Annotated in this window: 60 protein-coding genes (2 of these 60 cut by a window edge); 27 read left to right on the top strand and 33 right to left on the bottom strand. The window is 44.0% G+C overall.

What is annotated here, in order from left to right; all coding sequences use genetic code 11:
• The 7 genes from infB to ACYVE4_RS12175 all read left to right on the top strand — a co-directional run.
• Positions 1-1,595, top strand: partial view of a translation initiation factor IF-2 gene (gene infB / locus ACYVE4_RS12205; protein WP_461040174.1) — the 3' portion only. 1,801 nt of this gene lie to the left of the window's left edge; 1,595 of the gene's 3,396 nt are visible here — the last part of the coding sequence; its start codon lies off the left edge, out of view; it ends in the stop codon at positions 1,593-1,595.
• Between the two features lie 256 nt (positions 1,596-1,851).
• Positions 1,852-2,556: a metallophosphoesterase gene (locus ACYVE4_RS12200; RefSeq protein WP_461040172.1), complete on the top strand. Its 705-nt coding sequence runs from the start codon at positions 1,852-1,854 to the stop codon at positions 2,554-2,556.
• 138 nt (positions 2,557-2,694) lie between these two features.
• Complete coding sequence (locus ACYVE4_RS12195) at positions 2,695-4,791, top strand: BatA domain-containing protein (protein ID WP_461040171.1); 2,097 nt, start codon at positions 2,695-2,697, stop codon at positions 4,789-4,791.
• Between the two features lie 71 nt (positions 4,792-4,862).
• Positions 4,863-4,988 (top strand): hypothetical protein, encoded by a 126-nt coding sequence (locus tag ACYVE4_RS12190; RefSeq protein ID WP_461040169.1) that lies wholly within the window; start codon positions 4,863-4,865, stop codon positions 4,986-4,988.
• A gap of 218 nt (positions 4,989-5,206) precedes the next feature.
• Positions 5,207-7,573, top strand: coding sequence for a T9SS type B sorting domain-containing protein (locus tag ACYVE4_RS12185; protein WP_461040168.1), 2,367 nt, complete (start codon positions 5,207-5,209; stop codon positions 7,571-7,573).
• A gap of 102 nt (positions 7,574-7,675) precedes the next feature.
• Positions 7,676-7,921: a hypothetical protein gene (locus ACYVE4_RS12180; RefSeq protein ID WP_461040167.1), complete on the top strand. Its 246-nt coding sequence runs from the start codon at positions 7,676-7,678 to the stop codon at positions 7,919-7,921.
• 129 nt (positions 7,922-8,050) lie between these two features.
• Positions 8,051-9,289 carry a L,D-transpeptidase family protein gene (locus tag ACYVE4_RS12175; protein WP_461040166.1) on the top strand — a complete coding sequence of 413 codons (1,239 nt, stop codon included), beginning with the start codon at positions 8,051-8,053 and terminating at the stop codon, positions 9,287-9,289.
• On the opposite strand, the gene ACYVE4_RS12170 is transcribed toward ACYVE4_RS12175, so the two are convergent.
• Positions 9,259-9,987, bottom strand: a complete 729-nt coding sequence (locus tag ACYVE4_RS12170) for a murein L,D-transpeptidase catalytic domain family protein (protein ID WP_461040164.1) — start codon at positions 9,985-9,987, stop codon at positions 9,259-9,261. The genes ACYVE4_RS12175 and ACYVE4_RS12170 overlap by 31 nt on opposite strands.
• Positions 9,988-10,099: 112 nt before the next feature.
• On the opposite strand from ACYVE4_RS12170, the gene ACYVE4_RS12165 reads away from it, so the two are divergent.
• Positions 10,100-10,843 (top strand): EcsC family protein, encoded by a 744-nt coding sequence (locus tag ACYVE4_RS12165; protein WP_461040163.1) that lies wholly within the window; start codon positions 10,100-10,102, stop codon positions 10,841-10,843.
• Between the two features lie 23 nt (positions 10,844-10,866).
• Here ACYVE4_RS12165 and ACYVE4_RS12160 read toward each other — a convergent pair whose 3' ends face one another.
• The 8 genes from ACYVE4_RS12160 to ACYVE4_RS12125 form a co-directional block, all read right to left on the bottom strand.
• Positions 10,867-11,316, bottom strand: a complete 450-nt coding sequence (locus tag ACYVE4_RS12160; RefSeq protein ID WP_461040161.1) for a hypothetical protein — start codon at positions 11,314-11,316, stop codon at positions 10,867-10,869.
• 67 nt (positions 11,317-11,383) lie between these two features.
• A complete protein-coding gene (locus ACYVE4_RS12155; RefSeq protein ID WP_461040159.1) occupies positions 11,384-11,797 on the bottom strand; it encodes a hypothetical protein in 414 nt (137 codons plus the stop codon).
• Between the two features lie 31 nt (positions 11,798-11,828).
• Positions 11,829-12,905: an alpha/beta fold hydrolase gene (locus ACYVE4_RS12150; protein WP_461040157.1), complete on the bottom strand. Its 1,077-nt coding sequence runs from the start codon at positions 12,903-12,905 to the stop codon at positions 11,829-11,831.
• Between the two features lie 80 nt (positions 12,906-12,985).
• A complete protein-coding gene (locus tag ACYVE4_RS12145) occupies positions 12,986-13,504 on the bottom strand; it encodes a hypothetical protein (protein ID WP_461040156.1) in 519 nt (172 codons plus the stop codon).
• Positions 13,494-14,417 carry a hypothetical protein gene (locus tag ACYVE4_RS12140; RefSeq protein ID WP_461040154.1) on the bottom strand — a complete coding sequence of 308 codons (924 nt, stop codon included), beginning with the start codon at positions 14,415-14,417 and terminating at the stop codon, positions 13,494-13,496. Before ACYVE4_RS12140 ends, ACYVE4_RS12145 begins: the two co-directional genes overlap by 11 nt.
• A gap of 159 nt (positions 14,418-14,576) precedes the next feature.
• Positions 14,577-14,933, bottom strand: a complete 357-nt coding sequence (locus ACYVE4_RS12135) for a hypothetical protein (protein ID WP_461040153.1) — start codon at positions 14,931-14,933, stop codon at positions 14,577-14,579.
• Between the two features lie 295 nt (positions 14,934-15,228).
• Complete coding sequence (locus ACYVE4_RS12130; RefSeq protein ID WP_461040152.1) at positions 15,229-16,338, bottom strand: serine hydrolase domain-containing protein; 1,110 nt, start codon at positions 16,336-16,338, stop codon at positions 15,229-15,231.
• Positions 16,339-16,406: 68 nt separating this feature from the next.
• Positions 16,407-17,078, bottom strand: a complete 672-nt coding sequence (locus ACYVE4_RS12125; RefSeq protein ID WP_461040150.1) for an outer membrane beta-barrel protein — start codon at positions 17,076-17,078, stop codon at positions 16,407-16,409.
• Positions 17,079-17,172: 94 nt separating this feature from the next.
• On the opposite strand from ACYVE4_RS12125, the gene ACYVE4_RS12120 reads away from it, so the two are divergent.
• From ACYVE4_RS12120 to ACYVE4_RS12105, 4 genes are all read left to right on the top strand, one after another.
• Positions 17,173-18,090, top strand: coding sequence for an EamA/RhaT family transporter (locus ACYVE4_RS12120; protein WP_461040149.1), 918 nt, complete (start codon positions 17,173-17,175; stop codon positions 18,088-18,090).
• Between the two features lie 34 nt (positions 18,091-18,124).
• A complete protein-coding gene (locus ACYVE4_RS12115; RefSeq protein ID WP_461040148.1) occupies positions 18,125-19,681 on the top strand; it encodes a sulfatase family protein in 1,557 nt (518 codons plus the stop codon).
• A gap of 115 nt (positions 19,682-19,796) precedes the next feature.
• Positions 19,797-20,750 carry a formylglycine-generating enzyme family protein gene (locus ACYVE4_RS12110; protein WP_461040389.1) on the top strand — a complete coding sequence of 318 codons (954 nt, stop codon included), beginning with the start codon at positions 19,797-19,799 and terminating at the stop codon, positions 20,748-20,750.
• A gap of 88 nt (positions 20,751-20,838) precedes the next feature.
• Positions 20,839-22,470, top strand: a complete 1,632-nt coding sequence (locus ACYVE4_RS12105) for an ABC-F family ATP-binding cassette domain-containing protein (RefSeq protein ID WP_461040147.1) — start codon at positions 20,839-20,841, stop codon at positions 22,468-22,470.
• A gap of 154 nt (positions 22,471-22,624) precedes the next feature.
• On the opposite strand, the gene ACYVE4_RS12100 is transcribed toward ACYVE4_RS12105, so the two are convergent.
• The 10 genes from ACYVE4_RS12100 to ACYVE4_RS12055 all read right to left on the bottom strand — a co-directional run bounded on the left by ACYVE4_RS12100 (position 22,625) and on the right by ACYVE4_RS12055 (position 31,228).
• Positions 22,625-23,494, bottom strand: coding sequence for a hypothetical protein (locus ACYVE4_RS12100; RefSeq protein ID WP_461040145.1), 870 nt, complete (start codon positions 23,492-23,494; stop codon positions 22,625-22,627).
• 8 nt (positions 23,495-23,502) lie between these two features.
• The gene (locus tag ACYVE4_RS12095; RefSeq protein ID WP_461040144.1) at positions 23,503-23,955 is read right to left on the bottom strand and encodes a (4Fe-4S)-binding protein; all 453 of its coding nucleotides are present in this window, start codon (positions 23,953-23,955) and stop codon (positions 23,503-23,505) included.
• A 14-nt stretch (positions 23,956-23,969) separates the two neighbouring features.
• On the bottom strand, positions 23,970-24,626 hold the full coding sequence (gene pyrE, locus ACYVE4_RS12090; protein WP_461040143.1) for an orotate phosphoribosyltransferase: 657 nt from the start codon (positions 24,624-24,626) through the stop codon (positions 23,970-23,972).
• A 5-nt stretch (positions 24,627-24,631) separates the two neighbouring features.
• Positions 24,632-25,912 (bottom strand): hemolysin family protein, encoded by a 1,281-nt coding sequence (locus ACYVE4_RS12085; RefSeq protein ID WP_461040142.1) that lies wholly within the window; start codon positions 25,910-25,912, stop codon positions 24,632-24,634.
• 101 nt (positions 25,913-26,013) lie between these two features.
• Positions 26,014-26,247 carry a hypothetical protein gene (locus ACYVE4_RS12080; RefSeq protein WP_461040141.1) on the bottom strand — a complete coding sequence of 78 codons (234 nt, stop codon included), beginning with the start codon at positions 26,245-26,247 and terminating at the stop codon, positions 26,014-26,016.
• An 88-nt stretch (positions 26,248-26,335) separates the two neighbouring features.
• Entirely contained in the window at positions 26,336-28,993 is a 2,658-nt protein-coding gene (gene ccsA, locus ACYVE4_RS12075) for a cytochrome c biogenesis protein CcsA (RefSeq protein ID WP_461040139.1), read from the bottom strand.
• A gap of 82 nt (positions 28,994-29,075) precedes the next feature.
• Positions 29,076-29,516, bottom strand: coding sequence for a cytochrome c maturation protein CcmE domain-containing protein (locus ACYVE4_RS12070; protein ID WP_461040137.1), 441 nt, complete (start codon positions 29,514-29,516; stop codon positions 29,076-29,078).
• A gap of 41 nt (positions 29,517-29,557) precedes the next feature.
• Positions 29,558-29,812, bottom strand: a complete 255-nt coding sequence (locus ACYVE4_RS12065; RefSeq protein WP_461040136.1) for a CcmD family protein — start codon at positions 29,810-29,812, stop codon at positions 29,558-29,560.
• 67 nt (positions 29,813-29,879) lie between these two features.
• Positions 29,880-30,539 carry a cytochrome c biogenesis protein CcsA gene (gene ccsA, locus ACYVE4_RS12060; RefSeq protein WP_461040134.1) on the bottom strand — a complete coding sequence of 220 codons (660 nt, stop codon included), beginning with the start codon at positions 30,537-30,539 and terminating at the stop codon, positions 29,880-29,882.
• Between the two features lie 14 nt (positions 30,540-30,553).
• A complete protein-coding gene (locus ACYVE4_RS12055) occupies positions 30,554-31,228 on the bottom strand; it encodes a heme exporter protein CcmB (RefSeq protein WP_461040132.1) in 675 nt (224 codons plus the stop codon).
• Between the two features lie 115 nt (positions 31,229-31,343).
• Between ACYVE4_RS12055 and ACYVE4_RS12050 the strand changes: the two genes are divergently transcribed.
• The 6 genes from ACYVE4_RS12050 (at position 31,344) to ACYVE4_RS12025 (ending at position 36,504) form a co-directional block, all read left to right on the top strand.
• Complete coding sequence (locus ACYVE4_RS12050) at positions 31,344-32,114, top strand: sulfite exporter TauE/SafE family protein (protein ID WP_461040131.1); 771 nt, start codon at positions 31,344-31,346, stop codon at positions 32,112-32,114.
• Between the two features lie 110 nt (positions 32,115-32,224).
• Complete coding sequence (locus ACYVE4_RS12045; RefSeq protein WP_461040129.1) at positions 32,225-33,796, top strand: sensor histidine kinase; 1,572 nt, start codon at positions 32,225-32,227, stop codon at positions 33,794-33,796.
• A 4-nt stretch (positions 33,797-33,800) separates the two neighbouring features.
• Positions 33,801-34,457, top strand: coding sequence for a response regulator transcription factor (locus ACYVE4_RS12040; protein ID WP_461040387.1), 657 nt, complete (start codon positions 33,801-33,803; stop codon positions 34,455-34,457).
• A 141-nt stretch (positions 34,458-34,598) separates the two neighbouring features.
• Positions 34,599-35,234, top strand: a complete 636-nt coding sequence (locus ACYVE4_RS12035; protein WP_461040128.1) for a peroxiredoxin — start codon at positions 34,599-34,601, stop codon at positions 35,232-35,234.
• Positions 35,235-35,367: 133 nt separating this feature from the next.
• Positions 35,368-35,613: a hypothetical protein gene (locus ACYVE4_RS12030; RefSeq protein ID WP_461040127.1), complete on the top strand. Its 246-nt coding sequence runs from the start codon at positions 35,368-35,370 to the stop codon at positions 35,611-35,613.
• A 117-nt stretch (positions 35,614-35,730) separates the two neighbouring features.
• Positions 35,731-36,504 carry a glycoside hydrolase family 25 protein gene (locus ACYVE4_RS12025; protein ID WP_461040126.1) on the top strand — a complete coding sequence of 258 codons (774 nt, stop codon included), beginning with the start codon at positions 35,731-35,733 and terminating at the stop codon, positions 36,502-36,504.
• A 1-nt stretch (position 36,505) separates the two neighbouring features.
• Here ACYVE4_RS12025 and ACYVE4_RS12020 read toward each other — a convergent pair whose 3' ends face one another.
• The 3 genes from ACYVE4_RS12020 to ACYVE4_RS12010 form a co-directional block, all read right to left on the bottom strand.
• Positions 36,506-37,249, bottom strand: coding sequence for a shikimate dehydrogenase family protein (locus tag ACYVE4_RS12020; RefSeq protein WP_461040124.1), 744 nt, complete (start codon positions 37,247-37,249; stop codon positions 36,506-36,508).
• 73 nt (positions 37,250-37,322) lie between these two features.
• On the bottom strand, positions 37,323-37,967 hold the full coding sequence (locus ACYVE4_RS12015; RefSeq protein WP_461040123.1) for a DedA family protein: 645 nt from the start codon (positions 37,965-37,967) through the stop codon (positions 37,323-37,325).
• A 107-nt stretch (positions 37,968-38,074) separates the two neighbouring features.
• Positions 38,075-38,836, bottom strand: a complete 762-nt coding sequence (locus ACYVE4_RS12010; protein WP_461040122.1) for a phosphosulfolactate synthase — start codon at positions 38,834-38,836, stop codon at positions 38,075-38,077.
• 130 nt (positions 38,837-38,966) lie between these two features.
• Here ACYVE4_RS12010 and ACYVE4_RS12005 point away from each other — a divergent pair, with 130 nt between their 5' ends.
• The 3 genes from ACYVE4_RS12005 (at position 38,967) to ACYVE4_RS11995 (ending at position 42,818) form a co-directional block, all read left to right on the top strand.
• Positions 38,967-39,416: a PaaI family thioesterase gene (locus ACYVE4_RS12005; protein WP_461040120.1), complete on the top strand. Its 450-nt coding sequence runs from the start codon at positions 38,967-38,969 to the stop codon at positions 39,414-39,416.
• 817 nt (positions 39,417-40,233) lie between these two features.
• A complete protein-coding gene (locus ACYVE4_RS12000; RefSeq protein WP_461040385.1) occupies positions 40,234-42,213 on the top strand; it encodes a hypothetical protein in 1,980 nt (659 codons plus the stop codon).
• Positions 42,214-42,317: 104 nt separating this feature from the next.
• Entirely contained in the window at positions 42,318-42,818 is a 501-nt protein-coding gene (locus ACYVE4_RS11995; RefSeq protein ID WP_461040119.1) for a PPC domain-containing DNA-binding protein, read from the top strand.
• 51 nt (positions 42,819-42,869) lie between these two features.
• Here ACYVE4_RS11995 and ACYVE4_RS11990 read toward each other — a convergent pair whose 3' ends face one another.
• From ACYVE4_RS11990 to ACYVE4_RS11980, 3 genes are all read right to left on the bottom strand, one after another.
• The gene (locus ACYVE4_RS11990; RefSeq protein WP_461040117.1) at positions 42,870-43,466 is read right to left on the bottom strand and encodes a bifunctional nuclease family protein; all 597 of its coding nucleotides are present in this window, start codon (positions 43,464-43,466) and stop codon (positions 42,870-42,872) included.
• Positions 43,467-43,553: 87 nt separating this feature from the next.
• Complete coding sequence (locus ACYVE4_RS11985; RefSeq protein WP_461040115.1) at positions 43,554-44,516, bottom strand: electron transfer flavoprotein subunit alpha/FixB family protein; 963 nt, start codon at positions 44,514-44,516, stop codon at positions 43,554-43,556.
• Between the two features lie 103 nt (positions 44,517-44,619).
• On the bottom strand, positions 44,620-45,357 hold the full coding sequence (locus tag ACYVE4_RS11980) for an electron transfer flavoprotein subunit beta/FixA family protein (RefSeq protein ID WP_461040114.1): 738 nt from the start codon (positions 45,355-45,357) through the stop codon (positions 44,620-44,622).
• Between the two features lie 163 nt (positions 45,358-45,520).
• Between ACYVE4_RS11980 and ACYVE4_RS11975 the strand changes: the two genes are divergently transcribed.
• Positions 45,521-45,850: a tetratricopeptide repeat protein gene (locus ACYVE4_RS11975; protein ID WP_461040384.1), complete on the top strand. Its 330-nt coding sequence runs from the start codon at positions 45,521-45,523 to the stop codon at positions 45,848-45,850.
• Between the two features lie 15 nt (positions 45,851-45,865).
• On the opposite strand, the gene ACYVE4_RS11970 is transcribed toward ACYVE4_RS11975, so the two are convergent.
• The gene (locus ACYVE4_RS11970) at positions 45,866-46,675 is read right to left on the bottom strand and encodes a hypothetical protein (protein ID WP_461040112.1); all 810 of its coding nucleotides are present in this window, start codon (positions 46,673-46,675) and stop codon (positions 45,866-45,868) included.
• Positions 46,676-46,892: 217 nt separating this feature from the next.
• Here ACYVE4_RS11970 and ACYVE4_RS11965 point away from each other — a divergent pair, with 217 nt between their 5' ends.
• Both ACYVE4_RS11965 and ACYVE4_RS11960 read left to right on the top strand, forming a co-directional pair.
• Positions 46,893-47,723, top strand: coding sequence for a hypothetical protein (locus ACYVE4_RS11965; protein ID WP_461040111.1), 831 nt, complete (start codon positions 46,893-46,895; stop codon positions 47,721-47,723).
• Positions 47,724-47,888: 165 nt separating this feature from the next.
• Complete coding sequence (locus ACYVE4_RS11960; protein WP_461040110.1) at positions 47,889-48,902, top strand: hypothetical protein; 1,014 nt, start codon at positions 47,889-47,891, stop codon at positions 48,900-48,902.
• 57 nt (positions 48,903-48,959) lie between these two features.
• On the opposite strand, the gene ACYVE4_RS11955 is transcribed toward ACYVE4_RS11960, so the two are convergent.
• The 6 genes from ACYVE4_RS11955 to galK form a co-directional block, all read right to left on the bottom strand.
• Positions 48,960-50,150 (bottom strand): Nramp family divalent metal transporter, encoded by a 1,191-nt coding sequence (locus ACYVE4_RS11955; protein ID WP_461040109.1) that lies wholly within the window; start codon positions 50,148-50,150, stop codon positions 48,960-48,962.
• Between the two features lie 96 nt (positions 50,151-50,246).
• Positions 50,247-50,720 (bottom strand): Dps family protein, encoded by a 474-nt coding sequence (locus ACYVE4_RS11950; protein ID WP_461040107.1) that lies wholly within the window; start codon positions 50,718-50,720, stop codon positions 50,247-50,249.
• 99 nt (positions 50,721-50,819) lie between these two features.
• Complete coding sequence (locus tag ACYVE4_RS11945; protein WP_461040106.1) at positions 50,820-51,755, bottom strand: sugar phosphate isomerase/epimerase family protein; 936 nt, start codon at positions 51,753-51,755, stop codon at positions 50,820-50,822.
• A 33-nt stretch (positions 51,756-51,788) separates the two neighbouring features.
• The gene (locus ACYVE4_RS11940; RefSeq protein ID WP_461040105.1) at positions 51,789-52,469 is read right to left on the bottom strand and encodes a cell division ATP-binding protein FtsE; all 681 of its coding nucleotides are present in this window, start codon (positions 52,467-52,469) and stop codon (positions 51,789-51,791) included.
• Between the two features lie 76 nt (positions 52,470-52,545).
• A complete protein-coding gene (gene fsa / locus ACYVE4_RS11935; protein WP_461040103.1) occupies positions 52,546-53,205 on the bottom strand; it encodes a fructose-6-phosphate aldolase in 660 nt (219 codons plus the stop codon).
• An 81-nt stretch (positions 53,206-53,286) separates the two neighbouring features.
• A complete protein-coding gene (galK, locus tag ACYVE4_RS11930) occupies positions 53,287-54,438 on the bottom strand; it encodes a galactokinase (RefSeq protein WP_461040102.1) in 1,152 nt (383 codons plus the stop codon).
• Between the two features lie 84 nt (positions 54,439-54,522).
• On the opposite strand from galK, the gene ACYVE4_RS11925 reads away from it, so the two are divergent.
• From ACYVE4_RS11925 to ACYVE4_RS11915, 3 genes are all read left to right on the top strand, one after another.
• Complete coding sequence (locus tag ACYVE4_RS11925; protein WP_461040100.1) at positions 54,523-55,488, top strand: tetratricopeptide repeat protein; 966 nt, start codon at positions 54,523-54,525, stop codon at positions 55,486-55,488.
• Positions 55,489-55,586: 98 nt separating this feature from the next.
• A complete protein-coding gene (locus tag ACYVE4_RS11920) occupies positions 55,587-55,937 on the top strand; it encodes a transmembrane 220 family protein (RefSeq protein WP_461040098.1) in 351 nt (116 codons plus the stop codon).
• Positions 55,934-56,776, top strand: coding sequence for a hydroxymethylglutaryl-CoA lyase (locus ACYVE4_RS11915; protein WP_461040096.1), 843 nt, complete (start codon positions 55,934-55,936; stop codon positions 56,774-56,776). Before ACYVE4_RS11920 ends, ACYVE4_RS11915 begins: the two co-directional genes overlap by 4 nt.
• A 50-nt stretch (positions 56,777-56,826) precedes the next feature.
• Here ACYVE4_RS11915 and ACYVE4_RS11910 read toward each other — a convergent pair whose 3' ends face one another.
• Positions 56,827-57,148 carry the 3' portion of a DUF7935 family protein gene (locus tag ACYVE4_RS11910; protein WP_461040095.1) on the bottom strand. It continues 203 nt past the right edge of the window, so the window shows 322 of its 525 coding nt (coding positions 204-525); the start codon falls outside the window, past its right edge; the stop codon is at positions 56,827-56,829.

Raw genomic sequence — 57,148 nt, 5'->3', positions numbered from 1 at the left:
TTGGTTATGATGTTCAGTTTGTATCGGCTGAAGATGAAACCGAAGCTGGTATTGACGTTGAGGCTGATGAACCCGAAGATCTACAGCCACGTGCACCGATCGTTACAATCATGGGTCACGTTGACCACGGTAAAACGTCGTTACTTGACTACATCCGTCGGGCGAAAGTTGCGGCTGGTGAGGCCGGTGGTATTACACAGCACATTGGTGCTTATAGTGTAAAAACCAGCGACGATCGTATGATTACGTTCTTAGATACACCGGGTCACGAGGCCTTTACTGCCATGCGTGCACGGGGAGCTAAAGTTACAGACGTCGTTATTATTGTGATCGCTGCCGACGATAGCATCATGCCGCAAACGCGCGAAGCTATTAATCACGCACAAGTTGCTGGTGTGCCTATTGTCTTTGCGTTCTCGAAGATTGATAAACCAGGTGCTGATGCCGAAAAGATTCGGACTGAACTGGCTGCCATGAACATGCTCGTTGAAGAATGGGGTGGTAAGTACCAGGCTCAGGAAATCTCATCAAAATCAGGTCTTGGCGTTGACGATCTGCTGGAAAAAGTACTGCTCGAAGCCGAGTTGCTTGAATTGAAAGCTAATCCTGATCGTCGGGCATTAGGTACAGTGATTGAAGCTTCGTTGGATAAAGGCCGTGGCTATGTATCGACGGTACTGGTTGAAAACGGTACGCTTCGTCAGGGCGATATTATGCTCGTTGGGGCACACTACGGACGTATCCGAGCCATGACGAACGACCGGGGAGATCGGATTAAAGAAGCTGGGCCGGCAACACCCGTTCAGATTCTAGGTTTGCCTGGTGCTCCGCAAGCGGGTGATAAGTTCAATATTATGGAAACGGAGCGTGAAGCCCGTGAAATTGCGAACAAACGTGAGCAACTGCTTCGTGAACAAACGCTGCGTACACGGAAACATATCACACTCGAAGAAATCGGTCGTCGGAAGGCAATCGGTACCTTTAAGGAGCTGAATGTTATTGTGAAAGGTGACGTGGATGGTTCGGTAGAAGCTCTGTCAGATTCGCTCCTGCAGCTTTCTACAGAAGAAGTTCAGGTAAACATTATTCACAAAGCGGTTGGTCAGATTTCTGAATCGGATGTACTGCTGGCGTCAGCGTCGGATGCGGTTATCGTCGGCTTCCAGGTTCGTCCATCGTCAAGTGCGAGAAAACTTGCTGAGCAAGAGCAGATCGAAATTCGTCTCTACTCAATCATTTACGACGCGATCAACGAGGTAAAAGATGCCATGGAAGGCTTACTAGCACCGACTGTTGAAGAAGTCATTGTGGGCAATATTGAAGTTCGCGATGTATTCAAGATCAGTAAAGTTGGTACAGTGGCTGGTTGTTACGTAACTGAAGGAACGATCAAGCGTAATAACAAAATTCGGATCATTCGTGATTTCATCGTAATTCATACCGGTGAAATCAGTGCGCTGAAACGTTTCAAAGAGGACGTAAACGAAGTGAAAACAGGCTACGAATGTGGTCTGAGTATCAGAAACTTCAATGACATTGAAGTCGGTGATATTATCGAAAGCTTCGAACTGAAAGAAGTGAAACGAACATTATAAATCGGGATTTATCAGATTTTGAGATTAAGCTGATTTTGTTTTTCGCTTTGGAGAAGCGTTCATCTACAAAATCAAAGCCGGTCAGTTAAATCCGAAAAATCCTGGTTCAGATGGCCCCAATCAGTTTTCTGGTTGGGGCTTTTTTTCTTGGTGTAGTCGGTTTGGCTGCGTATCTTGAAAGCGGTTTATAGGGTCAATATATCGGGTGTGAACAAAGGTGTGTTTACGATTGATTTCGGCCTTTTTCCTCCAAACTATGAAACTCCTCTCTATTAGTGATTTGCACGGTCGGTCAGTCTGGAAAGATATTGATGTTGATAAGTATGATCGCCTTATTTTTCTGGGTGATTACACAGACAGCTACATTTTAGATGATGAAACAATTTTCTATAATCTGTACGATATAATTGAGTTAAAGCAAACGTATCCGGCCAAAGTGGTGCTATTGATTGGCAATCACGATGCGCAGTATGTGCATTATCCTGGCTATCGTTGTTCTGGGTTTCGAATTTTGGCTCAGCCAATGTTGAGTGAACTGTTTCACGAACATAAGACGCTTTTTCAGATAGCCTATCAGCAAGGTGCCTATTTGTTCACTCATGCCGGTTTAACCAATAAATGGCTGGCACGATTGCTGGTAAGAATCAGCGAGAAACCAGCTTTGATCACACCAGATTATGATTTAGCTGGTTTACTCAATGATGTGCATCGACAAGCAACCCGAATCCAGAATATGTTGTTTGAGGTTGGCCCTCACCGAGGTGGCAGTGATCCATTTGGCGGACCAGTCTGGGCAGATCGTTCTGAAACGAAAAAGGATTATTTGACGGGTTTTTATCAGGTAGTCGGTCATACACCTATCGACGATTTTACAACTTTTGGCGATCACACCGGTTCAATAACCTACACGGATGTATTGCAAACGAAAACAGCATTTTACGAAATCACAATCCCTGATTAACTTGGAAACGAAAGAGCTATGCGAAATCGTTAAGAATAAAACCGTCAGCCCAAGTCAGGCGTTGCCAAGCAACGTTTGCTGATAGATAGCATCCTTGACAATACCTGACTATTTCTGATAAGACCTGAACATCTCTGAATGAATTTCCTTTATCCCTCCTTCTTATTTGGACTGATGGCCGTGTCGGTTCCGATAGCCATTCACCTGTTTAATTTTCGACGGACACGACGGGTATTTTTTACGAATGTAGCTTTGCTGAGAACGGTTCAAACCGAAACGAAATCGTTTCGACGGTTGAAGCATTGGCTAATTTTGGCCTGCCGCTGTTTATTCCTGATCTGCCTGGTATTAGCATTCGCGCAACCGTTCATTCCCAGTAAAAATAAATTGGGCCTGTCGCGGCAGGGGGTTACGAGTTTATACGTCGATAACTCGTTCAGTATGCAGAACGAGCGCAATACGAAACGATATTTAGATATCGCTATTGGTAAACTGGATGAACTACTGACCTTATTTCGGAACGCTTCATCACTTCAATTGCTTACCAATGATTTTTCAGCCGCTGAGCAACAGGCTGGGACCGCTGAAGCCGTGCGTGACCGAGTTACGTCGATCCGATTTGCGCATACGCCCCGCACTCTTGAAACCGTTTATCGTCGTCAGCGAAACTTGCTTAGTTCGCTTAACCCGGGTGGACGGAATCAATTATTTTGGTTCTCCGATTTTCAGAAAAGCACTGTTGGTGATTTATCGCGACTTAAGATTGATACGACGGATCGGCTGTTCATTGTTCCGTTAGATGCTCAGCCAACTAAAAACGTATACGTTGATTCAGTTTGGCTTAGCACGCCGTTTATTCGTGAAATGCAGAACAACAGCTTGAATGTAAAGCTGAATAATGCAGGTCGGGAAAATGTAAAAAACCTGCCGGTTCGATTGTATCTGGATGATGCGCAAACGTCAACAGCTTCGGCAACGATACAGCCAGGTGGCTCAGCGACGGTTTCGCTCAATTTTAATGTAACATCAAAAGGGTATCACCGAGGGCGAATTGTGTTCGAAGATTTTCCGATTACGTTCGATAATCAGTACTTTTTTGTGATCGAAGCGTCGCCTGCAGTGCGTGTGCTGCATTTATTTGAGGAAAAAGCTAGTTCATCGACGCGCTCAACAGATTATGTTGATGCCGTTTATTCAAATGATAGTTTATTTGTTCGACGAAGTTTCAACGCTCAAAATTTCGACGTTGGACAATTAAAAGAAACAGATTTGATTGTTTTGGAAGGCGTTTCGGATGTAAGTGGAACACTACGCGCTGAATTGGAGCGATTCGTCCGCCAGGGAGGAAGCTTGGCCATAATTCCACCTGCGAACCCCAATGCTGCTTCCTACGATCCTTTTCTTCGGACTTTAGGGATTGGAAATGTGCAGGTTATGGCAGCCGGTACAACGCCCAACCCACTGCCTGTAGCCGATCCGGACCGGCGAAATCCATTTTTTCGCGATGTTTTTCAGCAGAGTTATCAATCGGATCGGCTGAATTTGCCAACGGCAGCTCCTGTCTGGCGATGGAGCGAAGGTGAACGATTGCTAAGTCTGCGTGATGGAAGTCCTTTATTAACGAAATCAACGATCGGCGGTGCCGGAAGTCGGCAGGGAAGCGTTTATTTATTGGCTAGTCCATTGGCATCGACCTATGGAAACCTGGCCGAACACGCGCTTTTTGTTCCCATTATGTATAAAATGGCAGCTTTGAGTGTTCGACCGCAGCGGACAGCGTATTCGTTTGATGATAATTTGATTACGGTTCCAGTTAGTAATCCATCCGAAAAATCAGTTTATAAACTAAAGCACGACAAGCTGGAAATCATTCCTGTACAGCGAATTGTAGGAAATCAGCTTCTACTCGAAATGCCAAAAAGTAACGAATTAGCGGCTGGTCAGGAAGTGGAGGCAGGTTATTTTGCACTTCAGTTAGATGGAAAAACTGAACGACTCATGGCGTTTAATCATGGCAATCAGGAGTCAACGATGGACTTTTATTCGGCCGATGAATTGCGTCGTGCATTTGCTAACCAGCCGAATGTTGACGTATTTGATAGTATTCAGGATGGGGATTTCGTACAGGTACTCGAACAGGAAAATCTGGGAAAAAGTCTCTGGAAGTATTTTCTGCTAGCGGCTCTGGCCTTTTTGTTGGTTGAAGTTGGATTAGTGCGATTTATGAAAGGGTAATTCGCTTTTGTAAAACGGCTATCGCACTTGGTATGACGGCGCGTTACGTCCGAAATTTCTATCTTTACCGTATGAATGAACGATTCAAATACTGGATCAAACGGTTTGGTTGGCTTGGTTTTCTTTTCTTCCTGATCAAGGGATTACTGTGGATTCTGATTCCCTATCTCATTGCCAGAGGCATCCTCTCGAAATAGTCCCAAGTCGGGGTACTGGTTTGCATCAAATTTTCTGATAATTGCGTAACTAATTGTACGATAGATAAGAGAATTGGTTTTTTAATTCACCAATTCTGTAACTCTACGTATATTCAGTTATTAATTTGCAATTATACAGTATTTGGTAAACTGCTACTGGTATCATGCGAGGGGGGAGGAGGGGAAAGTTCGACGGGTCCGCATTAAGGCTAGTGCTGATGATAGCCTGGTTACTTCCGTTTAGTAGTCGGGCATCTCACATCATCGGAGGTGATGTTAGTATGCAGGCCGTTGGAATCACCCCCGGCTTATTTCGGCTACAGCTCAATCAATATTGGGATGCAACGCAGGTGATTGCAGGGTCTGTAGGTAATCCGGGAAATCAGGATGAATCCGTCGTCTTACGGATCTATCGTAAGCAAAACCCCATCCTGATCGAGAAAGTCACGCTTAGACTTCAGGAAACACTCCCGCTTACTTTCGATAATGCCGCCTGTGCCACCATTCGTCAACTGAGTTTTACGCAGGCTCGTTATTATACAAACTACCAATTTAATATCGCTAATTATACGGATCCCGGCGGGTATTACATTGTTTGGGAGCGTTGTTGCCGAAACGATGGCCTGACAAATGTAAACAGTGCGGTAACAGCGGGAGCGGCCATGACGTTTTATCTCGAATTTCCACCCATGACTAAAAATGGATCGAATTTGAGGAATTCATCACCCGAATTTCGGATCCCAAACGGTGAATATATCTGCATCAATAAGCTATTTACCTTTGAGGCTGGCGCAACCGATGCCGATGGCGACCAACTTCGTTACTCACTCGTCACACCTTTAAATGGCTATACGACGCGAACAGCTCCTACGGCAATCGACGAATCTCCTAAAACTAGTTATCCATCAGTTAGCTGGGCGGCAGGGTACAGCTTATCGAACATTATTCCAGGTAATCCATCGCTGTCTATTAACCCAACAACAGGGCAGTTAAGCGTTCGGGCATCTCAGGAAGGACTTTATTTATTCACCGTTCAGTGTGAAGAATATCGAAACGGCGAACGGATTGGCGTTGTTCGGCGAGATTTCCAGCTTCCTGTAGTTGATTGTGTTAAAAATACATTGCCCCCTGCCGTTGTGATGGCTAATGGAAAGGTCGCATCTGATTTAGTCTGGTGTGGTAGCCAACCGTTAATTCTATCTGTTGAGCAGAATTCGACCTGGGCATATCAATGGCAAAAAGATGGCGTTAACCTGCGAGGCTCTACATCCGATACGTTACAGGTAAATGCACCGGGCGTGTATACAGTGGTAAAAAGCCAGGCGAAGGCCTGTGTAACTGATACGACATCACAAGCGATCAAAGTTACGTATGTAACAGCACCACCTGTTTCGCTCTCATTAACTACACCGAAACCTTATTGTACGGGTGATACCATTACGATACAGGCTCAAGGCCAACCGGATTACCAATACCGATGGCGGGTAGATGGTAAAGATATTGTTGGAGCTGAGCATGCTACACTCCGGGTGTATCAATCGGGTTTATATACGGTAATGGCCCGTCCTACGTTGGCTGTCTGCGATGGAATTGATACCCTACGAGTGGTGATAAACCCTAAACCGACAACGCAGATTAAATCCCCCGCGTCGGTAATTTGCTCCGGTGATTCCATACAGTTTACGGCTGATGGTCAGACAGGTTATCGATATAGGTGGGATTTGAACGGCGCTAAGCTTGTAGATACTACAGCTCGACTAACGGTACGACAGGCAGGAACCTATCAAGTTACGGTGACGGCCCCAACAGGTTGTACAGCCACTTCATCGACAGTAAAGCTAACCACATATAATCGACCTGTCGTTTTAATGGATTCTATTCCACCCGTGTGTGTGAGCAATAGTGCAATGATCACCCTAGCCGGCCAGCCATCTGGCGGTACTTACAGTGGATCGGGTGTGCAGGGAAATCAATTCAATCCGGCTGCGGTGGGAATTGGTACGTATACACTCACTTATACGGTTGTTTCAGATAGTGTTTGTCGGACGCAGAGAAGTCGACAGGTCGAGGTGGTTGCCAGTCCTGTATTAACGGGACAAACGGTGTACTGGTTAGCGAAAGGCAATAGCGTTCAGTTAGTAACAAAGTCGGATCAAGTAATCAGTAGCTATCGCTGGACTCCGCCCGAATCGCTGAACCGGTCTGATATTGAAAGCCCTACGGCCAGTCCGCAAATGACAACACCATACAGTGTTACCGCTGTAGGAACAACAGGTTGTATTGGTATTTTTGCTGTCCGGGTAGAAGTATCGACACCATTATACATTCCGTCAGCCTTCTCTCCTAATGACGATGGTAATAATGACCAATGGGTTTTGCCAAATATCAGCGAATTTCCAGAGTGTGAAGTATCGGTTTTTAATCGCTGGGGACAGCTTATCTTTTTCTCAAAAGGTTATGAGCAACCGTGGGATGGCACATATCATCAGGAATTGGTGCAATCGGGCGTTTATACATACCAAATAAAAACGGGGAATAATCCATTGGCTACTACGTATCGCGGCCACTTGATCGTTGTTCGCTGACGATCTCATTGAGTGGATTTTTCGTCTAATTTGCCTAAACAATCTATACTTCCTGAGGTTAGAATGGTAAGGAATTCTCCGAAAAGGTAACAAACAAGCGTTATGGAAAATCAAGAGAAGAACGACATCATTCGGGCGAAGCAGGCAATTTCGCCCGCCGGGTTAGCCGATCAATCGGTAGAGGGGACGAGCGGAGTGGGAAGTCAGATTGATCCTGATGAACTAGCTCCCGATGAACTGGAGGATGAGTATATGGATGGCGATAAACCAGGAGCCAATGTGCGTATGAAACACCCTAATCGCAACCCAAATCCTAAGCCAGATATTGACAAACCTGCGTATAGCTAAGTGACAAAAAAGGCAATCTCTCTACAGATTGCCTTTTTAATTTACTGATAGCCAATTAATAGCTATAGACCTATTAACCAATACTGCCTTTGTCAAGTTATAAAGAATAACCATTCATAGCAATGAGTCATGGATAAGATAGATAAACGAAAGGTAGGAATTGGCGTTGCTGTAGTTGTCGGGTTGGTTATTCTATTTCTTGCCGGTAAATGGATGATTGAAAAAAAAGCTGCTAAAAAAGAGGCTGCCCGTCTGGAAGAGAAAAAAAAGCAGGAAGAGAAAATCACTCGCGAAGCGATACTTCGGTCAGCATTAGCGTTGCGACAACTGCGTCGGTATGCTGATTCGGTAGGCATTGATACAACTCGCTACCGGGTAGGTAAAAGTGGTGATAAAGCTGCGATTGATGCTAAGTTGGCCCAGTTATTATTGGAAGTCCGATACGGAAAAAAACCATCTCAACTGGAATTTAATGGCCTGAAAGAATCCGTTGACACAAGTTGGGCAACGAAGGTTGGTGTTGAGCAATTGACCAAAGCAGAAGCTTCCCTTTTATCGTTTGCGCCCTACAAACAATTGGTTGGCCATTACAATCGACTGCGGAAACGGGCTACTCCTTTAACCAGCGATTCATTGCGATTGATCCGACAGACGCTTAATTTTTATCGCTACATCAATCGATTCGATGCTGAACAGTTCGTTATTGTCAATATTCCATTAGGGGAATTGAACGTATTCGACCGAGCAGGAAAGCGCATGTTGCCTATGCAGGTAATTGCAGGGAAGCCTGATCGGCAAACGCCTTGCATGACGACCTACATCCAGAGTATTGTGGCGTATCCTTACTGGAATGTGCCGAATAATATTGCCTTGGAGGAGATAGTTCCTCATATTAAGCGGGATGTCGCGTATATGTACAATCAGAACTATCAGGTATTAGATGAAAAAGGCCATGAACTTAATCCAGAAGACATTGACTGGAAGGGGGTTTCGGAAACGAATTTTCCTTACCGTATTCGTCAGGCATCGGGTTGTGACAACTCGTTAGGACTCCTAAAATTTGAACTGGCGAATCCACTGGCCATTTATCTGCACGATACCAATGGTCGAGATCTATTCAAACTCACAACGGATCGATGGCGCAGCCACGGTTGTGTACGACTTCAGAAACCCGTTGAGTTAGCTAATCTGGTGCTGGGTTCTGAAACGTTCGATGCTGATTTTATGAAGAAATGTCTGGCCGATCAAAAGCCGAGAACCTTGCCAATTGCAAAACCATTCCCTGTGTTTATTACCTATAACATTGCAGATGTCGATGCAGCCGGGAAGCTTAGGTTTTACAAAGACATATACGGTTGGGACAAATAAGCCGACTGCTTCAGGTAGTCCTGATTGGGGGCATATACAAACAGACACGATCCGCCCTTAACAGCCTGAATAATCGCTTTTGAATCGGCATACGGAACCGCAGGGCAACCTTGACTACGACCTAACCGGCCCGTTTTGCGAATAATATCTTCACAAACGTAATCGGCACCGTGGAGGACAATGTTCCGATTATAAACATTATCATTAAAGCCTTTTTCCAGACCTTTCAACTGGAGCGAAAGGCCATGTTTGCCCATGTACGTGTTTAACGTTTGGTAAAACCCTAAACTCGTTTGAAAGGATGACTGCAGATTAGAGAACTGATTGGGCAACAAATCGCCGGAATTACGTCCGTGGGCAACGTAAGTATTAAAAAGGAGTTTCTTATTTAATAAATCGACCACATAAAGTCGTTTGCGGTTCGATGGCTGACTTAAGTCAACAATCGTGAGCATAGCTTTAGCGGTGTCTAGTTTCTGCCAGCCACGTAACGCATATTCAAATACTTCTTTTTGCAAACCGATCTGGCTCAGATTTAGCTGATCGTAAACCGCTAGATGGCCGAAGGAACTGATTTTTTTAGGTGCTGTTACCGTTTTAGGAGCTGCAGCAAGTATTTCGTTACGGGTGGCTTTGTATCCGGTGGTGACTAGATAAACAAGAACTAGCCCCATCAAAAGCAAAAGGATATTCTTCATACCGACAAGTACAAGTAATGGCGTTATGGTTGAATAAATAGGTATGAATTAAGAACAACCACAACCGTGGTTTAATTCGTTGAAGGTATTACTTTTTGGTTAAAAACGCAATATGACTGACTACGAACGGGTTGTCCGGACTGAGTTAACACGCTGGCAACGAGCGATGCAAAAGCCCCCTTCGGCTTTTGGGAAGCTTTCTACTTCTATACAGCGTCGCATCAACCGCATCATTCCAGATCGTGTACATGCAATTATTACCGCTACTATTAAGCAGATGACCCGTGCTGTGCTATTTGGTGCCGAGTTTCTAACCCGAACACCTGTAGCTGCTAATACCCTGCTTCAGCGGGATGCTGCCGTGGCCAGGCGGATCGAATTTTATAAAAAAACCAGTGCCGCCGAAGGGGGGGTAACGGGGGCAGGAGGCTTCTGGCTTAGTATGGCCGATTTTCCAATATTGCTGGGCCTGAAAATGAAAATGCTGTTCGAGATTGCCAGCTTATACGGTTTTTCGATAAACGATTACCGCGAACGGGTATATATATTGTATGTCTTTCAACTCGCTTTTTCAAGTCAGGAACGACGAAAAATTATTTACGACTACATGGCCAACTGGCCCGAGCACAGCAAGCAACTGCCCGAGGATATTAATCAGTTTGACTGGTTAACATTCCAACAGGAGTACCGCGATTATATTGATTTGGCAAAAATGGCGCAGTTGATTCCCGGCATTGGCGCTGCTGTAGGTATTGTCGTCAACTATCGGCTCGTCAATCAATTGGGTCGTACAGCGATGAATGCCTACCGAATGCGTTTGCTGGCCGAAAGCCAACCGGCACTATTGATAGAGTAGAGGAATAGTATGTATTAGATCGATTAGTTCACCCGTTTGTATTTCTCAATAATAATGTGGTCGATTCCAAGTTTCTCTACCTTTTCGACTCCTTTTTGAATTAATGAATCGCCTTTTATACTGATTTTGAAGTCGAACTTGTGATTCTCCCAAGCCTTGTCGCTAAAGTAGTCCAGATTTTCAGTGTATGTGCTGTCTACTAAGGTATATGTACCACCACCCGCGTTGAATCGAGTGCTGGAAGTATCTTTTGATGATTCCAGCGCGTGGTTGAGGAAAGCAAAGTGCGTATCGTTGATGATTTTTATCATTTTATGAGTCGGATCGAATGTAGAGACCGTCGAATCTTTTTCTGTGCTCGTTGCTGATACTAACTCCCAGGTTCCGACAATAGGAGAGTTTTTTGGTTTGGTTTCGCAGCCAGATAGCGAAAAAAGGGCAATACATAAACCAAGCGCAAGGCTGAATTTCATCGTGTAAGTGTTTAGCGTTATTAGAGCTGTGTAGTGCTGACCGACAAAGAAGAAAAGCAAAACAGAACTACTCAAATGGGAGTAAATCGGGCTCCAGATACGTTTTTTTCGCCAGGTCGTTCGTATAAATATCCAGCTGATAATGCTGCGCCATCAGTTCTTTGAATGCGAATTTCAGACGGGGAAACTGTTGAATAAAATCTGAAAAAGTATCCGTCTTCGATTTATTCATGAAATGATACACCGCTTTTATGGCTGCTATCGTCAGCGTTTTATTGTATTTGTCCCTGGCTCCTAAAGAATCAGTGTAAGCAATCAATTGCCGATTGAGGTTGTCGATAGTTTCATCCAAACCATAGTTTCGTAGATGTATCCAGGCCAGCCGCAAATGCGCTTCGTGCGAGAAAATACCCGGATTTAATTGACAGCTCTCGAACTGGCGTTCAAATTCAGTATCACTTAGGTCAAGGTGAGATTCCATAATCTACTATTAAGATGAATGATAGAATGCACTATTCTTTGATAGTCAGCGTCAGTAATTCCTGTAGATAGTTGCCCCAGATAGTCGGATTGGAGTGAGTGCCATGACCAGTCGTTTTATCCGAAATCGGAATGAGAATGTATCTACCTCGTTTCACATGCCCGATTTCATTTTCCATGATGTGAAGTTCAGGCGGATTGACCTGATCGTCGGCTGAGTTGATGGCGAATAAAGGAGCTTTTATTTTTGCCAGATGAGGAGCTGGATTGTATTCTCGCGAAGCATCGAACTGATAAATGAAATCGTTGGCATCCAGGGAGTTAAAATACCGCTCTTCCAGCAGTGCTAATGACGAATCGGCTTTTGATTTTGTAGGCGAGCCTTTTTGCATCTGTAGTGGACTGCTCGTCATAAAAACCATGGACGATATGGCACCCGTCAAACCTACTTTGGGCTGAGTAATATAATTCCCCACTTTCCATTCCGGGTCCATTTTGATCAGATCGATGGCCATCTTCCGCATCATCCGATTTCGTCCCGCAATTTCTACCGGAAGGCTCGCCAGTGGCATCAGCGCATCCATATAATCTGGATACGTATACCCCCATACCCACGCTTGCATGGCGCCCATCGATGTTCCTAAAATCAAACGCAAATGATTGACGCCCAGATGTTCAGTAAGCAACTGATAGTTGGCTTTTACCATATCGTCGTATGTGTATTTCGGAAATTTCATTCTTAAGCCATTGCTCGGCTTACTTGACTTTCCATGACCGACAGCATCAGGCAGAATGATATAGTATTTGGTAGCATCCAGCAGCTGGCCAGGATTGAATAGATTCCCGGCAAACAGATTATTCAGGAAACCACGGCCATTTCCGGTTGTACCGTGCATGATTAAGATGGCGTTGGTAACTATACCATTTTTGTCTTTTACCGGCTGACCGATGGTCGTGTAATGAATAGTAAGTTGAGGAAGTACGTCGCCTGTTACAAATTTGAAATTTTTGATGGTGTAATCAGCTTCGCTACCTATAGGGAATTTGGATTGGGTGTAGCCAGATAGGCTGATCAGGATAGCACTCCAGAACAGTACAAGTCGGTTCATTCGCTTAGTGAAAAGGTTTTAGCTTGAAGACGACTAAAATTAGGGCCTAATGGAGTGTAAAACAAACTGCCAAAACAGCTTTAGTTCATTGAAAAGTAATTTGAATATATGGTATCTGTCTCTACTGTTTTCAAGAATTTATTGTAGGCAATTTTGGCTTTCAAACGGTGATTCAAAACTTCGACATACAGAATTGGATAGGATTTGTATTTTTTTAAAAAGAAAAGCGCTTCTGAACGTACAACGGCATTATATAGTGTGGTATCATTAGAAGCTATAGATTGAATTTGATTTAGCCGCGGATAGTTTAGCGGACAAACTAAATGTTTTATTGTTCCATTTTTAGAAATAAATTCTCCTTCAATTTTTTCAGGTTGACCTTTGAACGCGTATATATTATTTGTTGTATAACTATAATTTCCTGATTTGCCAGGGTCTGTAAAAAAATTATATAAATGATTAACTTTACTTATTGAAAAAATTATTTGCATGACTACTTCAATATAATAAGAGTTATGCATAGGCCTTTCGGGGACGAGTTTAGACATCATACAAGCCTGAGTACTTAAAAACAACGAAATGAATAGTTTATAGCGCATAGTCGTAAGATGTTGAGGGTTTAACTACATTTTTTATATCCACGAAAATTAAGGGATACCATGATACTATATTTATTAAAATTAGCAATAATCCAAATGGTACGAGACCCATGAAGAGGCTAATCAATAGATGCATGGTAATAATTACGAGCAAGAGAAGCGTACGGAAATAAGGTATAAGAATAAATACGAAATATAACGTTTCGGCAAAAACAACTATGATACCTGAAAGTATGTAGAAAAAATAATGGATATCCTTTGGAAAATTTACTAACTGATAAGTTGGATCTGACAAACTTAGGAAAATGAACTCGCCATTAAACCATGAGTCCATTTGCATTTTTCCAAACCCAGCAGCAAAATAAGTTAAGGCAAGATAGATCTGTAGACCTCTTACACCAATTTTCTGTTGCTGTATAATTTGTGCATTCGCTGTTTTAGAAGATAGACTAAGGGAATAACCACTGGGAAAAACGCATAAAATAAGCAAGCATACACTTTGGTACAAGTCCACACCATATAAAAAGGGGTATAATTGAATAGAAAATAGTAGAAAGAAAATAAAGGCAATCGTTGCCGTGAGTCGTGTATATAGACCAAGCATCAGACACAATAAACTGAGCACATAAAAAACGGTGCTGATGGCTAAAAGGTAAGTATCACTAATTGAGAATAAACTACTTATCTTGAGCAAGTGTGGCTCAAACCAGAATGAATTAGCATTTGTAACCTCCCAGGTTACTATACCATTAGGTACTAAAAAAATTCTGTAGTCAATTAAAAAACAACCGAAATTTAGTAAGGAAAAAAGAGAAATTGCTATTCGAAAGTATTCAAATTGATGCTTAGCCTGGCCATAATCTAAGAAAATAAAAATATTCTCTTTTAAAATAAAAGTTAGTTTATTTTTCATGTTATTAATTTGAAAAACTTAAACCAGTTTTATTGCTAATACAAACTGGTTTAAGTGAATTAATCGTGTAGTGCCTATCGCGCGTTGAAAATTTTCTAAAGCCTTATTCTTATAGTATCTTGACAAAAATTGGCTAATAAAAGAATTGACTTTATGAAATTATCTGCCCGATACAATAGCTTCGAGCTGGCTAAATCGCTCTCCACCTAATTTTGATTTCATGGCATCTAATACTTTCTTCGACGTTGCCAATACCCATCCGCCATGAACTAAAATGTTGTTGGCTACACTACCTGGTGATTTTGAAATTCCACCACCTAATGCCCGGACATGACTTACTGAGGTTTTTGTCGCGATCGACAGTTCACCATTCGACGAAAAAATAGGCGTATAAGCTGAGCCTAGTATTTTCTTAATCTGACTTTGCTGATCCTTTGTGAAGGTAGGTGCAGATTGTGCATGTAGCGTTGTGCAAAGTGCAGTAAGTAAGCCTACCAATAAAAGTGATTTTTTCATGTTGTTTGTATTTTATTTAGATCGTCCTACTCTTTACAGGATTTTCGGTACCTCCTTTTTGAGTTAGTCGTAGCCGCTAGTATAATGGGAAACATTAATGTGCATTTTTTAGGAAAATTTCGGCTAAATGGAATGCTTACTCGATGAAAAACGAGTATAGTATATGCAAAACTGCCGTAGAGGATAAACGGGCCTTTTAACTTAAGGCAGAGGGTAAATAGGAAATTTCACCAAGCAGACTAGAACAGGTCTGTTGGAGAAGAAATTGGATCCTGAAGTCTTGAAAATTGATCTGTTATTTTTTAGGCTGTTCTATGCCAAGGAAACCTGATGTTGCGGATTGATAACCCATAATTTGACCGGTAATATCGCTGATGAGCTGTAATCCAGTGGTAGAATTGGTAAAATAGACCACGGCATCTTTTCGGGCGCGGTTAGCTGTTACGTAACATTTGAAAGCACCGTTGTCGCCCCAGTGCCAGAAATACGTATCGTCCGCAACTTTTTCCAGGCCAAATCCTAAACCCCAGAATAAATTAGTTGAAAGTAAATCGCCAGAGAAGCGAGTCGGGAGTTGGGTTTGCGGGCTAAGCATTTTATCAACGGTAGCTGATGTCAAACCCGTTGGTGTTAGAATGGCCTGTAGAAATCGGGCGTAGTCGTCAGCTGAGGTTTGTAATGAATAAGCCATGTTCGCGTGTTCGGGCTTATACTTCTCTCCAACGTTTCCCTGACCATAGTGAGGTAAAGCTACATGGTTGTCGAATGAGGCTTTCCAGACAAAACCGCTGTTAGTCATGCCTAGTGGTCTCAAAACTCGTTCCTCCATTAATTCATTGGTTGGCTTGCCTGTAATCTTTTCGACGACTTTTTGCAAATAGACAAAACCTTCACCCGAATAGCCGAATCGTTCGCCAGGCATACGGACCATCGCCAGTTCGGCAGATCGTCGGTTTTTGCGCCAGTTCGGAAAGCCGCTCCGATGACTTAGGACTAATCTGGCCGTAATTTTTTTATAACGTTCGTCGGAAGCTACATCTGGGTAGGGTAGGTATTCATACAACGGCTTATCTAAATCAAGCAACCCCTGTTCAACGAGTTGTAACACCGCATAGGCAAATACGGGTTTGGTAAGTGAAGCAGCTTCGAAAATTGTATTAGCAGTTACGTGCTGAGTTGAATCGTCACGGGTTAATCCATAGCCTTTGTGATAAACCAGCTTGTTTTGTCGGATAATCGCAATCGATAAACCAGGTATCGTATCTCGTTTCATCAACTGAGCGATAAAGGAATCAAACTGTTCGGGGTTTTGCTCAGGCAGTTTGGACTGGGCGAGAGCACAGGTGAGTTCAATCACGAAAGCCAGCAGAAACGCGATTCGAAAAGTAGATGTATCGAAGGCCATAATAAGCAGCAAAGTTTAGGTAAAGATGCAGGCAGAGATAGTGAAGTTGCGTTTATTCAGCAGACAAACTAAAAAGTATAAGCAAATTGGGTCAATACACTCAATTCGAAAGAATTATCATTGCTGTAGGCACTACCGATCTGGCCGAAACTATACGCCCAGACGGGTTGTGCAAGGATCGTATACCGATCAGTTAATTTGTAGCGCAGGCCTGCTCCCAGCATACTCAGGAAAATAGGCCGCGCTGGAGTTGTTAAGCGTAGATACTGCGTTGATTCGCCTGTACGCGTAACCACCACCCGCGATGTTATTGGCAAATCGGTAAACATGCCCAGCGAAAAATAAGGTGATAATCGACGCTTCGAGGAATAGTAATTCAAAAGAATCGGAATTCGGATAACTCGCTTGTGGAGGGCAACAGTTCCTTCGCCAGCCGTGGGTTGACGAGCCTGGCGAATGGATACTTGCTGGTACCAAACACCCGTCGAAAACGACCAGCCCGGCGCATAATTAGTAATAAAGGATAAGCCCGCTGTGTATCCGGTTGACCATCGAGGCCCATTGATGTATACGGGTTCTACAATCTGGCCGTCACTTTCGGGGTAAAAGTAGCGGAACTTATAGTTGGTATGTGAAAACGTTGGCGATAGCGTTGCCGACATCGCTAGTTTATGTTGCCCCTGCGTCCGTAAAATAGGAAGAGTAAAAACGAGAAAGAAAAGCCATAACGTCCTGTTCATAGAGAAACCAGCAGGTTCGAAGTGGAAAGATACATCGACAACCGGATTGACCGCTTAACTTAGCCGCAAAATTACCAATCCATTTGCCAAGCTCATGCTCTTTTTAGCCCTTAGCATCCTGCTTTCGGTGTTGCTGCTCTTGAACTTCCGTGTATTTCCGCGTTATGAAGTAGATACGTTTCAGGCGATTGTATTCAATTACCCTGTTTGTTTTCTAACGGGATTGGCCTTGTTGCCTGCCGGACAGTCCTTTACCATCGATTTCTCGCAACCCTGGACCTGGCTGGCATTTCTACTAGGCGTAGGGTTTATCATAACGTTTTTGTTATCAGGGGCTTCCACCCAACGTATGGGTATTACAGTTACATCATTGGCAAACAATTTATCGCTTGTTATTCCCGTATGTTTCAGCCTGTTTGTGTTTCAGACGGGGGGTAAAATCTTTGATACGCTTAATTATCTGGGTTTGATGTTGGCTGTGATTGCGGTTGGATTAAGTACCTACAAACCAGAGCCAACCAACACTAATTCGGAAATTCTATCTGGCAAATCACGAAGTAATGTACTTCTTCCTGTCGCTGTCTTTCTATTCTACGGAGCAACGAATACGATGATTAATTACATGAATCTGCGGTATATTCCCTCCGCTGATAAAACGGTTCAGGTAACACTGACAATGGTGATTGGTGCCATTGTAGCTGGTTTGGTAATGCTGATTATTCGAATCGTGCAGAGGAAAGAGACAATTAAGTCCCGAAATTTGATTGGTGCTGTAACACTGGGTATCCCCAATTTTCTGAGTTTCTACACGTTAGTGACGGCCTTGTCGGCTTTTGGTGGAAATGGCGCGTTTGTTTATCCGCTCTATAATATTGGCGTGATTCTGGTGGCTGCGCTGATGGCGGCTTTATTCTTTCGTGAAAAACTTTCTGTGGCTAATAAAATTGGTCTGGTGCTGGCCGTAGTGTCGATTGGACTGATTTCGTGGCAGGAATTGGTAGAAATACTGTAGGATAATCTTATCCAACAAATCTGGTAAATGACCTATGACCGTAAAATGGATTATCGGCTCGCTTATAGCCTTAACGGGGTTGAGTGCTTTTCTCAATCTTACTCCTAATCAACAGGAAGCCCAGCCCAAAGGCCGACCCAATATCATCTTTATTTTTTCGGATGATCACGCTTATCAGGCTATTAGCGCCTACGGAAGTAAATTAGCGAAAACACCCAATATTGACCGAATTGCGAATGAGGGCGCTATTCTGCATGCAAACGTTGTTACTAATTCCATTTGCGGGCCAAGCCGAGCGACGTTATTGACCGGAAAATTCAGCCACCTCAACGGCTACAAGCTAAATGAGAAGGTTTTTGATGTCAACCAGCCAGTGTTCACAGAAGAATTGCAAAAAAGTGGTTATCAGACGGCCTGGATTGGTAAAATGCACCTGGGCGCATTGCCAAATGGGTTCGATTACTTGAACGTGCTGCCGGGGCAGGGCGACTATTACAATCCGGATTTCGTAAATGGCAAAAAAGATACGGTTCGCTATCTCGGTTATGTCAGTAATGTCATTACGAAACTGTCGCTGGATTGGCTGAATCAGCGTGACGCGTCGAAACCGTTTTTTCTGGTTGTAGGCCACAAAGCAACACACCGCGAATGGCTGCCTGATTTACCCGATTTAGGCGCTTATGATAAAGTGAAATTTCCGCTCCCCGCAACCTTCTATGATGACTATGCCGGACGTGAAGCGGCTAAAGATCAGGACATGACCATCGACAAAACGATGCGCTTGAAAGAAGATTTGAAAGTGCATGCCGACTATGTAAAAAGTGGTATTTATAATCGCTTTACGCCGGGTCAGAAAAAAGAATTTTATGCCTATTACGAAAATAAAGTCAGTAAAGAATTTGATGCGCTAAAGCTTTCCGGTAAAGCTCTGGTGGAGTGGAAATACCAACGGTATCTGCGGGATTATCTGGCAACGGCGAACGCACTGGATCGTAATATTGGTAAACTACTCAACTATTTAGATGCTACAGGATTGGCAAAAAATACGGTAATAGTTTATGCATCTGATCAGGGCTTTTATATGGGCGAACATGGCTGGTTCGATAAGCGATTTATTTATGAAGAATCGTTAAGAACGCCGTTTGTCGTCAGATATCCGGGTGTGATTAAACCCCATACCGAAATCAATGAATTGGTTTCCAATATCGATTGGGCACCTACGTTGTTAAATCTAACAGGTACAGACGTTCCTAAAGAGATGCAGGGAGAATCGTTTGTACCTTTGTTGAAAGGTCAAAAAATTCCCTGGCGTAAGGAAGCTTATTATCATTATTACGAATATCCCGTTCCGCACCACGTTTATCCGCATCTGGGACTTCGTACGCAACAATACACGCTGGTTCGCTTCTATGGCCCTAAAGATTTCTGGGAGTTGTACGATCTGAAAAAAGATCCGAATCAAGTGCGAAATCTCTATGGTCAGAAAGGATACGAAGCCATAACCGCTGATCTGAAAACGAAACTGAAGGAGCAAATACAGAAATACAAGGACGATGAAGCTCTTAAAATTGTGGAAAGTACAACTCCTTAATTTAGTAGGAGCTTTATTGATTAGTAGTGTTTTTAGTTGTCAATCGAGTGATAAAACGGCCGGAAAACAGGCCGAAACCACTCCAGATTCGGGCGCAAACTGTGTTGCCAAAGGAATGCCTTCGCGGGCAGCTGCGATTCGTCAATCGGCTGCTGGCGCTGGATCGGGTGGGGGAGATACGACCAGTATGGTTTGGATTCCGGGCGGTAATTTCCTGATGGGGGCCGATGAATTTGTTGATGCACGACCCGTTCACCCGGTTACTGTAAATGGGTTCTGGATGGACGATCACGAAGTGACGAATACTGAATTTGCCCGTTTTGTGGCAGCAACAGGCTATAAAACCATTGCCGAGCGACCACTAAATCCAACCGATTATCCGGGCGTACCGAAAGAACAACTCGTACCAGGTTCGGCTGTTTTTACGCCACCAGCTCAAAAGGTATCGTTGACGAATCCATTGCAATGGTGGGAGTACGTCAAAGGCGCTAGCTGGAATCATCCCAAAGGACCATCAACTACGCTCAAAGGGCATGAAAATGAACCCGTTGTTCATGTGAGCTATGATGATGCAATGGCTTATGCCAAATGGGCTGGAAAACGCTTGCCTACTGAAGCCGAGTGGGAGTTTGCTGCACAAGGTGGTAAAGGAACTCGCACATATTATTGGGGAAACGAATTGAAACCTAAAGGGAAATGGGTCGCTAATATTTATCAGGGGAGTTTTCCGGATCATAATGCGGCTGAAGATGGGTTTGCGGGCGTTGCTCCGGTAAAGTCATTTCCTCCGAATCCGTATGGTTTATACGATATGGATGGCAATGTATGGGAGTGGTGCCAGGATTTTTACCGGCCAGATTACTACATGAAATCGGCTAAAAACAATCCACAAGGCCCGTCGGATAGCTACGACCCTGAAGAACCCGGAGCCGTAAAGCGAGTGCAGCGTGGAGGGTCTTTTCTATGCAGCGACGACTATTGTATTCGCTATAAAGCAGGCAGTCGTGGGAAAGGTGAAGTGAGTAGTGGTAGCAATAATCTAGGCTTTCGCTGCGTGCGCGACAGGTAAATTGACCACTATGTAGGTCTTGTTCAAACACCTGAAATCCACCAGAATTTAGTATCTTTGTGGTTCAATCTGAACGGAAAATCAATTTATGCTTTCTGTACAAAACGTCTCACTACGCTATGGTAAGCGGGTGCTCTTCGACGATGTCAATATAAAATTTACTCCCGGCAACTGTTATGGCGTGATCGGCGCTAACGGTGCCGGAAAATCAACGTTTCTGAAAATCTTATCGGGCGAAATTGAACCGCAAACAGGAGGTGTATCAATCACGCCCGGCGAGAGGATGTCTGTTCTGAACCAGAATCAATCGGCCTACGATGAGTTTCCGGTACTGCAAACGGTTATTATGGGTAACAAACGCCTGTATGATATCATGCAGGAAAAAGATACCCTTTACGCAAAGACGGACTTTACGGATGCCGACGGCGAACGGGCGGCTGATTTGGAAGCTGAATTTGCCGAAATGAACGGCTGGGATGCTGATTCGGATGCGGCTTCGCTGCTTTCGGGACTGGGTATTAAAGAGGATATGCACTATGCACAAATGACGGATCTGAATGGTTCGGAGAAAGTGCGGGTGCTGCTGGCGCAGGCTTTATTTGGTAATCCAGATATTCTGCTGCTTGACGAGCCGACCAACAATCTTGATGTAGAATCCAGCATCTGGCTCGAAAACTTCCTGGCGAATTTCGATAATACTGTAATCGTCGTATCACACGACCGGCACTTCCTGGATCAGGTTTGTACGCAGATCGTTGATATTGATTTTAGTAAGGTAAAGCTATTTGCGGGTAACTACACATTCTGGTATGAATCAAGCCAGTTGGCCTTAAAACAACGGCAGGATCAGAATAAGAAAACGGAAGATAAACGGAAAGAATTGGAAGAATTCATTCGGCGCTTTTCGGCCAATGCGTCCAAATCGAAACAGGCTACCAGCCGGGCGAAATTGCTTGAAAAACTTACGATTGATGATATTCAGCCTTCGTCCCGGAAATATCCGTATGTCAATTTCAAACCGGAACGTGAGCCTGGCGACCAGATTCTGACGGTTGAAAATTTGACTTATACGGCCGAAGACGGTACGAAATTGTTTGAAAATCTGTCGTTTACTGTTAATCGAAAAGATAAAATTTTCCTATACAGCCGCGATGGATTGGCTGTTTCAGCGTTGATGGATATTCTGGCAGATCAGCGTAAAGCGGACTCAGGAACGTTCAAATGGGGAATTACAATCACCATGTCGTATTTCCCGACCGATGCTGAAAAAGACAAGTTCTTCCAGACCGATTTGAGTTTGGTCGATTGGTTACGACAGTATTCGACAGAGAAAGACGAAAGTTTTATTCGCGGATTTCTGGGTCGGATGCTATTCTCCGGCGAAGAATCATTGAAGAAAGCAACCGTGTTGAGTGGGGGTGAAAAAGTCCGGTGTATGCTCTCGAAAATGATGCTATCGGGCGCTAACGTCCTGCTACTCGATGAGCCAACAAACCACCTTGATCTGGAATCTATCGAGTCGCTTAATAACGGGTTGATCGACTTTAAAGGTCCGATTTTATTTACTTCGCACGACCACCAGTTTGTGCAGACCATTGCCAACCGTATAATCGAAATTACACCGAACGGCATCATCGATAAACTAATGACTTACGATGAGTTCATCAGTGATGCGCGCGTGAAACAACAACGCGAGGAATTGTACGAAGCGGTAGCGTAATTAAACCAACTTATTTAGTGAAAAAGGGTATCAGGTTATTTCACCTGATACCCTTTTGTTTTAGACGTTCTTCTGGGCAAACTTATGCCGGATTAAGCAGCCGATATAGCAGTTCAATACCAATACCCGCTGTCAGCAAGCGTTCTTTTTTATTCTATAGTAATTGCTGTGTCCAATCTACGAAACCACCATCGCCAATATCAATTGTTTGCCCATTCAGCGTAATGAGCATTTTGTATTGTAATCCCTTGTAATAATTATTGTCGTTAGGCTCTTCTCGGACAACGTCAACAGATAGATTCGGAGATTGCTGATAGAGATAATCGCCTAGTTTACTGACGAAATCAATAGGATCAGGGTAGCCTTTACGAGGGTATAGTTTAAACAATAGACTATCGATATGAAGCGCATCCCGAAAGAAAGCTGTCATCATCGTGAGTTGATCGCGAAGTGCGTCTCTCTCGAATTGATAATTTCCAAGATCGCGACCTGCTGTTACGAAACAGGCGATTTTGAAGTGTGGTCGAAAACCCGGAAGATTCGGTACTGGTGGTGTTCGAAGGTGACGATGTACGGTACTAAAACGAAGGAAATCAGTTGATAAACTACCTTTTCGACTGCGTTTAAGATCCGCAACGTGAAGAGCCAGTGAATTCGTCGCGTCGGCCATAACCTCCATTTGGCGAGTGGCTGAGAGGATTTTATTTTGATCGGCCGTGGCGACAACGGAACAACTTCCCAGAGGGGCGACTGGCGATAATTCAATCGGAGTGAAGCCGAATTTGCTGAAAACTGTCAGAGCTTCTGTCTCCAGCAACCGTAATCCTGATGCATCAATATCGGCTGGTTTTACAAATCGATTAGTTTGATAGGCTCTTAGAAGATCGGCAGGGAATTGTTGAGCGGTTTTCTGGCTGAATACATCTAACAATAGAGAAGTCAGTTCAGAGCCTGTTAACTGATTGGTGAGGATGTCAATCAAATCAGGCTGACCGATTCGCTCCGCTATCTTCTTACCGATCATAAACCGAATTAGTTAGCTGTAAAACCAACCTTTACGTGCGAACCGTCACAATAGGGTTTATTGCTACTGGCACCGCATCGACAGAACGCAGTGACGTTATTTTTCTGAGTTTCATTGCCACTCGCATCTTTTACACGAAGATTGCCATAAACGAGTAATGGACCATTCGGCAGCGGCTCTACGATACTTTCGGCCTGAATATCAGAAGGCTTAATCGACTCTTCGTTTCGGAAATAACTTAATGCTTTCGACGGGCAACGATCAACCTGCTCGGTGATTCGTTCGGTACTCGCCCCATCAATAGCAATCCAGGGGCGTTTTCGCGGATTAAAAACTTCGGTCAACTGCGTCCAGCAGAGTTTGGAATGAATACACACCGCTGGTTTCCAGACGACCGTAATTTCACCGTTGGTGTATGTTTTCGTAATATCAGGAGCTGGTTTATGGTCAGACGGATTCATAATTGTATTCAGGTTTATTTACCCCAATTCGACGGATTTTGTCGCCAGGCGGCTAATGATTCCATCGCACTGGCTGGGATATAATCGAGTATTTGTGCTTCCGTTACGAGGGCATCGTAATTACTTAAACAGACTAAAGGAACTTGTTTACTAGCGAAATTATGATCTGCCAGAGGAAATCCGTAGGTAAAGATGGCGGCCATCCCCAATACATCAGCGCCTGCTGTGCGCAAGGCATCAACTACTTTTAATGAGCTACCGCCCGTCGAAATCAAGTCTTCAATTACCACCACACGTTGACTCGCTGCCAGATGACCTTCAATTTGCTTGCCCATACCATGCGCTTTGGGCTCTGGACGAACGTAACAATAAGGGAGATTCAGCGCATCGGCAACGAGTGCTCCTTGGGGAATACCTGCCGTAGCAACACCGGCAATAACTTCAACATCAGGGAATTGTTGACTAATAGCGTCTGCTAATGCGTTTTTGATATACCTACGTACCTCAGGATGGGCCAGTGTTACGCGATTGTCACAATAAATAGGCGATTTCCAGCCAGAACTCCAGGTAAAAGGTTGATCAGGTTGAAGTCGTACTGCCTGTACTTCAAGCAGATAACGTGCTACAGTTTGTGAGATAGACGATGTCGTTGCCGATTGGCTGGTTTCCATTCCTATTATTCTTTGTTAACGTGAACTTTGACTGTATCGATTCGGGTGCCATCCATTGAGACAATGGTAAAGGTGAAGGGCGAAAACTCAATTGTTTGTCCCACCTGGGGAACGTCCTCATGTGTTGCCAGAATGAGGCCTCCAAGTGTATCATAACTACCTTCGGGTATATTCCATCCGTACGTTTCATTCAGATTGTCAATCTCATGGCGGGCACTTAATAACCAGGTCGACTCATCAAGTTTTTGCTCAATCCAATCTTCGTTGGTATCGTATTCATCCTGAATCTCGCCAAAAATCTGCTCGACCATATCTTCAATGCTCACAATACCGGCTGTACCACCAAACTCATCGACGACTAAAGCCAGACTTTTCCGCTCGGCCAAAAAGCGAAGAAATAAATCCTGAGCGGGCATGGTTTGGGGAACGGTAATAATTGGCGTAATAATTTCAGCAACCGTAGCTGGCTTTTTGAATAGAGCGAGCGCATGGCAATAGCCAATAACATCGTCGATTGTGTCGCGATACACAAGAATTTTTGAGTGACCGCTATCCTGAAAAGCCTGCCTTAATTCTTCGACTGAATCATCTACATCAATGGCCGTAATTTCAGTGCGAGGCACCAGACAATCACGTACACGTACATCCCTAAACTCGATGGCATTGTTGAAAATTTCGGTATCTACCTCTACTTCCTTCTCCGTATCAGCTTTCTGGTTTAGTTGCTGAAGGTATTGATTCAAGTCTGTCAGACCAAAAACAGGTCGGATTTCTGGATTGCGCTTACCTAAAATGTAGCGAATAAAAAATCGAGCCGTTCCAACCAGTACCCGCACAATAGGGGCAATGGCTTTGTAAATCACCCAAAGTGGTACGGCTAATCCTTCCAGAAATCGGTCAGGGTGGATCAGGGCGAGACTTTTGGGAATGTAATCCGCGAAAGGCAGAAAAATTACCGTTAGGATAACCGTTTCAATAGCAATGACCGCAAACTCATGAGTTGCCCACGATTGAGGTAACACAATCAGTAGTAGCGGGTTCAGGGCCATGACGCCTAGTACTGTATAAAGTACCAGAAAAAGCGTATTGCCAGTCAGGGTTGTGCCAACAAACAGAATTGGATTCTTGAGAAAGCCTGATACTAACTTCTCTCCTAATGGGCCTTGCTTACTGTGTAGTTCAAAATACAATCGGTTTACCGATACATACGCCATTTCGACAGCCGAAAAAAAACCGGCCAGCACCAGGGCGAGTAAGGCTCCGAATAAAAGGACGTAAGACTCCATAGTTTAGAGGTGAGTGATAAGAGATGAGTGATGAGTTTGCTGTCGCCAACATATACTCAGTTCGGCAGCAAACTCATCACTCATTGTTCATCACTTTTTACTCATTTTTTCTTCTTCTTCCGGTCTTCTACCATTTGTTTAATGGTGGGGGAGACTGTTTTTTCACGGTCGAGCCGTTTGTTTTTAACATATTGAAAGGCCAGCAAAAAGCCCAGGCAGAGCATAAGTAGCCAGTAGCTCTCGGCAAATGTTGTGCGCTGATACTCAGCAATCCAGAGAATCAGGAAACCGGCAGCTGCCGAAAGCATCAATATTTCAGAGAGTTTCAGTTTCATAAAAAGTAGTCAATAGTGGATAGTTCGTAGTCGTCAGTTGCCAGACGTAATAAAATACTATCGACTGTTGACTGACAGCTATTGACTCTTATCGACTTAGTCTGAATTCCCGGTAGCGCCGGACGGTTGCCAGTGCAAACCCTAATACAACGATCAATGTACCAATCCAGAGAACGTTAATAAGGGGTTTTTCAAAGGCTTTCATCACGATGTAATCGCGCTGGGTTCGGTTTACGGCGAAGGTGAATTTCCCTGTACGTGGATCGATTTCATTTAATTGAATACGCACACCTAATTCATCGCTCGTTTCGGCAGGATGAGCCACCATCCGGTCTTTAATAATGAAAGCAGGGTTTAGCGTATGCTCCCCGTTTTTGTCGAGTACGCGAACCCGGGCCCGAACGGCAGCATCTGTTTGCCCTATTTCGACCCCTTCCACTTCATTCGTTCGTGTGACATCGTCCAGAATGGCTACGTAATCGTTGAGGAAAAATGTGTCTTTGATAGCAACCGAATATGTTTCTGTTTTTTCCCACTGCTCCTCAGCCATTGGATCGGGGGCCGTAGCTACATACGTGTAGATGTCGCGTGGTAAGGAACGACTAATATCAGGCGATAGCACTACACCCATACGTGCGTTGACCTGCAAACGTGGGTACAGTGTAAAAATCTGTCCGTTCGGCTCACGGTATTCAACGCCATAATGCACATTCTCAGGATATAAAGCCAGTGTATCCCCTTTCTTATGATAGACCTTACCATCCTGCGTAATGTCGCGCTTGGCAATACCGTGGAAATCACCTTCGATTACCGATACATCGTTGCGAGGGATATAACCCGGAACGTCGCGAACCTCCACAAACTGACCGCGATAGGTTAGTTGGTATTTATCCATCCGCTCGGGCTGATTGAGCCAAAGCAGTACGTTCTCTTTATTTTCTTTATTGTCGTTCTTTGTAAAGTCGTCCGTCTTCGAAATCATCAGCCCGCTATTATTCAGCGAAATGACCCGTGAATAACCTGCCGAATACAAAATGCCGATAAGCATCAATGCCATACCGATGTGAGCGATAGCACCGCCAGTCAGCCGATAATTTCCGCGAATGATACCCAGCAGAATGGTACCATTGGTCATCAGTGCAAATACCGATGCAACCAGCAAGGCCATGTATGTTGGATTCTTAAGCGAACCAAACGCAATGATAGCGGCACTAACAAGTAATGTTAAAATGGCAGGTGTAATAAGGGCATCCCATTTTTTGTTCTCAATTTTCCGCCACCACATAAACTGACCAATACCGGTCAACAGGGCAATGGCGGCAAAAAACCAGGTTTGGAATTTGCCATAATGAGCCATCTGGTCGGTCGGTAGGGCGAGATTCGAAATTTTACCGAACGATTCCAGTATTTTATTATAAACCGGAATCGACGTAGTGGCAATGACCTGGAAAGCCGACAGACACAGTACCGTAGCGCCAATAAATAGCCAGAATTCTCGAGTATAAACCGATGCTTCTTTTTCGTCGCTTGGAATGAATTTCCATTTGTTGGCAGCCAGCAAGATGGCTAATACGACAAACACCAGTAGATAAATTAATAACTGACCGGATAAGCCCAAATCCGTAAACGAGTGTACCGAAGCATTTCCGAGAATACCACTGCGAGTCAGAAAGGTAGCATACAGCACAAGTAAGAACGTGCCGATAGTCAGTATAATTGCTGATTTGAGACCTGTTGAACTACGTTTAGCAATCAGCATAGTGTGTAAGGCACCGACCATTACCAGCCACGGAACATATACGGCATTTTCTACTGGGTCCCAGTTCCAGTACCCACCAAAATTAAGCGTTTCGTAAGCCCAGTAACCACCCATCATGATTCCGACGCCTAGGATCAGGGCTCCAAAAAGTGTCCACGGAAGCGCAGGGCGAATCCATTCTGTGGGTTGATTACGCCAGAGTCCGGCTATACAGAACGCAAACGGAACCAGGGTAAGTGCAAAGCCAAGGAACAAAGTTGGGGGGTGAATTACCATCCAGTAATTCTGGAGTAAGGGATTCAAGCCGTTACCATCTTTCGGAATAAAATTGGGATCTGTCGCAAAAATGGGCGCATCGGGCATCGCTTCTTTTAATAACAGGAAAGGCGACGATCCTATTTTGAATGTATCGCCAAAAACGACTCCCAGAATCATTGATGCCAGAAAAGCCTGCACCAAGGCGAAAATAGCCATCATAGGAGCTTCCCATCGGCTACCGCTGGTTGGTATCAGGATAGCACCCAATGCTGCATTCCAGAATAGCCAAAGTAGAAATGATCCTTCCTGGCTTTCCCAGAAACAGGCAATCATGTACTTAATCGGCAATGCTCGCGACGAGTGGCTCCACGCGTAATGGTATTCGAAATAATGATTGAAAATGATGTAGAACAGGCAGCTTGATACGCCTACAATGGCAGCTCCATGTACATAGAAAGCCCATCGTGCCAGTGTTCGCCACTCATCGCGGGCGGGTGGTGCCGAAGCAACCGATTTGTTTTTTCGTTTGGCCGTTTTCCCTCCAAAACTCGCCTTCCCCTCTGCTGCTTCTCCGGCATAGGCTAACTGGGGCTCTTCAACTGGCTCGACCTGAACCGTTGTTTGACGACCCAGTGCCGATAAAAAATAACCGATTGTAGCGACTAGAGCGGTCACAAACGATAAGATAACAAAAAAATGGCCGAGTTGCCCGACAGTTGTATGTATCATAGGTGAAAGAGTGAAATCGGACCGCCGATGCGGAGTGAAAGAGTGAAAAACGCTCAGAGTACATGTCCACTCTTTTGCTCTTTTATAGTTGAGCTGTTTTAGCCTCGTGTTCGGTGGTTTCGAGTTTGCCGTCCTGATATTTTGAAGGACATTTCAGCAGAATTTTGTTGCATTGAAAATGGTCGCCCTGCATTTTGCCGATAATCACAATTTGCTCCGACCGTTCGAAATCCTGTGGTTTAGGACTATTATACACTACTTTCTGCAATCGGTTGTCCGTATCGACGAGTGAAAACTCAAAATGATTTGGGTCGATGGCGGGATTATAGAACATGTCTACGATCTGACCTTGGGCATTTTTTTTGAGTTTGCCGACTACGTGAATCGAATTGGCGTCACCATCCTTAGCCATTTGTTCGGCTTTCGTGAAAGTCGTATAAACGCTAGCATCGCCAGCGGTACTAGCGATAATTCCAATCGCAACAGCGATAATAATGATGCCGATAATGTGAGAGATTTTCATAGTAATAATTGGTTGTCAATCAACAATAAGCTGTTCTAGAATTATCGACTATTGACTAACGATTTTTCTTTTACTTCTTTTTCTATCTTCCCGATTTGTCGGTCAAGACGTACCAGATAAAGAATAATACCGAGAAACACGGCTGCAATAACGGCTACCACGACCCATATTTTGCCATCAGCCCGAAGCCTGTCGGCCATTTCAACCCCGGCTGATACAGGTTGTTGAGCCAAAACGTGTTGGCTAAGCAGGAGTAATGCAGCCAGCGGAGCTTTCGACAAAAGAGATAAGCGCATTTGAATTAAAAAGAGTTGTAACGATAACGTAAAAATAGATTGAATCATTCCGGGACTTTAAATGACTTTAGTCATCTAAAGCGGCTTTCACTCGGCCCATCCGTACCCGTAATTCGGTAATCCAAACGCCCAGTAATGTAAAACCAATAACGGCCGGGTAGAACACCATACGCATAGCATTGTTCATATCATACTTGCCAAACGCCGGATTACCTCCATTACCTGGGTGCAGCGAATCGGTCAAACGTGGGAGTACGAAAATGAGCGGGATAAATACAGCAAAAGCGAAAATATTATAAATCGCCGAAATGCGAGCGCGTCGTTGTTCATCATCAAACGAACCACGCAGAATCAGATAAGCCATATACATGAGCATACCTACGGCTACACTATTAAGCTTTGGGTCATTTGGCCAAGGTTCACCCCAAGTAAAGTTAGCCCAGATAGAACCCGTTGCACAACCCAGAAGGCCAAATAGAATAGCTGTATTCGTGAACTCTACGGCAACTAAATCATCGTCAGAGCGCCCGCTACGTAAGTAACGGATGGAATAAACCGCTGATGTAAGCAAAAGCAGTAGCATCCCAAACCAGAGTGGTACGTGGAAATATACATTCCTGATGCTCTCATTCAGAATAGGCTGACGAGGCACTACACCAAGCAGACCTTTTAGTAGTACGTAGGTTAAAATTAAGACCGCCAGGGCCTTCCACCAGTTCTTTTTCATTGTTTAAACAAAATTCAACTCCGCCATAAAAACGGGAATAACAACCACGACAGTGTTATCACAATCGCATCAATTGAGAGTATTGTTCCGATTTCGCTCCAACTACTGCCTCGATCAAGACCGTCCATGGCATTTTTTGAAACTTTCAATAACATCAATAACAAAGGTAGAATCGCAGGGAAACTCAAAATGGCCATTAACGTAGCCGGATTTTCGGCTTTGCTGGCTATTCCTGATACGAGCGTTAGTGATGCCGCAAACCCAATAGCCCCGAGCACAAGTACCAGCAAGTAAAGCAGTAAATCGTTGACCGGATTTCCGAGAACAAATGCATATACACTAAAGCCTAAAAGCGCCAGTACCAGCATTAATACCGTGTTATACAGGATTTTCGACAGAATAATCTGTTGTGGGCTAACCAATGTGTAATAGTATAATTGACGACTCGCACGTTCCTGCACGAAGCTTTTGGCAACGGCGTTGATGGCGGTAAAAAGCTGGATAATCCAGAATAGTGTATTCCAGACGATGGGTGATAATTGGCCGCGCCGGGTATTAAAACTTAGGTAGCAGACAAATACGGCTCCAACAATGTATAATAACATACCGTTGAGCGCATAGCGTTGACGCCACTCTAGCAGAAATTCCTTCCGCATCAATGCGCTCATCTGCCGTACCGATTCTGCCATTATAATTCGTTTAATGCTGCAAATTTACATCAGCCGAAGGAAAGGACGAAAGGAAACCACAAAAGGATGGAGTTCAAACCCGAGTTCCGTCGGTTTATCCTACTTTTGTTAGCTCATGGATTACGTCTCTATTCTTACACTCTGCGGGTTTTCATTTCTGGCGGGATTCATTGATGCAATTATTGGCGGTGGTGGATTGATTCAAACACCAGCAATTTTATTTACACTGCCTCAATACCCGGTTCCACTATTGATCGGTACTACCAAAATTCCGTCATTATCTGGGAGCCTGATGGGAGCTTTTCAATATAGTCGACGGGTTGCTGTAAAAGGTCGATTCATTGGCCCAATGATGGCTATAGCCTTTGGAGCTTCCTGGCTGGGCGCGTTAACGCTTACGCATGTACCGAACAGTTTTATGAAACCGCTCGCGTTTGTGATTCTGCTTGCGGTGTTTATATACACAATCACTAAAAAAGACTTTGGCCAGGTAACGCAACGTCTTGTTACCGAGCAGCAGCAGCGTGTGCGTATGTGGGGGATGGGAGCCATAATTGGTTTTTATGATGGCTTTTTTGGGCCAGGAACGGGCAGCTTTCTAGTACTAGGCTTTATTGCGCTGATTAACTTCGATTTTTTAAAAGCTAGCGCCCACGCCAAATTAGTGAATGCGTCAACGAATCTGGCGTGTACGCTTTTCTTTGCCAGTAAAGGGTTAATTCTTTATTCAGTTGCTTTTCCGATGGCGATTGCCAATTTATCAGGGGCGTTTCTAGGTGCACGACTTGCTATTTTGAAAGGCAATAAATTCATTCGGGTTTTCTTTCTTATGCTTATTGCCGCAACTATTTTACGATTTGCCTGGGATTTATTTTTTAGCGCCTGACCCATGGCAAATCAGCTTCTGCCCTAGTAAGTCTGAGCCTTACCAGCCTCAATAGGATAGAATGAACAAAAAGAGTACTTTTATACATCACATCGTTTCCTTACTCAGCTGTGTCGGATATACTTGACTTTAATCCTAAAGACGATTCAGTCTTTCCCGTTCGGTTCACTCGTTTATACATGACGATGTTTATTATTCTGGCTGTACTGTTAACAGTAGGGCTGGCATTAACCCAATGGCGATTTGGTGTTGTTGACGAAGAAATGAGTATTGTGCGCTATACAGCACTCCAACGTCACCAAAGTCAGCAGATTGTGAAGCTTGTGTTGCAGATAACCGATGCAAGCGAGCAGGAAAGCTTCGAAGAAAATGTAGCCGAACTACGAAAACTATTTCCTGTTTTTGAGCGATATCACCTACAAACCAGAGAAGGGCGTACGGATAATCCCGAGGTGAAAATTGCTTATCCAGATACTGTTAGGCGGTTGTACGTAGCTATACGCCCCCAATTTGAAGCGTTTCAGCAAAGTGCTAATCGAATGATGGCGCTGAAACGGTTTGATGAGGTTCGGCAACCGGATGTGCAGGCTAATTTGCGGATTATGCTGGCCAACGAAAAGCCATTTCTGGAGAAAATTGATGGGATCGTAGTGGTCTGTAATGGTGATTTAAGGGCCAAATTAGCCTCATTGCGATCCATTGAGTTTTACTCTTATATTGTAACCTTAATCACGCTGATTGCCATCGGGTTACTTATTTTCAGACCCGCAACTCGCAAACTTCGACAGACATTCGCTCAGTTGGTTGAGGCCGAAAGTCAGACAGCAGCCGCGAACAAAAAACTGCTCAGTGCTAACAAATCCCTGAAAGAAACACGTCAGAAACTCTTTGAAGCGACGAAGCAGCAGTATGAGCAACAGATTGACGATCAGAAGCTTCGAACGTCCTATTTAATTGCTGGACAGGAAGAGGAACGTAAGCGACTATCGCGTGAACTGCATGATGGGCTTGGGCAAATGCTTACGGCTATTAAACTGCAGATTGAAGGGCTTGATGCAACTTTAGCGAGAACGGTTGTTGGTGAACAGGACAGAGCACCTGTTTATTCTAAAAACCTAAAAACGTTAAAAAGCCTGGTCACACAAACCATTCAAGAGACTAGAACAATATCTAATAACTTGATGCCCACTGTATTAAGTGATTTCGGGATTGTGCCTGCCATTAAAATGCTCGCAGAACAAGACCGAAGTGAAACAATCGATGTTACCTTTAAAACAAACCTGACACCTGATATGCCTCGACTCGATAAGAACATTGAAATCATGTTGTATCGAGTTACGCAGGAAGCCGTCAGTAATGCCGTCAGACATGCTAAACCATCACATGTTCATGTCGAACTAAAAGACCGTGGAAATACTTTACAATTAGTAGTACGCGATGATGGACAAGGATTTAAGGTTCCCCCGGCGGATCAGCCAAATGAATTAATGAAACCAAAGCCGGAAGTGAAGGGAGAAGGAAAGCGATCAGGACGTCCACCATCACAGGGGCTACATAATATTCAGGAACGCACCAAATTGGTTAATGGTAAATTGAAAATTACATCCACACCCGGAAAAGGCACTAAATTACAGATAAGCATACCCTATCAAACGCATTTTGCTCTACATGACACCTACTAAATTGATGTTGGTGGACGATCATTCTATCGTTCGAGATGGTATTCGGCTCTTGTTAGAACAAGCCGAAGGCCTCGAAATTATTGACGAAGCCAACGATGGCGAAGAAACGCTCGATAAACTAAAAGCATATCAGCAAAACCCAGAACAACTGCCCGATCTGATTCTGATGGATATTTCGTTGCCAGGTATGTCGGGCATTCAAACGGCTCAGGTTGTTACTCGTCTCTATAAAAATGTCCGGGTTCTGATGCTATCGATGCATAATAATGAAGATTACATCCTACGCTCAGTGGAAGCTGGTGCATATGGGTATATTCTAAAGGATTCTTCGTCGGATGAGATGATCAAGGCGATTCGCACCATTGCCAGTGGAGAAAAATACTACAGTTCTCCGGTAGCCTCGATTATTTTGAGTGGCTACATGCAGCAACTAAAAAAAGGCAGTAAGCAGAATCGTACCGAACGCCAATCGAAGTTGTCGAATAAGGAAAAAGAGATTTTACAATTTCTGGTAGCTGGAATGAGCAGCCGCGAAATTGCAGAAAAATTGCAGTTGAGCGTCCGTACGGTTGATAATCACCGGGCTAACATGATGCGAAGGCTGCAAGTACGCAATGCTGCCGAGTTGGTCCGAATGGCCGTTGAGGATAAATTGATCTAAATGATCAACGAGTCTTTCTGGAAAATTGTGAACTCACAAATTCTTTTTTAGGTTTGCAACCAAACCGGCTTAGTGCCGGTTTTCCATTCTTGTTTTACTACATTAATAAGATAGAGTTTATCAACTAAAACCACCTCAATTATGTCACTCCGTTTAGGCGATATCGCCCCTGATTTCGAGGCCGACACAACCCAGGGCCATATACACTTTCATGAATGGTTAGGCGATTCATGGGGAATGCTGTTTTCGCACCCAGCCGATTTTACACCAGTTTGTACGACCGAATTGGGCAAAACGGCCTTACTAAAAGATGAGTTTGGTAAGCGAAACGTAAAAGTTATTGCCGTATCGGTCGATGATCTGGATTCGCATAATCGTTGGACACCAGATATTAAGGACGTTACGGGGTCAGAAGTGAATTTCCCATTGATTGCTGATCCAGACCGTACGGTTGCTACACTTTACGATATGATTCACCCGAATGCCAGTGAAAAAGCAACAGTTCGTTCGGTATTTGTGATTGGGCCTGATAAGAAAATCAAATTGACATTAACGTATCCAGCATCAACTGGCCGTAATTTCAATGAGCTACTTCGGGTAATTGATTCGCTTCAACTAACCGCTAATTATCAGGTAGCTACACCTGCTGACTGGCAGGAGGGGGAAGACGTAATTGTAACCCCAGCTGTACCAAACGATCAGCTGGAAGGGAAATTTCCCAAAGGAGTTACGTTTGTGAAGCCCTATTTGCGCACAACTCCCCAGCCTAATAAATAAGTTATAAAGTTTAAAAGTTGTTGAGCTAGAAAGTGTCTCTACGGGGCCATTAACTTTCTAACTCGACAACTTTTAAACTTTACGACTAAACACAAAGTTGGAGCTTCGTTATGAACTAACTAATCTTAACGTGATGGCGAAGCAACAAAATGACAATCCAGAACATGCTGAGGGGCCAGTAGCTACGGCTATTGAAGAACAAACAGCGAAATTACCCTCAGATCTTTTCTTGTGGGCCTCCTTGGGGTCGATGGCAGCTTCATTAGCCTTACAGGCGATGGGGCACCGGAACCGGAGTTTATTTGTAGGCCAATGGGCGGCTCCTTTCTTATTGTTAGGTTTATACAATAAGCTAGTTAAATTGGAAGGCCACGATTAAACACGATTAAATTAGAATACTATAAAAGTTGGAGCCCGTTGCTTAGTCAATGGGCTTTTTGTTTCCATTAGGTTCGATAAGAAAGCTGTAATTTTGAGCTGGAAAGTAATGATCTGAATGAAAGTTCGCGTACTATACAAGCTTATATCTAGGCGATATGGGCGGTTAATTATTGCCTTTTTGCTCGTTGCGGTTGGTATCTGGGTATTTCGTCGAAAAAAGCCGGATGAAATGAAGTGGCAGTATGTTCAGGCTTTTGGCATCCACTTACCTATGCGTTATACCATCCACGGCATTGATGTATCCAAGCATAATGATCGGATAAATTGGGCAAGTGTTCGAAAAATGGAAGCAGAAGGGATTAGACTCCAATTTGTGTTTATTAAGGCAACTGAAGGAGCGACGCTGGCTGATAAACACTTCGACAAAAATTGGCGGGAGGCCAAAAAAATAGCCCTCCATCGGGGTGCCTACCACTTTTTTCACCCCACGCGAGATCCACTAAAACAAGCGAATAATTTTATTCGTCACGTTACGCTCAAACCTGGCGATTTTGCGCCAGTAGTCGATTTTGAAGTAGAAAACGGGCAAACAGATAAAGTCATCGTGGAAGGACTCAAGCTCTGGCTGGAAACGATTGAAGATCACTATCAGGTTCGTCCCATCATTTATACGAATGGCAATTTGTACCGGCGGTATATCAAAGGAAATTTAGACGATTACCCACTTTGGATAGCTGATTATTCGACCAAGCATCTACGTAATTATGACCTTGATAAATTATATTTCTGGCAGCATAGCCAAAATGGATACGTAAGTGGCATTCGTGGACAGGTCGATTTTAATGTATTTGTGATGGACGAGACCCGAATGCAGGAAATTTGCCTATAAATTATTGCTGCCAGATTTCCCAGGCTTTTTCGGCCTGCAATTCCAGCATTCGTAAGCCATTATGGACAGCTGCACCATATGCCTGACCACGCTTCATAAACAGTGTTTCGGCAGGATTATAGACTAGATCGTATAACAAATGTCGAGAGGTCAACAGGTGATAGGGGAGAGTTGGAGCTTCATCAATTCGTGGATAGGTGCCTACTGGAGAGCCATTAATAATGAGTTGATAAGTATCTAAAACGGTGTCTAACTCGCTATAAGTAAACCCATTCGCGTTTTTCGTGCGTGAAACGAACTTGTAAGATATACCTAAATCTGTAAGCGCAACGGTAACCGCTTTAGAAGCCCCGCCCGTACCTAGAACTAACGCCTGTAAGTCAGTAGGTTTACGATCAAGTGATTTTAGCCAGTCAAGTAAGGAGTTTTGGAAACCGTAATAATCAGAATTATAGCCGGTTCGTGAACCGTCGATTTCTAGCTTGATAACGTTGACAGCACCAATTTTTTCGGCTGATGCATCCAGGCGATCAAGATACGGTAAGACGGCTTGTTTATGAGGAATCGTTACATTCAGCCCACGTAATCCGGATAAGTTAAATAAGTTTGATAAGGCCGAAAGATCGGCCATTTCGAATAAATCGTATTGGCTGTTCTTAATGCCTTCTCGTTCGAATTTCTCTGAAAAATACCGTTGAGAGAAAGAGTGCGTGAGTGGAAAACCAATAAGGCCGTAACGATTCATGGAAAAGGGTTAAAATAAGATGCCACAGCATTTAGCAGTGGCATCTTTACATTGACTGGTTGTATTGCCACATTTAAGCACGAGCGCGCTTCTTGAAAAATTCAATAATAATTGGTAGTATCGATAACCCCACAATACCGAAAACAACAAGCTCAAAATTCTTCTGAACAATCGGGAAGTTACCGAAAAAATAGCCAAGTAACGAGATGCTGGTCACCCACAGTATCGCACCAAGAATGCAGAAGCGTATATACGTGCTGTATACCATGCTACCGGCCCCAGCTACGAAAGGAGCAATGGTGCGCACAATAGGAATAAATCGCGCAATGATGACCGTCCGACCGCCATATTTGGCATAAAATTTTTCGGTTTCGGCAATGTATTCGCGTTTGAAGAAGAGTATTCGCTCCCGCGTTTTAATCCGGTTGCCCAAAAATTTCCCAACAAAATAATTTACGTTGTCGCCTAATAGGGCTGCGCCAATGAGAAGGGGGATAATGACCCAAACGCTTAACTCATTCGTTGGACGGGCCGCTAATGCTCCAGCGGCAAAGAGTAATGAATCGCCAGGAAGGAGTGGCATGACAATCAGCCCTGTTTCCGTGAAAACGATCAGAAATAATATGGCGTAAAGAAGTACGCCATATTCATTAGCCCACAGATCAAGATAGCGATCCAGGTGAAGTAAAAAATCGAGTAGTGATTTAATTAGATCCATATATAAGTCGTTAGTCTATAGTTAGAGGAGTCAGTGGTCATGTAGCTTCGCTGTCACTAGATTGTAGGAAATAAATATGCCAGCCACTAATGACTATCGACTGTTGACTATTGACTTAAAAAATGCATAAACGTGTCACCACGAAGTCCTAAACGAATGGTTTCTAAGGGGATAACTTCGTGAGGAGCAATATTGCCGAGATTGACATTGGCACCGAGAAGTTTTACGAACCAGACTTGCTGCTCTTTTTGAGGTGCTTCCCAGAGAATACTTTCAAAGGGAACTTGCGTCAGAATTTCTTCAACCAATCCTTGGCGAACTTCACCACTGGAGCGGAATAAACCAACTGTTCCTCCCTCTCGCGCTTCGCCAATAACTTTCCAGGCACCCGCCTGCAACTCGGCCTTCATTAGTTGTATCCACTTATAAGGAGGGATAATTTTCGCTTCGTCTTTGGAACCTACTTCGGAGAGGACGGTTACCTGAGTGGCCAATTGACGGATATATTCGCATTTGTCATCCTGGCTCATATCGATGGAACCGTCAGACACTTCGGCATATTCCATACCGTATTTATCTAATAGTTTTCGATACTCATCAAATTGATTGCGGACAACAAAAGCTTCGAACAAAGTGCCACCAAAATAAACTGGAATGCCCACTGACCGATAAATGGCTAGCTTTTCTTTCAAGTTTGGTGTAACAAACGACGTTGCCCAACCCAGTTTAACAATGTCGGCGTAGTTTGCAGAGGTTGATAAGAAATCCTCTACTTCCCGCAGACTTAGCCCTTTATCCATGACCATCGTTAACCCACTCTGGCGAGGTTTCGCGGTCCGTTCGGGGAGCTGCGTAAGCGTATAATTCATACGAAGTAATCAAGTAAGCGTATTAAAAATCGCCCAAAAGTAGTACAAGTCTTGGAAACCTCCCAAGAAAGTCCATAATTAATCGCGTCCTATGGGCTTATAGCTTAGTTAAATGCTATTTTTGCCGGATATGGACAATTCTGAAAATACTCGTTTAGCTTTCTTCCGTTCTCGAATTGGGCAGAATATGAGCAGTAGTATATCACCTGTAGGGCGTTGGCTCAATGGTATAATTCGAGAGGTTACTTATGGACGCCTGGTAGCAGATTTTACAATTCGCCCTGAAATGACAAACCCGGCGAACATATTACATGGTGGCATTGCATCGGCGATTTTGGATGAGCTAATTGGGGCTATGGTGTTTTCGCTGGGCCGCGAATATGCTTTTACGAGTGTGAACCTAACAGTTGATTTTTTACATGCCGCCAGGTTAAATGATGTAGTGACCGCAACGGCTGAAGTAGTACGAGAGGGGAGAAATATTATTCATTGTGAAGGGCGTATAGTCTCTACCGATGGTAAAATAATTGCCAAATGCACTACCAATCTGATTCAGACCTCCGCAAAATTACCTTTTTAATAGAAGTTCGATAAAGAGCATAATACACATTGGTTAGTTAAGAAGTTATTTTCTATCAAATTGAGAGGTAATAGGTACTTTAGAACCTATGCATAGAAGAAGAAGGTGATCTATGATTATTTTGTTAAGAGAACGAATTATGAGAAATAGGGTTTTCAGTTGAATGTATTGATGATTTTTTGATACAAAAAGAAGAAAAATAGCTTTGGCCATTGCTAAGTCCGAGAATTATTTTTTAATCACCTATTTATTACTATAATTGACCAGTATTAAAAGAAGAAGATGTTTTGAAGACAATTCAGGCAGATAAGTAGTATTATTAGTAGAGAATTGCTTTTGATTTCGTAGAAAAAATAGTAAGCAACTGCCCAGTAGAAGTTGTACTGGATACAGATAGCGAAAAAATATTGACAAGATGAACTGACTTTTGCAATTCAGTCTTAACATTGCAAAAAAATACTGAAAAGGGCTGTTTAGTGTATTCAGTATATTGAATGGCTAAGAGCTGTAAAACACTTTACAGGTAGGTTTCTTCGAAATGCAAGGTGGTTTTAGGTAGCTCAAACATATTTTTTTTAGGATATATGAAACTTTGAGAAACATTTAACCAAAAAAATAGTCATATACGTGATGCCGATGAACCGTAATAGGTTTTTGTAAAAAATGATAAGCGAATTGAACAATTCACCCTCGTAGTGACCTAACCGTTCGCTAAGTTTTTTCAGATACATTTGGAAGAATAAAAGTTTAGTTAGAAACATTGCGTCAAATTAACTCAATAAATATGCGAACATTTATCCAACAACACCCCCTGCGGATGCTGGCTGGACTCGTGTTGCTAAGTTTTGCAATACCTACTGTTAGCCTTGCTCAACAGGCTACCTCAAGTCCATCATCAACGACTTCCAGTGGAAGTTACATGCGCGAGAATATCTATCGATTAGGGAATGGTATTTATACCGATACCCTAAAAAGAACGGATTTCAAGGCGCAAGCCAGTGATGTGGCTGAACTAGACGATTGTGACACGACTTTTCAAACGTTTATTCTTGTCCGGCGTTTATCGCCCTGGCGAATTGGTTTATTCGCTGGGCCCAACTTTGCTTATTGCGGTACTTGGGAAAACACCTTTGGACCGACTAAGCGAGATAACACTCTTTACAACGGAGCGGGCTTTAACATTACCGCAAATGTTGATTACTTCTTGACACCAGCTACCCGCCGACTGCGGTTTGCTATAGGGGCTGCGTTCGGTTATCAGAATTATATTACACGAGGTATTTATCGTGACTATTTATATAGTCTGGCTGCGTCTCGTGGCTTCAGTAATAATCAGGTAACTATCAATCAGCGAGCTTCGGAAGATATGTTCCTGACAGTTGGTCCTGTATTGACGTTTACACTGGCACGGAGCCGTAAGAACCCTGATGCAACCACATTTATTGAATTAGGAGCACGAGGTGGTTTATTCCGTACAGAAGCGGCAACGATTGCTGCCTTCACGCCATCGACACTGACGTTGCCTGGCACTCCTTCTTTTGTAACGGGTGGTGGATTGATTCGTTCGGTAAATCCAAGTTCAAACCTATATCATTTAGGGGCATTAGGATCAGCAGCTATTTTCTTCCCAATTGGTCGTAATAACTGGAACATTGGGATTCAGGGACAGGGCTTTATCACTAAGTTGAACTACCTGATCGTCAATGGTATCGATGATCAACTGTACGAGTTCAAACGGACGCATGGTGGTTTCAGTGCTGGTGTAGCTGTACGGAAAGGATTTGTTCAGAAAAAGCTTATCCCCAAAGCTCCCGTATCCTGCCCAACCTGCGAACAGTTGCCCGAGTTGAATGTTCGATTCAATGGAGCATCGCTCAAAGGAGCATCGCTATCGTATGTTGACAACAACGCTCAGCAGACAACCCCAGTAAACACAAATGCTACAGCACCAGTGATTAGCTGGAAAAGCACAACGCCGAATCCGAGAAATGAGACTTTTACAGCTCGTCTGTACTACCGCCCGGATTCAGTTGTTGCAGGAAATACGGATCAGGTAATTGCTCAATTAGAAAATACGACCGATACGACACTGACGTTCCCAGCCGCTTATTTCTCAGCTGGACAGATGACTCCAGGTTTCTATTATGTAACGGTTCATACCAAGCAAACGGCTAAATGTGGAACCTGTATCAGTGAAGTGGCTACAACAAGCTTCGCTAGTGTGAAACCGAAAACGGTTGCTCTGGCAGAGTGCGAATATCGTCACCGCCTGGAACGCCTGGAAGTATATTACCGGACACCATACACACGTGAAGTGGCTAACGTCTGTTACTGTAATGGTACTGTTACCTCAGTGGGCGACACCGTTACCCGGTTACGTTATCGTGGCCTAAACCGCCGTCTGGCAAATAGCGAGGTTGAGTTCGATACCAACACGGTTATTCTGAACCTGAGCGAACTACCAGGTGGTTTAGCACAACAGTTACAGGCTGAGAAAGCTAAAATTGAAAGCGGCAACGCAATCCGCTTCAAAGGTCGCCGAGTACGCCCACAAGTTCAATACTTCCGTGCCGTGTTCACCGTTACCAAACTGCCATGCAACGGTCAACCTGAACAAGTGGTGGGTAGCTTCAACACGACGATCAGTGATAATAGCTACACAATTACTGATCTGAAGCCGCTGACAAGTGAGCAAAAAGCTAAACTGCTTGCTCCTCCAGCTCCGAAGAAACAACCAGTACGTCGTCGGGGCGGTAACAGTGGTCGCCGGGCAGATGTAATGTTCGGAGTTGAATAATCGACTGAATAAAAACAAAAAAACCGAGGGCCAACGCTCTCGGTTTTTTTGTTGGATGGATGTGAAAGTCTGTACGTTTCTAAATAATTGACTTGCCTAAATCAATGCGTACGCTTCTAGTACTTATTCTATTTCATAGTTTTATTACCATGCTTGATGCACAACCCAATAGTACCATTATTCCTGTTGGCTCGACGGAAATGCAGACTTACTCATTTAGGCTCCGGCCAGAGCAGGATCTGAATAAAGAAATTCAAGCCATTGTACGGCAGGAACGGATTGGCGCTGGAGCAATATTAACTTGTGTGGGTAGCTTAACGGATGTGAAACTGCGGTTAGCCAATCAGACGATAATCAATGAATGGAAGGGGCATTTTGAAATTGTATCTCTAGTTGGAACATTATCGACTAATGGTAGCCACCTTCACCTATCAGTTTCTGATTCAACGGGTAAAACCTTGGGTGGACATTTGGTCGATGGTTGTAAAATTTACACTACGGCTGAAATTTTGATTGGCGTTATACCTGATATAATCTATTCGCGAGAGCCTGACCCGACAAATGGCTATCGTGAGTTAGTAATCCGAAAACGGAGAAGGAAATAAACACAAAAGCCATCGGATTCCGATGGCTTTTGTGTTTAGAATATAGGCTATTTAATTACGTTTGCTCATTTCATCGCGAATCTTGGCTGCGCGTTCATACTCCTCATTACCAAGCGCTTCATCAAGCATTCGCTGTAATTCCTCAGACGAAGCATTTTTGAGCTGATCGCCAAATGAGCGGGTTGAAGGGCGATTGGATGAACGTACGAGTTCTTCCTGTTCTTCCTCTTCTTCACTACCACTGGCTGTGATACCAGCCTCTGATAAGATTGATTCGTTGGTATAAATAGGCACGTCGAATCGAATACCGATGGCTATAGCATCGGATGGGCGAGCGTCGATAACCGATTCTCGAACACCATCAAAGCAAATGATTTTCGCAAAGAAGATCCCTTCTCTTAAATCAGAAATCATGATTTCTCGAACCGTGAACTTGAATTGTTCCGCAAACTGCTTGAACAAATCATGAGTCATCGGACGGTTCGGAACGATTTTCTCTATCTCAATGGCAATGGCCTGCGCTTCAAACATGCCAATGATTATAGGCAAGCGACGGTTGCCATATTCTTCACCCAATACCAGTGCAAACGAACCCGATTGCGACTGGCTTGGCGATAGTCCTAATATTTCCAGCTTAATCTTATCCACGACGCAAATTTAGCAATTTTTAGTCTGTAGTCACCAGCCAAGAGTCGATAGTACAATATGTTTTTCCTATTGACTGATGACTGTAAACTATAACGCCTTCACTGCCTTCGTTAAGCGGGGTAACACGTCGAATACATCACCGACGATACCGTAATCTGCTGACTTGAAAAAAGGCGCTTCAGGGTCCTTGTTGATAACAACAATTACCTTCGAGGAGTTTACTCCGGCTAAGTGCTGAATCGCCCCTGATATACCACAGGCAATATACAGATTTGGGCTGATTTTAAGTCCAGTTTGGCCAACGTGTTCAGAGTGAGGGCGCCAGTCTAAGTCTGAAACGGGTTTCGAACAGGCTGTCGCTGCATGAAGTGCACTAGCTAAATCTTCAACAATTCCCCAATTTTCTGGCCCTTTCAGCCCACGACCGGCTGATACAACCAAATCCGCTTCGGGAAGTAGAATATCTCCCGTTGATTTATCCGTGCTTTTTACAGAAATGGCAAAATCAGCATCATTGAGTGACGGAGTGAACGATTTTACCGTAGCAGTTGCGTCTTTTTCTTCAGGTGTTATTGTATTTTTTTTGATCGCCAGAATGTTTACATCAGCTTTCAAGTCATTATAAGCAAATGCCTTGCCCGTATAAATACTGCTTTTGACACGAAAACCGTTCGATAGGTCCGGAAGATCGACTACATTGGCTGCTAAACCGGCTTTTAGTTTACCCGCCAATCGGGCAGTCATAGCATCCGCAAGCGATGATTTCGCCAATACAATTACTTTGCTTCCTTCCTGCTGGGCAGCTGCAGCTACGACCGTGGCATATGCCATACCATTCGGTTCAACCAATTTGGCATCGGCTGCATGGAGTACACTCGTGGCTCCAAAACGCCCGGCTGAAGCTAATTCAGCATCATAAGCAGAACCTATAATAACGGCTGTGGCCGTAGAACCCAGCATTTCGGCGACTTTAGCGCCATAGAAAATAGCTTCCTGAGAAGATTTCTTGATTTTACCTTCGTCTAATTCGGCAAATATGAGAACTGACATTTTTTGAGAAGTTAGAGAGTTATAGGGTTGTAAAGTTTTATAGTTACAGCATGTCATAAAATAACTGTATAACTATACGACTCTTCAACTTTGCAACTTAGTTTTAAATGACTTTAGCTTCAGTGTGAAGAAGTTGGATGAGCTTTTCGGCTTCGTCGGCAGGAATCATTTTGACGGCACCACGTGGCGCTGGCAATTCATAGCTGGCAACAGTCGTCAGTTTGTCGGTGCCGACGGGCTCAACTACTTTAAGTGGTTTTGTTCGAGCCGTCATAATACCGCGCATATTTGGAATTTTCCATTCGGCAATGGGTTCCTGACAACCAAGTACAAGAGGCAGTTTTGCCTCCAAACTTTCTTTTCCGCCTTCAATTTCCCGTGTAATTTTTGCCGTATCTCCATCCAGATCAAGTAGCATAACAGGCGAAATAGATGGTATACCAAGCATTTCGCCAACGATCCCATGAACTTGGCCTCCATTAAAATCAATGGATTCACGGCCCATTAGAATCAGATCATAGTTATTTTCTTTGGCGATAGCTGCAATCTGTTCAGCAACAAAATAAGCGTCGGTTGGTTCGGCATTGACACGGATTGCATCGTCGGCACCGATAGCCAGGCACTTACGAATTACAGGTTCTGAATCGGCTTCCCCCACATTCAGGACGGTGATGGAAGCATTGGTTTTCTCTTTTAACTCAACGGCTCTTGCCAAAGCATAGTCGTCGTAAGGACCTGTAATGAAGGTTACACCAGCCTTGTTTAGTTTGGTATTATTGTCCGTAAACGAAATCTTGGTGGTGGTATCGGGAACGCTGGTTACGCACACTAATATTTTCATGCTTATCAGGGTTTTGTGATAAATACCAATCAACTAATAGATACTCAATTGCAGTAAATAAGCTACAATTGGCGAACAACTATTAGGAGATAGTTAATTTTATGGCTCAAAAATACAAATCAATTTTAAAATAGTATGCTTGCATACTATTTTTCTCGAAAGTATGAATCAGGAGCGAATTCAGCAATTAATACAATTTGTAGAGGAAGAACCGGAGAATCCATTCAATGTTTATGCATTGGCTCTGGAATTTATGAAGAGCAATCCAGATCAGGCTCGGGAGTATTTCGATCAGTTACTCTCTAAATTCCCTGATTATTTGCCAACGTATTATCACGCGGCTGCGCTTTATGCGGAGCTTGAGGAGCGCGAAAAGGCGGCTGAATTATATGAGAAAGGAATCAAGTTAGCCTTGGAACAGAGTAGTAATAAAACCTTTCAGGAGTTGAAGCGTGCCCAACAGGCATTTGAGGATGATGACGATGATTGGTAGTGTAAACTGACAAATTTACCGTCGTCGGGTTTTCTTTTGCTGAACGAAATCCTGCTTAAATAAAAGCGGGACAGTTGATTGCTCTGGTATTGTATAGTTGATGGCGAGGTAATGGGCATTTTGTACTTTAGGTAAGTAAACAAATCCTCTTATCGACTCACCGGCCGCCAGCGTATTGGCTTTTAAGGCTAGCTCTCGCCACCGATACTCTTCATAATCATAGCGTTGCATCCGGTCGGCAAAGGTACTATAATCAATCGCCCGTTTTATGGCAATACCCTGATACGCAAAGCTATGAGCAACCCGATTGTTGGTGTATTCACGGTAAGAACGGCTATTACTCGACGAGGAAACGTCTGACGCAATAGCAGCTACCATCAACACTGTATTCAATATTTTGGCCCGTTTTAGCCTTTTCTCTTCCTGTTTGCGCTTGACATTCATTCGGCCAGCTTCGTAAGTGGGGTCAGCGGCAGAGCGTGTAACTGCTAGATGTATATTGCTTTGCTCTCTAAGGGTATCCTGAGCAGCACCAAGAGCAACAAAATGAAAATCAGCAGGATTTATTTCAATCGGATGGTCTGTACGGTTTTTAATTTCAATATCCAGCGCAATAAACTCTAAATCCTCCTTCTCAAAGGAGGCAACAACACCTATGCCATTTTGCTCAGCCTTCGTTACAGGCTTACCATCAATAGTCGCTACGTCGCCCGAAACTGGCTCCAGACGGTATGTAGTTATTGTTGGAGCACAACTACTTAAACCACTGACCAACAGGCCAATGGAAAGTATAGATTTATATGGTAGGGTAGATAGTGCTTTCATAAAACATTTGTCGTTTATACTGGCCAGGGGAATTGACATCGTAAAAGTACGTATGAAGAAGATTTGTTTGTACTGGGCTATCCCTAGTTTTTTATAAACGGCCCGTTTTAGTTACCGTTGGATAAAAGACAACTAAACTCCTGCCAGTCAGTAGCTTAAAAAGCTGTAAAATTAGCATGACAATTTATATCGTTTTTGTCGAAGCAATTATAAATAGATGCGTCTTGCTATTTCAGGATTAATCAGCCTTTTTTTATTAAACAGCCAACGGCTACCAAGTCAAAATCTTGGAGGAAACTGGGTTGGCGTGCTTTCGTCGCCTAAATCTTCTGCTGTGAGTCTGCAAAGTACACTTCTACTTCGCATCTCAGCGCAGGAAGTAACAGGCGAACTACGAGTGCAATCGGGAGATAAACAGGATCAATATTCCTTGAAAGGTATTGCAAATGGGCAGAAGATACAGGGAACGGCAATCTACCCAGCAGACGGTTCCGTTTTTCAATTTGAGGGACAGCTGCAAAATGAAAAACTTTTGTTTGCAATAGGGCAGAATGGTGCAGCTTTGATGGTAGGGGCTTTGGCTCGAAAGGGAAATGAAACGGCGAGTAACTCACCCATCGATCAAGCAAAATCTGCAGAGTCAATACCATCAGATAAGAATCTTTATCGCGACCCAAATTTGATTGGTGCCTGGCGAACGGAAAGTAATTATGGCGGAGGTATTACTGATGGTGGATTTTATGGGAATACGTCATCGACCATGCTTCTAAAAGCAGATGGGACATTCGGCGATGGGGGTTCATCAGGTTATGCCAGCGGATCGGGTGTTTCCGTCCAATCTTCCGGGGAGGGGAATAAACAATTGTATGCACAATTAGCGGCTGCCCAAGCACGATGGTTTACCAAAGGAAATGTGTTTTATATACGGTTGAACGTAAACGGAAAATGGCAGGACGTACCCTCAGCAAACTATTACATTGAAAATGGAAAAGTGCTTCTAACAGACTTAAAAACAGGCAAAAAGACGCTCTATTATAAAGTAGAATAGGATATAGATTAGTAACTAATTGATCGGACAAAGAATCAGGCATTGTATTTTTTGAGGACTAATTAGCATTGTTCATTTTTTATGGTATTCCGAATAATTAATTTGTAGCGGATATTCGGAATGAAAATTGCTATATTTATTCATTATTTTCCAGCCACATTTAGTATGAGACTTTCTACTGTTACTTTTTTCTTCCTGACCGCTGGCCTGATAACGAATGGGTTTGCTCAAAGCCAGGTTGTTACGCCTGACAACCAGGTTGTTAGCTTTGCATCTCCTAATGGAACCTACAATCTAATAATTGGCCAAAGCACTAGTGCTGTTGTTGGCGGTTCTGGCACGTACAACACGTTTATGGGTAGTATGGCCGGTCAGGGTAATACTACAGGTTCATACAATACCTATTTCGGATACAAAGCCGGTTTCCCGAATACAACGGGTGGTCATAACACCTTTGTTGGCTATGAAGCTGGTAAACTCAATACCGATGGTAGTGATAACGTATTTATCGGTTATAATGCAGGTAAAGGCAGTCAGCGAGGAAACCGTAACCTTATTATTGGACCTAATGCCGGTTTTGAAGCAGTAGACGGACAAGATAATACGTTGCTAGGATCGAATGCTATTGGTGTAGGTGTTGGTTTATCGAATGCTACGGCTGTAGGGGCTAACGCTCGCGTTCTGACGAGCAACGCCATGGTGTTAGGTAATAATGTAAATGTTGGAATTGGTACTTCAGCTCCACAAAACCGCCTTGAGCTAACGGCAGGTGTAGATGGACGTAGTGGTCTTCGATTAACGAATATGACTGCAAACTCACAGACGAACGATGCTACAGCCAATAAATTCCTGACGGTTGATGATAAAGGCGATGTAACATTATCAGGTCGGTTATCAACTGTAGCGATGCATGTTCAGCCTAAATCAGCAAATCAATGGGCTGACTACGTTTTTGCGCCATCTTATAAACTGAAGCCACTGGCAGAAGTAGAGCAATTTATTCAGCAGAACAAACATTTGCCTGATCTGCCAAGCGCTGATCAAATGGTTAAAGAAGGTGTAGAGCTGACGAAACTGTTAGCTACACTGGTCAAACAAAATGAAGAGCTTACCCTGCGCTTAATCGAGCAACAGAAGCGAATTGAGCAACTGGAACGTCAGGCAAGCAAGAAAAAATAAGAAATCATAAGTAAAGCAAAATGGGTCTGGCTGAAAAGTTAGACCCATTTTCTTTTATCAGACAGCCTGAATGGCAAGCCATACATTCCAAAGACCAAGTATAGCTGTCACAACAACAACTAAGCCCATCGCTACATTCTGCGCTAGTGAGTTTCGATACGTATCACCCAGCAATTCACGGTTATTAATCGCAGCAAATAGAAAAATAGTTACGAAGGGAAGGAGAATACCGTTGATGGCCTGTACTGCTACAATCACCGGAATTGGCGTTACGTTTAACAGTCCAAAAGTAAGCCCTGTAAGCATCACGAATAGCCAAATTCCACGATACGTAATTGACCCTTTCTTTACACCCAGTAAGCTCTCCGCGGTTACCGCAGCTGCCAGGGGAGCTGTTAATGAAGATGCAAATCCTGCTGCGAACAAGCCAAACGCAAATAGAGAACCAGCCCAGGAACCTAACCGATCTGTTAATACCTGCGCCATGTGTGGATAGGAAAAATCTTCTGGAATAAGTAAACCAGCCAGAAGTAGTACTACCGAAATAATACCACCTAAAATAACAGCAACCCAAATGCCAAGTCGCATTTCGCTGAGCGATTGACCAGGAACAATACTGGAGCCAAAAAATAGATTGTAAGGGACAATGGTTGTTCCAATTAAACTGTTAATCAGTAGTAAAGAACCGTTAGGGAAACTTGGAACAACCAGCGCCTTAGTTAGTTCGGTGGCTGTGACCGGGGTACCGAATGCTACATATACAAAAGCGCCACCCATAGCAAAAACCACAATACCCAGGAAATTCGCTAGGTTCTGAGTAGAGCCGATCCATAATAAAATGATACAGACTAGGCCAACAACAACAGTTAGTGTTGGGATAGAATAGCCTGTGAGCAGAGCCAGCCCAGATACGGCACCTAGAATATTACCAGCCTGATAAGCAGCGCATCCCAGAAAAATAGCCAGGAATAAAGACCAGGTTATCCAAAGCTTTTGTTTTCCAGTATATGTTTGAGAAATAACCTGGCCTAAATCGTTGCCTGTTGCAATCGTGATGCGGGCTGCGGCTTCCTGTAGCCAGACTGTACCAAGCGTAGCAAATGTGAGTACCCAGAGTAATTGTAAGCCGAATTTTGATCCGGCAATGGCGCAGGCTGTTACAGAACCTGGACCAATAAAAGCAGCCGAAATGACTGACCAGAATAAAACACTACCGAGACCGGAACGGAGGGATAACGATTTGGGCACGTAAAAAAAGCGATGAGAGATGGCCGATGAGTGATGAATGTAAGAAAAAAATCTACACACCCATCACTCATCGGCCATCTCTCATTACTAATAGCACTAAGAAAGATATTTACGCAGCATCCAGGCCATTGCTTCGTGGTCTTCCATCGATTTCGTCAAGAAATCGGCAGTACCTGCGTCATTAAGTTCGTCAGCGCATTTGTCGACATCTTCGCGGAGTTCACGAATAACCTGCTCATGGTCGGATAGTAGATTTTTGAACATAACAGCCGTGTCTTTAGGCGTGCCCGCATCCTCTTTCAGGCTGGTGTTATGTAGAAACTCTGCCATGGTAGCCAATGGCTTACCACCCAATTGACGGATACGTTCAGCCACTTCGTCAATTTCGGCTTCGATGGCTTTATACTGACTTTCAAAGAATTTATGATATTCCATGAAATTCGGTCCAGCCACATTCCAGTGATATTTTCGTGTTTTAATATACAGTACGTGCAGATCCGACAGGAAATCGTTGAGAAGGCTATTGTCCTGTTTCAGAACGTCGGCTTCAAGGCCAATATTGGGTTGCATAACTATAACGTGAGTTTAATTGAGTTGGATATTCATCCTGAAACTACTGCGTGCAGTTTTCTCAATAAATAACCGTCAAATAACCCGTTTGTTTCGTTGTTACAACAAACTGGCCAATACAGATTTAGTATAAATCAGGTCTTGCTTATGCGCTTCAACAGGCCCCATTGTGTTCGGTGAACCTTTCTCCAGGCATTGCTCTAATACCAGCAAAGGAAAAACAGTTTGGGCTTTCAAGGCTGTACCAAGACGTCGGTAATCGATATCGCCATCGCCAAATGTTTCCTGCCAGATGCCATCGCGCGATTGTCGAATGTGAATTTCGACAATCCGCTTTCCGTATAATTTAACAACATCGAAAAGAGCTATCTGCGAATTGCCGGAACCTCGATAAACCCAATGCGCATCCAGGCAAAGCGATACGTTTTTAGGATCGGTCGCCAACAGCATATGGTGAAATTCTCGGGCGGCCTGCCGGTGTTCAGGTGCATGTGTATGGTAGGCTAGGGTAATTCCACGTTTCCGCAGTTCAGCACCCAACCGATCAAGGTTTTTGGCTTGTTCAGTCAAATCTGCATCGGTTTTGTCGGTATCGCTTCCCCATTTGATGGGGCTGGGGTTTGTTACGAATATGCTAGTTCCGGCAGCTCGAGCAGTATCGGCAATAGCAAGAACTGAATCCAGCGATTTTTGAGCTTCGTCGGCTCGGTGAAGTGTACTGTTTACGTACAAAGATGGCATCGATAGCTTATGCTTTTTTAACAAAGGCACAAGCTTAGCCACTTCATCAGCACTCGTGATGGCTGGTTCGTAGGCAGTAATGCCAGTCTGAGCTAGTTCACTGAGTGATGTATCTGGATCGGCCATCCAGGTTTTCCCTCCGCGACTGTAGAAAGTTACCCAGGAATACGAATTACAAGAGATCGGGAATGGTTTGGCTATCGTTCCGGCCTGAGCGGATCGAAACGATGGCAGAAAAGACGCCCCGGCAGACGCAATGAGCGAACGCAGAACATGACGACGATTAAAAGACATAGGGTATAGAATCGCCCGTGAAATGGCGGATGATTAACCGACTAATTCAATCACCTGACCTTCCTGACAGCGCAATACGCGGGCAGGGTATTTGTTCAGGAGATCGTAATTGTGAGTCGCCATCAAAACGGCCGTTCCAGCACTATTGATGGCTTGAAAAACTTTCATAATCTGATCCGATACAGAAGGGTCGAGGTTCCCGGTCGGCTCGTCGGCAATAAGGACAAGGGGTTCATTGAGCATCGCCCGTGCAATAACAACCCGTTGTTGCTCTCCGCCCGATAGTTGGTGGGGCATTTTCTTCTGGGTAGTACCCAGGCCAACCTGCATCAGTACATCAGCAATGCGGTTGTTCATATCAGCCTTATTCGTCCAGCCCGTAGCCTTAAGAACGAATTTCAGGTTGTCTTCAATCGAACGATCAAAAAACAATTGAAAGTCCTGAAAAACAATCCCAATTTTTCGGCGTAAGTAAGGGATTTCGTTCGGTTTTAACCGATCGAGCGAATAACCGGCTACTGTGCCTTTCCCATTCTGAAGCCAGAGATCGGCATATAATGTTTTCAACAAGGATGTCTTTCCACTGCCCGTACGACCGATCAGATAGGCAAAATCGCCTTTATCGATTCGAAACGATACATCGCCTAAAATTAATTTCTTTCCCTGATAAATGTCGGCGTGGTCGAGGGTAAGAACAGGTTCGGTGGAAAACATGGGTTAAGTAATAGTTAGTCGCCAGTCGATAGTCATTTTATATTTAAGACTATCGACTGGCGACTATCGACAAGTTTTACTTTTTCTCAGCTTTTGCGTGGTCGGCGAGGAATTTGGCCAAGCCGATGTCCGTCAATGGATGATTCAGCAACATCTTCATAACGCTCAATGGAGCCGTCATCACATCGGCACCGATTTCAGCACATTGAATAACGTGCATCGGGTGACGTACGGAGGCTGCCAACACTTCGGTTGTATAGCCATAGTTCGTGTAAATATTTACAATCTGCTGAATTAGCTCGATTCCATCCGTTGATACATCGTCTAAACGACCAACGAAGGGCGATACGTATGTAGCACCGGCTTTAGCGGCTAGCAAAGCCTGACCGGCCGAAAATACTAACGTACAGTTGGTACGAATGCCTTTTTCAGAAAAGTATTTGATGGCTTTAATGCTATCGCCACTCATCGGTACTTTTACTACAATATTTTCATCGATTTCGGCCAGCTCTTCGCCTTCTTTGATCATCTCGTCGTAGGTAACCGAGATAACTTCTGCGCTTACGTCACTTTGAACGATTTCACAGATTTGTTTATAATGACGCATTACATTGTCTTTACCTGTAATGCCTTCTTTGGCCATCAGCGAAGGGTTGGTGGTTACACCGTCGAGAATTCCCATTTCCTGGGCTTCACGAATGTCAGCCAGATTGGCTGTGTCAATGAAAAATTTCATAATGAAAAAAAGTGATTAATTGGTCCATAAGCCGTAAGTCAATAAGCATTCTTTTGCCTGATATACTTACCAACCTGCTGCTTAATTAACGATACCAGTTCCGTTCTGAATTTTGCAAACGTGAAGGTACGCATCTTTGCCCGTTTGGGCTTTGTATTGTTTGATAATTAGGTTAGTAAATGTGTCAAGAGTCTCTTCGCGTACCAGATTGATCGTGCACCCACCGAAACCTCCGCCCATCATACGAGACCCCAATACGCCGGGCTGCTGGCGGGCAATATCGACCAGAATATCGAGTTCAGGACAACTGACTTCATACCATTGGCTGAGCCCCTCGTGTGATCCATACATGAGCTGCCCAAATGTAGCGACGTCGCCTGCTTCCAGCGCAGCTACGCCATCAAGCAAACGCTGGTTTTCCTGAACTACATAAGCACACCGCCGATAAATTAAGGGCTCTGTATCGCGCAAATGCTGATCCAGCATTGCTATCGTTACATCGCGTAAGCTTTTTATCTCAGGATAAAATGTCTGTAAAAAATGAACGCCCGCATCACATTCGGCACGTCGGGTATTATACTCGGAGTCTACTAAAGCATGTTTTACCCGCGAGTCGCAAAGCACAATGCTGATGCCATCCATCTGCAAAGGCGCATAGGTGTATTCCAGCGATCGGCAGTCGAGTTTAATTACGTGATCGGCCTTGCCCATCATGCTGGCAAACATATCCATAATTCCGACTTTCGCGCCAACAAACTCATTTTCGGCGCGTTGGGAAAGCTTGACTAACTCAACACGATCAAGACCGAGGTTATACAGTTCATTAATGGCAAAACCAACGCCATTTTCGAGTGCGGCTGACGATGATAGACCGGCACCCATTGGAATTGTTCCACCAAAAACACAGTTAAATCCATTGAATTCGTGCCCTGCTAAACGAAGTTGTACCCCCACACCCAGTAAATAATCAGCCCAGGTTTTCGTTGGCGTTAGGTTGTCCAGGGAGCCCTGAAAGGTTTCATTCAGGTCGTGAGCCACAAAATGTAATTCACGATCGGTACGGGCCCCAACGGCTAAATAAATGGCTTTATCGATAGCTGCTGGCAGAACAAACCCTTCATTGTAATCGGTATGTTCACCGATCAGATTGACCCGGCCGGGCGTGCAAATCAGCAATGGATCAGCTTGAAATAATTCCTGAAATGAATGGGTGAGCTGACTGAGTAGATCCATATGGGGTGTTAAGGATTTAGCGGCCTGATACAGCTAAACGCATAACCCGCTAAACAAAGGAACCGTACTGGACGGAAATAAAAAATGGCAAACCAATGTCTCACCGCTACGACCACCTACCCTTGCTTCGGTCAAGACCTGGGGGATTCAGCAGGAGCTGGTAGCACCGATTTGCCGATGCAAAGGTATAAAATTGTTGATCAAACGACAAAATTTCCCCCGTACCTTTGCGAAAAATCAATTTTGAAAGACATGATTAATGAGCGAAAGATAACTGACAATGAGCGAACGAGCGAACGAGCGAACGAGCGAAAAAAGTTGAGAAAACCACTTACTCGTTTACTTGTTCGCTCGTTCGCTCTTTCGCTCGTTGTAATCGCTTGTAATTCCTCGGATAAATATATTGAACAGGGGAGAAGTTATTTGAAAGAGGGCAAATTTAGGGAAGCCGTACAAGCTTTGAATCAGGCCATCGAAGCTGATCATACAAATGCTGAAGCCTTTAATTCGCGAGGTGTAGCCTATTTTGAACTGAAAGAATTCGCTAATGCTACCCTTGATTACGATCAGGCCATCAAACTGCAACCTGATTTTTACCGACCCTACTACAATCGAGGTTTGCTGAAAGTGGCTCAAAATGATCTGACTGGAGCTTTAAAAGATTACTCCGATGCAATCCGATTGGCGCCAGATACAAGCAAACAAATCAGTGCCGAATTATTTTTGAATCGGGGGCAGTTATTTGCAACACAGGGGCAACTTCAGCCAGCTTTAACTGATTTTTCACAAGCCATTACATTAGATTCTAAAAACGCATTGGCTTTATACAATCGCGGAAATCTGCGCTTTCAGCAGAAAGATTTAGTGGGCGCAATCGAGGATTTTCAGCAGGCTATTAAAGTCGATCCAAAATTCGGGAAAGCGTTTTATGGACTGGGAATTGCGCAGGTATTGAACAATGAACGGGAGTCTGCCTGTTTAAGTCTAAAGCAGGCGCAGGCGCTTGGCTATGCCGATGCTGCAAATGCGGTTGCCGAATATTGTAAATAAGTCAATAGTGAGCAGTCGATAGTCATTAGATTTTTCGTCTGACGATCACTAACTAGTAGCTATTGACTAACGACTGATAACTATTGACTTATTTAGCCATGCGTAGAGCTTTTGGAATCATCTTTGGTTTGCTTTTTATTTTATTTGCGGGCTTTCAGTACAATGATCCTGATCCTCAGGTGTGGATTCCCATTTATGGTATGGCGGCTATTGCCTGCTTTATGGCTTTTGCTGGAGTAGGCAGTTGGTGGTTGTTTGCCGGTTTAGCTGTTTTATATTTTGGAGCCGCTGCGTATCAATGGCCTCCCAAATTCGAGGGATTTCTGTTTAGCGAAATGGGCATGCGAAGTATGAATATCGAAATGGCGCGGGAAGCGGGTGGATTGGCTATTTGTGGAGTAGTGATGGTCGTTCTGGCAATTCTGATGCGTCAACCTATACGACGATGAAACTGATCGAGTGCCCAAGAGATGCCATGCAGGGGCTGGATCAGTTTGTGCCAACGGAGCTTAAAATTCAGTATCTCAATAGCCTGCTTCAAGTTGGCTTCGATACGCTCGATTTCGGAAGTTTTGTCTCGCCAAAAGCCATTCCACAAATGCGTGATACGGCTGAGGTGATCTCTGGTCTTGATCTATCGAAAACGTCAACCAAATTACTGGCGATTGTTGCCAATCTTCGCGGAGTCGAGCAGGCGGTTTCGTATCCTCAAATTCAATACGTTGGCTTCCCACTATCGGTTTCTGAAACATTTCAACAGCGAAATACCAATAAATCAATTGCTCAGGCATTTGCGGAACTTGCAGATATACAATCGCTCTGCGTTACTGCTGGAAAACAATTAGTTGTGTATTTGTCGATGGGTTTTGGAAATCCATATGGTGACCCCTACAGTACTGACATTGTGCATGAATTTACCACACGATTAGTACAAATGGGTGTAACAATTATTGCTCCATCCGACACCGTTGGAACATCGACGCCCGAAACTATTGAAACACTTTTTGAACAGCTTATTAAGGCATTTCCAACTATCGAATTTGGGGCACATCTGCACGCTCGTCCAGGTGAAGCCAGCGCAAAAGTGCTAGCGGCTGTACGTGCTGGTGTTCAGCGAATTGACGGTGCTTTACGAGGATTTGGTGGTTGCCCGATGGCGGCCGATACGCTGACAGGTAATCTTCCCACCGAAGAAATTATTCAAATACTTTCTTCCGAAGGAATTAAACTGTCTATCAATCAGGCCGCTCTCCAAAAAGCCATGATGGTTTCGGCGGGTGTGTTTTAAAGCATAGGGCATAGGGTTATTTATACAGGCTTTATTTACCCTAGGCCACCTTACATAAACATTGCTTGAATTTCTTCTTTTACAGCTTTTAGCGCATCGCTGGTGGGTTGGCGATCCTTTTGGATAATTCGCTCAAAAATTCGTTTCGATAGTTCCAGGGCAGGAGCGTCGGGTCGTGTATCGCCCGATGCCTGATTGATGAGCGTGGCTACTTCGTTCATAGCCGCCTGAATCTGATCCCAAACTTTCTGACTCATATAGACCTGCTGCGAAAGATTGTGGTTATACTCGTCCCGAATTTCCTGAAGAAGCCGCTGTTGAAATTCCAGCACGGTGGTTGAACTGCCACCCAGTCGCAACAATAAATTATTG

The organism is Spirosoma harenae, from assembly GCF_054776975.1.
Note: the sequence above shows the minus strand (reverse complement) of the source record. Positions and strands in the feature narration are given on the sequence as shown.

Excerpts from the sequence above, each read along its gene's own strand:
- ACYVE4_RS12110 (WP_461040389.1), top strand. The coding sequence starts at position 19,797 with ATGCCTTCGCGGGCAGCTGCGATTCGTCAATCGGCTGCTGGCGCTGGA.
- ACYVE4_RS12000 (WP_461040385.1), top strand. The coding sequence starts at position 40,234 with ATGCTGGCTGGACTCGTGTTGCTAAGTTTTGCAATACCTACTGTTAGC.
- ACYVE4_RS12035 (WP_461040128.1), top strand. The coding sequence starts at position 34,599 with ATGTCACTCCGTTTAGGCGATATCGCCCCTGATTTCGAGGCCGACACA.
- ACYVE4_RS12065 (WP_461040136.1), bottom strand. The coding sequence starts at position 29,812 with ATGCGCTTATCTCTTTTGTCGAAAGCTCCGCTGGCTGCATTACTCCTG.
- ACYVE4_RS11995 (WP_461040119.1), top strand. The coding sequence starts at position 42,318 with ATGCGTACGCTTCTAGTACTTATTCTATTTCATAGTTTTATTACCATG.
- ACYVE4_RS12080 (WP_461040141.1), bottom strand. The coding sequence starts at position 26,247 with ATGAAACTGAAACTCTCTGAAATATTGATGCTTTCGGCAGCTGCCGGT.
- ACYVE4_RS12200 (WP_461040172.1), top strand. The coding sequence starts at position 1,852 with ATGAAACTCCTCTCTATTAGTGATTTGCACGGTCGGTCAGTCTGGAAA.
- ACYVE4_RS11965 (WP_461040111.1), top strand. The coding sequence starts at position 46,893 with ATGCGTCTTGCTATTTCAGGATTAATCAGCCTTTTTTTATTAAACAGC.
- ACYVE4_RS12050 (WP_461040131.1), top strand. The coding sequence starts at position 31,344 with ATGGATTACGTCTCTATTCTTACACTCTGCGGGTTTTCATTTCTGGCG.
- fsa (WP_461040103.1), bottom strand. The coding sequence starts at position 53,205 with ATGAAATTTTTCATTGACACAGCCAATCTGGCTGACATTCGTGAAGCC.
- ACYVE4_RS12055 (WP_461040132.1), bottom strand. The coding sequence starts at position 31,228 with ATGGCAGAATCGGTACGGCAGATGAGCGCATTGATGCGGAAGGAATTT.
- ACYVE4_RS12160 (WP_461040161.1), bottom strand. The coding sequence starts at position 11,316 with ATGAAATTCAGCCTTGCGCTTGGTTTATGTATTGCCCTTTTTTCGCTA.
- ACYVE4_RS11980 (WP_461040114.1), bottom strand. The coding sequence starts at position 45,357 with ATGAAAATATTAGTGTGCGTAACCAGCGTTCCCGATACCACCACCAAG.
- ACYVE4_RS12105 (WP_461040147.1), top strand. The coding sequence starts at position 20,839 with ATGCTTTCTGTACAAAACGTCTCACTACGCTATGGTAAGCGGGTGCTC.
- ACYVE4_RS12185 (WP_461040168.1), top strand. The coding sequence starts at position 5,207 with ATGATAGCCTGGTTACTTCCGTTTAGTAGTCGGGCATCTCACATCATC.
- ACYVE4_RS12145 (WP_461040156.1), bottom strand. The coding sequence starts at position 13,504 with ATGCGCTATAAACTATTCATTTCGTTGTTTTTAAGTACTCAGGCTTGT.
- ACYVE4_RS12115 (WP_461040148.1), top strand. The coding sequence starts at position 18,125 with ATGACCGTAAAATGGATTATCGGCTCGCTTATAGCCTTAACGGGGTTG.
- ACYVE4_RS11950 (WP_461040107.1), bottom strand. The coding sequence starts at position 50,720 with ATGCAACCCAATATTGGCCTTGAAGCCGACGTTCTGAAACAGGACAAT.
- ACYVE4_RS11920 (WP_461040098.1), top strand. The coding sequence starts at position 55,587 with ATGCGTAGAGCTTTTGGAATCATCTTTGGTTTGCTTTTTATTTTATTT.
- ACYVE4_RS12085 (WP_461040142.1), bottom strand. The coding sequence starts at position 25,912 with ATGGAGTCTTACGTCCTTTTATTCGGAGCCTTACTCGCCCTGGTGCTG.
- pyrE (WP_461040143.1), bottom strand. The coding sequence starts at position 24,626 with ATGGAAACCAGCCAATCGGCAACGACATCGTCTATCTCACAAACTGTA.
- ACYVE4_RS12095 (WP_461040144.1), bottom strand. The coding sequence starts at position 23,955 with ATGAATCCGTCTGACCATAAACCAGCTCCTGATATTACGAAAACATAC.
- ACYVE4_RS12120 (WP_461040149.1), top strand. The coding sequence starts at position 17,173 with ATGCTCTTTTTAGCCCTTAGCATCCTGCTTTCGGTGTTGCTGCTCTTG.
- ACYVE4_RS12195 (WP_461040171.1), top strand. The coding sequence starts at position 2,695 with ATGAATTTCCTTTATCCCTCCTTCTTATTTGGACTGATGGCCGTGTCG.
- ACYVE4_RS12190 (WP_461040169.1), top strand. The coding sequence starts at position 4,863 with ATGAATGAACGATTCAAATACTGGATCAAACGGTTTGGTTGGCTTGGT.
- ACYVE4_RS12140 (WP_461040154.1), bottom strand. The coding sequence starts at position 14,417 with ATGAAAAATAAACTAACTTTTATTTTAAAAGAGAATATTTTTATTTTC.
- ACYVE4_RS12135 (WP_461040153.1), bottom strand. The coding sequence starts at position 14,933 with ATGAAAAAATCACTTTTATTGGTAGGCTTACTTACTGCACTTTGCACA.
- ACYVE4_RS11970 (WP_461040112.1), bottom strand. The coding sequence starts at position 46,675 with ATGAAAGCACTATCTACCCTACCATATAAATCTATACTTTCCATTGGC.
- ACYVE4_RS11915 (WP_461040096.1), top strand. The coding sequence starts at position 55,934 with ATGAAACTGATCGAGTGCCCAAGAGATGCCATGCAGGGGCTGGATCAG.
- ACYVE4_RS11945 (WP_461040106.1), bottom strand. The coding sequence starts at position 51,755 with ATGTCTTTTAATCGTCGTCATGTTCTGCGTTCGCTCATTGCGTCTGCC.
- ACYVE4_RS12100 (WP_461040145.1), bottom strand. The coding sequence starts at position 23,494 with ATGATCGGTAAGAAGATAGCGGAGCGAATCGGTCAGCCTGATTTGATT.
- ACYVE4_RS11975 (WP_461040384.1), top strand. The coding sequence starts at position 45,521 with ATGAATCAGGAGCGAATTCAGCAATTAATACAATTTGTAGAGGAAGAA.
- ACYVE4_RS12020 (WP_461040124.1), bottom strand. The coding sequence starts at position 37,249 with ATGAATCGTTACGGCCTTATTGGTTTTCCACTCACGCACTCTTTCTCT.
- ACYVE4_RS12150 (WP_461040157.1), bottom strand. The coding sequence starts at position 12,905 with ATGAACCGACTTGTACTGTTCTGGAGTGCTATCCTGATCAGCCTATCT.
- ACYVE4_RS12015 (WP_461040123.1), bottom strand. The coding sequence starts at position 37,967 with ATGGATCTAATTAAATCACTACTCGATTTTTTACTTCACCTGGATCGC.
- ccsA (WP_461040134.1), bottom strand. The coding sequence starts at position 30,539 with ATGAAAAAGAACTGGTGGAAGGCCCTGGCGGTCTTAATTTTAACCTAC.
- ACYVE4_RS11940 (WP_461040105.1), bottom strand. The coding sequence starts at position 52,469 with ATGTTTTCCACCGAACCTGTTCTTACCCTCGACCACGCCGACATTTAT.
- ACYVE4_RS12155 (WP_461040159.1), bottom strand. The coding sequence starts at position 11,797 with ATGGAATCTCACCTTGACCTAAGTGATACTGAATTTGAACGCCAGTTC.
- ACYVE4_RS12030 (WP_461040127.1), top strand. The coding sequence starts at position 35,368 with ATGGCGAAGCAACAAAATGACAATCCAGAACATGCTGAGGGGCCAGTA.
- ACYVE4_RS12010 (WP_461040122.1), bottom strand. The coding sequence starts at position 38,836 with ATGAATTATACGCTTACGCAGCTCCCCGAACGGACCGCGAAACCTCGC.
- ACYVE4_RS12040 (WP_461040387.1), top strand. The coding sequence starts at position 33,801 with ATGTTGGTGGACGATCATTCTATCGTTCGAGATGGTATTCGGCTCTTG.
- ACYVE4_RS12025 (WP_461040126.1), top strand. The coding sequence starts at position 35,731 with ATGAAAGTTCGCGTACTATACAAGCTTATATCTAGGCGATATGGGCGG.
- ACYVE4_RS12180 (WP_461040167.1), top strand. The coding sequence starts at position 7,676 with ATGGAAAATCAAGAGAAGAACGACATCATTCGGGCGAAGCAGGCAATT.
- ACYVE4_RS12070 (WP_461040137.1), bottom strand. The coding sequence starts at position 29,516 with ATGAAAATCTCTCACATTATCGGCATCATTATTATCGCTGTTGCGATT.
- ACYVE4_RS12005 (WP_461040120.1), top strand. The coding sequence starts at position 38,967 with ATGGACAATTCTGAAAATACTCGTTTAGCTTTCTTCCGTTCTCGAATT.
- ACYVE4_RS11985 (WP_461040115.1), bottom strand. The coding sequence starts at position 44,516 with ATGTCAGTTCTCATATTTGCCGAATTAGACGAAGGTAAAATCAAGAAA.
- ccsA (WP_461040139.1), bottom strand. The coding sequence starts at position 28,993 with ATGATACATACAACTGTCGGGCAACTCGGCCATTTTTTTGTTATCTTA.
- ACYVE4_RS12175 (WP_461040166.1), top strand. The coding sequence starts at position 8,051 with ATGGATAAGATAGATAAACGAAAGGTAGGAATTGGCGTTGCTGTAGTT.
- ACYVE4_RS12125 (WP_461040150.1), bottom strand. The coding sequence starts at position 17,078 with ATGAACAGGACGTTATGGCTTTTCTTTCTCGTTTTTACTCTTCCTATT.
- ACYVE4_RS12165 (WP_461040163.1), top strand. The coding sequence starts at position 10,100 with ATGACTGACTACGAACGGGTTGTCCGGACTGAGTTAACACGCTGGCAA.
- ACYVE4_RS11960 (WP_461040110.1), top strand. The coding sequence starts at position 47,889 with ATGAGACTTTCTACTGTTACTTTTTTCTTCCTGACCGCTGGCCTGATA.
- galK (WP_461040102.1), bottom strand. The coding sequence starts at position 54,438 with ATGGATCTACTCAGTCAGCTCACCCATTCATTTCAGGAATTATTTCAA.
- ACYVE4_RS11925 (WP_461040100.1), top strand. The coding sequence starts at position 54,523 with ATGGCAAACCAATGTCTCACCGCTACGACCACCTACCCTTGCTTCGGT.
- ACYVE4_RS12170 (WP_461040164.1), bottom strand. The coding sequence starts at position 9,987 with ATGAAGAATATCCTTTTGCTTTTGATGGGGCTAGTTCTTGTTTATCTA.
- ACYVE4_RS12130 (WP_461040152.1), bottom strand. The coding sequence starts at position 16,338 with ATGGCCTTCGATACATCTACTTTTCGAATCGCGTTTCTGCTGGCTTTC.